Raw genomic sequence first — 57,671 nt, 5'->3', positions numbered from 1 at the left:
AGCGACTCCGCGTCGATGGTCGGCTGCTGTTCTGCGGTGATGAGGTCCGCGTATATCAGCAGATGCGCCACTGCTCCCACCACGAAGAAGAGCGGAGTGACGACAACATTAACGATGAGATCGCCGTACAAAGCAGGAAGCGGCAGCGCGCTCAGCGCCAACGAGACTGCGAATCCCACTCCGCAAGCGACGAGCGAGAGCAGGAACACCCGCCCCCAAATCGCTGCCTTGCGACCCCGCATCAAACTCCACCAACGGCGTGGCGAGGGAATGCGGGGTTCGACATACGCCATCACGAAATAAATTCCGATCAGCGGGAAGAACACCACAGCGGCAGCTACGAAAGCCAGCGCCCAGAGGATGGCGAGCGCAGGCGCGATGAAAGCGAGGAAGACGCATACACCGCACCCGGCCAAGCCCATGACGAATCCCAGCAAGAGTGAGATGGCAAAGATCTTCGGCATTCGACGGAATGACGCAGAGAGGGTCCTGGCGAAGTTGAGTTCTCGCCCATCGACATCGTCGAGTGCCATCCGGGTGATGGCGATGTCCTGCACCAAGAAACCGATCGAGCTCGCGAGGCCGAAGGCGATGAGCAAGACGATTGCCAACGCCGTGGGCGTGACGTCGAAGGACTCCAGCCACTCACCGAAGTCCACAGTCGTACCGCCCAAGGGATCGGTCAGTTCGTCGATCTTGGCGAAGAACTGCCCGCCGAAGAGCGCGTTCAGGCCCAAGAACAGCATCACGAACGCCACGATGTAGCCCGCTGCTCCTATCAGCACGTATTCCCCGAACGGTCGCCAGCGCCGTCCAATGAGCGCGAACGTGTCCCGAATCAGATCGGGAATCCGGCGAAGTTCACCGGGCGCGAGCGGTCGGCCATGCCACTCAGGCCGCACGTGTCCTGGCGGCATTGCCGGTCGAGGTCGCATCCTCTCGTCAGCCACGGTCAGATGTTACGTCGGCCGCATCCACCGAAAGTGAACGGCGGGCTGTTCTAGCGTCGGCGCATGGACAACACGGCATCTGGCCTGATCGCACCACTGCCCGGAAGCTTGCCTCCGCACCGGGTGAGGTACCTGCCGATCGTCGACCGGCCACGGATTCGCTGGCCGAACGATGCTCGGGTGGCGTTGTGGATCGCCCCGAACGTCGAACACTACGAGTACCTGCCGCCGCGAGACCCGCAACGCAACACGTGGACACGGTCACCGCACCCCGACGTGCAGGGGTACGGCTATCGCGACTACGGCAACCGGGTCGGCTTCTGGCGCATGCTTGAGGTGCTCGACCGCTACGGCGTTGTCGCTACCGCTTCGACGAATCTGGCTGTGTTCGACCACTACCCCGAAGTCGGCGCCGCCATGGTCGAGCGCGGGTGGGAAATCATGTCCCACGGCATCTACAACACCCGCTACATCTCCTCGACTAACGAGACCGCCGAGCGGACCTTCTACATCGAGTGCATCGAGGCGTTGCGCAGCCACGCCGGTCAACAGCTGCGGGGCATGCTCGGCCCGGCGGTGTCGAACACGGCCCTCACGCCGGACCTCATGGCCGAAGCGGGGTTGATCTACCACGCTGACTGGTTCCACGACGATCAGCCCGTGCCGCTGGCAACCCGCAGCGGTCAGCGGCTCGTGTCGGTGCCGTACTCGATGGAGCTGAACGACGTGCCGGTGTTCGCCCAGCACTACGACACCGACGACTTCGTGGCCATGGCGCGAGCCCAGCTCGACGTGCTGCGGCGTGAAGCCGACGACGATGCTGGCGGACGGGTGATGTGCGTGGCGCTGCATCCCTACCTGATGGGCATGCCGCACCGGATCGACGGGCTTGCGGCGATGCTCGAGTACCTGATGGGCCACGACGACGTGTGGCAGACCACTGCCAGCCAGATTGCGCAGCATTTCATCGACCATCACTACGACGACTTCGCCGCCCACGAGCCTGTCCCGCCTGAATCGCAGCCTTCGCGACCGCGCGTGGCGGCGGCTTCGGCCCCGAGCCCACGCCCCGTAACCGCGTTGCAAGCCCCCTTCGAGTTCGGCCCCGCCCATCGTCAGCACGGCATGGACCACCCCTACTACGACTGGTCGCCGCTGCCGAGCCGGGCCCCTTTCGAATGGCCGAACCAGAGCCCTCTTGCCGTTGGCGCGGTCATTGTTCTCGAACACGTCGAGTGGGAGCCGCCGCCGGACGCGTATTCGCTGCGCCGCCGCAGCGGTGGGCTGGCTCGCCTGCCGGCTCCGGACTACCCGCAGCTCACGATCCGCGAGTACGGCCACCGGGTCGGCATTTTCCGCTTGCTCGACGTGCTGGAACGCCATGGCATCGCCGCCACCGTCGCTGTCGACGCGTTGACCGCCGAGTACTACGGCTGGTTGGCGTCCTACCTGGTCGAACGGGGCTGCGAGATCGCTGGGCGGGGCATCGCAGCCACCCGACTCATCACCTCGAAGAACTCCGAGGCCGACGAGCGGGCCGCCATCGCGCAATGCCTCGACGCCATCGAGGGCGCGGCCGGGACTCGGCCCACTACCTGGTTCTCCGCCGAAGGCGTCGAGTCGTTCCGCACCCCGGCGCTGCTGGCCGAAGCCGGCATTGACACCGTGCTCGACTGGCCCAACGACGAGCAGCCGTATCTCATGTCCACCGACGGTGCCTTGGAGGGGGCTGACCGATCGCCTGCTACAGCGCCGATGGTGTCGCTGCCGCTGTTCCTCGAAGCCGATGACGAGTTTGCGCTGTGGCACCGCCGGGCATCGCTGGACAGCTGGCGCGGGATCATCTCCGGCGCTGCAGCCCGCATGCACCGTGACGGCGCCGAGCACCCTGCCGGCGGCCGGCTGCTAATGCTGACGCTGCGACCCTGGCTCGCTGGCCAACCGTTCCGGGCTCCGGTGCTCGACGATGCGCTCAACCAGGTGACCGCTCTCGGCAACATCCACACCGCAACTGCAACTGACCTGGCCGCACACGCCCGGACCTTCTTCGGCTGAGCAGACGCGCCGAGAGACGGCGTCTCGAAACGCCGCTGTCACGATTCTTTGCGCAAATTTGCCGTCTGTGGCGGCATTTCTGCGCAAAGTCCGAGCCGTCGGCGTTCTTTGCGCAAATTTGCCGTCTGTGGCGGCATTTCTGCGCAGAGTCGCGGCCGTCGGGGCGGCGCCTATGCCAAACGCCAGGCTCCCGGCGTGGGGACACTCAAGCGGAGGTGGTCCCGCAGCGTGGTGCCGTCGTACTCGGTGCGGAAGAGGCTGCGGCGCTGCAGTTCGGGCACGACCAGTTCGACGAAGTCCTCGAAGGCCCCCGGCATGTGTGTCCCGGCGATCACGAACCCGTCGACGGCACGCTCAGTGAACCATTCCTCGAAGTAGTCGGCCAGCTCAATGGGGCCTCCGACAGTGGGATGCGCCAACCGACCCCGCCCCGACACCTGCACGAAGTCTCGCACCGTGGGATTGGCTCGTCCGGTGATCTGCAACACCTGGTTGCGGATGCCCTGGATGCCGGTCATGGCATCGAGGTCGTCGTCGGACAGCGGCTCATCTAGGTCGCGGCTGGCGAAGTCGAAGTTCAGCCCCTCCGACAGCAGCGACAGGTCGTCCACCAGCGTCGGCAGCTCGTCGTAGGCGGCGCGGCGGTCTTCGGCCTCGGCCATCGTGTGGCCCACCACGGGGAACGTCAGGTTCGTGATCTTCACCTGGTCGGGATCTCTCCCCAAGGCCTCGATCTGCGACTTCACCGAGGCGTAGTGCGTGGTAGCTGCATCCAGCCGCACGTGAGTCACGAACAGCAGCTCGCCCCAGCGGGCGGCGAAGGTGGTGCCCCGACCGCTCTGGCCGGCCTGGATGACCACCGGATGGCCTTGCGGCGTGCGCGGCACGGTGAACGGCCCCCGCGACGAGAACCAGCGGCCCCGGTGGTCAAGCCGGTGCACTTGGTCGCCGTGCGCATACAGCCCTGCTGCACGGTCCGCTGCAATGGCATCGGCCTCCCAGGTGTCCCAGTGGCCGTGCACCACCTCCATGAACTCGTCGGCACGGTCGTAGCGCTCATCGTGCGCGGGCGCTTGGGCCAGGCCCATATTGCGCGCTTCGTTGTCGTTCACCGACGTGACGACGTTCCACGCTGCGCGCCCGCCGGTGAGATGGTCGAGCGTGGCGAATACCCGGGCCACGTGGAACGGTTCGTAGTAGGTCGTCGAGTATGTCGCTCCCAAGCCGAGCCGATCGGTGGCCATGCCCATTGCCGTCAGCACCGTGACCGGGTCGAGCTTGACGCAGCGGATGCCCGCCTCGACGGTGTGCCGATGGTCGCCGCCGAACATGTCGGGCATCGCGAGCCGGTCGTCGAAGAAACCGAGGTCGAAGCAGCCGGCTTCGAGCACTTCGCCGATGTGTCGGTAGTAATCGAAGCTGGTCACGTCATGGCGAGCCTGGGGATGCCGCCAAGCCGCAGGGATCGTCGTGCAGTTCTGCGCCTGCAGGAAGCCCACCAGCACGATCTGGCGTTGCGCATTCACGCCTAGCGATCGTAGAGAGTCCCGCCGACCGGCGGGCCGGGTCGGCGGGATGCCAGACTCTCCGGCTATGCCGACTGAGCCCGCGGCTGGCGAGATCGCGCACGATGACATGCTCCGGGATCGGCTGACGGCGAACCTGGCTCGTCACGACGTGCGCCAGCACCCCGGTGAGGGGCGCAAGCACGCAGCCGTGGCGGTGATCGTGCTCGACAGTGACGCCGAGCGGCACGGAGCTGATCCGGTCATGGGCGGCATCAGCGCCGAGCAGCGTCGTGAGATGCTCGCCGACATCCCCGGCGCGGAGAACGACCCCACGCTCACCGGCGATGTAGAGGGAACTGCGGGGGGCGCTGCAGTGCTGCTCACCCGGCGGGGCTCGCACCTGCGCGGCCATGGCGGCCAGTGGGCGCTGCCCGGTGGGCGAGTCGATGACGGCGAGACGGCACTCGAAGCTGCCATGCGGGAAGCCGCCGAGGAAGTCGGCTTGGAGCTCACAAGCGACGATCTGCTGGGCCGCCTCGATGACTACCCCACCCGCTCGGGCTACGTCATCAGCCCCTTCGTGTTCTGGCTGTCGGACGACCGTGATCCGGTAGCGAACCCCGCCGAGGTGGCGTCGTTACACCGAGTCTCGATGCGCGAGCTGACCCGCGATGACTCGCCGCGATTCGTGAGCATCCCCGAGAGCGATCGCCCCGTCGTCCAGATTCCCATCGGCGGCGACCTGATCCACGCACCCACCGGCGCCGTGCTCTACCAGTTCCGAGCAGTCGCCTACGACGGCCTCAACACCCGAGTCGACGAGCTCGAACAGCCAGTGTTCGCTTGGCGTTAGCCAAGCGAACCGTCAGACCCAGTGCTTGGCGTTAGCCAAGCGAACCGTCAGACCCAGTGCTTGGCGTTAGTCGGCCGTGGTCCTGTCCCGGATCGGCCGTTGACTTCAAATAACAGGAAATTTAGTGACATAAGCCATCAATTGGCCGATTTGTTACCGAAATTTCGCCAAATTCATAGTTCTCCTGAACATGTGGCGCCGAAAGTGCGTCGTACGTTTCATTACAGAACCATTACAGGAGGACTGCAAAATGAAGACAAGGAGGTCTTCAGCTAGCCGATTGCTCGTCGGTGCGAGCGCTCTGCTGCTGGTGCTCTTTCTACCCTCGGCCCCCGCAGAGGCAGCCGACAACGTAGCCCGGCAAGAGGTGTTCCCTACCGTCACGATCACCGCCGGGGCAACTACTCACAACGAACCCGACGGCCCCATGAGCTTCACGCTCCACGCCAGCCCGGTCCCGGCGACCAATCTCGAGGTGCAGCTCGACTCCCGGCAGACCGGGGTGGTCTTCACCGACGCGATCGAGCGGTCGTTCACCGAGACGATCCCCGCTGGCGAGGCGTCGTACAGCTTCGACTTCATCATCGTCAACGATCTGGTGGTCGAACCCGAGGGCGTCGTGACGATCACGATCGCTGACAGCGAGGCAACGTACGAGGTTGGCTCTGAATCAGAGGCACAGACGGCACTGATAGACGACGACGTGCCGATCACGGTCTCCTGGGATGCCTCGACCGTGCACGTCAGCGAGGCCGCGGGCAGTCTGACCGTCCCGTTCTTCATCCGGGTACACGATGGCAATACGCCCGGGACCTTCGAAGATGTCAATGGGCTCCATGAGGGTGTGGCGTTCCTTTATACGACAGCGCCGGTGACCGCGGACCCGACTGCGGATTTCGGATTCCAATCCCGGGTCTTCACGTTCGAGGTCGGTTCGTTCACGGTCGACTCCTCCGGCGACTACACGTTGACCGGCGAGATCGAGATTGAGATCACCGACGACACCGAGGACGAGCCGGGCGAGACGTTCGTCTTGTACTTCGAGTCCCCCCTGCCGCAGCCGCTCGACATCGGCGACACGGTGATCCCGACCGACCGAAAGACGATCGTGATCGCCGACAACGACGGCGTCAACAACCCGCCCCAGTTCGTCACTACGCCAGAGGAACTCAGCATTCCCGAGGATGCCGAGGTCGGGACGCTCATCGGCGCTCCGTTTGAAGCGACCGATTACGACGGGCACGAGGTGACGCTCCTCTTCACCGGCGTCGAATCGGAATTCGAGCTCGATGCCGCGACGAAACAGATCAGGATTGCAGAGGAACTCGACTTCGAGACCGTGCCCGACTACAACCTCGAATTCGCAGCCGTCGACACCGCCGGAGGCGTGACATTCCACACCGTCAGTCTCGAAGTAACCAACGTGGACGAGCCCGGCATGGTGGAGCTCGCACCGATGGCCCCCGAAGAGGGCGCGATGGTCGAGGCAACCCTGTCCGATGTTGACGGGCCCACCGATGACATGACATGGGAATGGTCTGAGAGCGCCGCCCTGGACGGCAGCTTCGATCCCATCGACGGCCAGACCGAAGATCACTACATGCCCACGGTCGACGACGTGGGCATGTACCTGCGGGCCACAGTGACCTACGCAGACGGCGAGGGTGCTGGCAAGAGCGCTGACGCGACAACGTCCGAGCCGGTGACGGCCCGCCAGGATGAAGACAACAACCCGCCGCAGCCGCCCTGGCCGCCTCCGGACTTCTGCGGAACGCATCCCGACACAGTTGCGGACGCCTCGACGCCGCTCAGCGTGGCGGTTGGCGGCAGCGCGAGCGACGACTTCTGCGGAAAGGACGACGCCGACTGGGTGGCCGTTGACCTGGTGGCCGGGCAGGCCTACCGCATCGAGGGCACGTTCAACTCGACGGACGGCGAGCGCCGGATCTTCATCGCAGGAATACACGACCCGGATGGGCAACTCATCACCGGATCACATTCCTTCGACGGCAACCCATACGGCACATCCAATACCAGCGGCTACATCAACTTCCGGCCGACGGAGATCGGCACCCACTACATCGAGGTGGGCGACATGGGCTGGTTCCACTTCCGGTATGCAACCGGTCCGCTTAGCTGGGAGGTCGAAGTCCACGAGATCGACTTGCCGCCCGACGACGTCCCCGGGGTTGAACCGCTGACTCTCGAGTTCAACAACTACGGCCAGTTCGTTGACGAGTTCTTGGGCACCGTCAACACCCACGGCGACCGCGACACGTTCGCCATCGATGCCGTGGCGGGTCACACCTACTACATCCAGATGTACGAGCGGAACCGTTCAGGCATCTTCAACTGCATCCACGGGATCGCTTCGGCGGAGACACCTGACGAGCGCAGACCAGGTTCGCGCGAGTGCTGGCACGAGCCGGGTTGGAGGGTCAGTCGCTGGTTCTCGCCTGGCACCGGCGGGCGCTACCTGGTCACGATCGGTTCCGACAATGGCACGGGCGACTACCGGCTGCGGGTGCACGACACCACGGCTCGGCCACCGACAGTGCGGGATACGACGTTGCCCCCCGGCGACCTGGCGCAGGACACCGGCACCGAGGGACTGATCTACATCAACGACTCGTGGGTCACCGGTACGGCGGTATCGGGCGTGATCGACCTTGCGGGCGACAAGGACTGGTTCCGGGTCGAGCTCGAAGGAGGTCGGCGCTATCAGATCGACGCGCAGGGCGAGGGCAGCGGCGTCGGCACGCTGGGCAACTCCAAACTCTGGCTCCACGACGCGAATGGTCAGCGCATCTCAGGTGCCTTCGACGGCGGCAGCGGTTCGCACCTCGAGGCCCATCTGGTGCTCGAAGTCCCGACGTCCGGCACCTATTTCATCGCCGTGTTCGGATCCACCTACCACAGGGGCACTCATGCCCTGTCAGTCATCGACTTGGAGGACCTCTACACAACCCATCGCCCTAGCTAGGCACATTCGGCGCCGGCCCTGCACAAGCAGTCCCCACTGGTTGCAGGGTCGGCGCCTCCCCCTGTACTAGCCGAGCACCGTCACATGCGTGCTCGGTACTAGCCGAGCACCGTCACATGCGTGCTCGGTACTAGCCGAGCACCGTCACATGCGTGCTCGGTACTAGCCGAGCACCGTCACATGCGTGCTCGGTACTAGCCGAGCACCGTCACATGCGTGCTCGGTACTAGCCGAGCACCGTCACATGCGTGCTCGGTACTAGCCGAGCACCGTCACATGCGTGCTCGGTACTAGCCGAGCACCGACATCGACGAGCCGTGGAGATCGCGTCTGCGGGAGAAGGTGCCCATGTCGATGTCGAAACCAGTGTGTCTTCCGGTCACGACGACAGGGTCGGTGTCGTGGTCATGGCCCGCTTCCACAGCTCCGATCAGCTCGGCCATGCAGTGACCGGCTACCGCCGCGTTCTTGAACTGGTTCCCGCTGGTTCCGATGGCCACATAGAAGCCATCAAGCGACGTGCGGTCATAGATGGGGATCCAGTCGTCGGTCACGTCGTACACCCCGACGATTCCCCGCGGCTGGCGGGGCAGGCCAAGGTCCGGCATGCGTCGGGCGAACCGCAGGACGTGGGTTTCCCACTGCTCCCGGCTGAGATCCTGCGAGCAGTCATCGATCTCGTCGGTGCCAAGCCACTCGAAGTCCGTCGCGTCCAGCTCGAGGGAGCCGATGAGCATGTTGTTGCCTACCTCGGGCCGCACGTAGCAGCCGCAGTCAACGTCGGCCATGACCACGCCGTCATGCTCGAAGTCCGCGCCCGGCGGCGGGGGCACGTGGTACACCTCCTTGCGCAGCGGGCGCGTGGTGATGGACATGTCTGCGACGACGCCAGCGAGCTCGTTGACAGCGCTGCTGTGCGGTCCTGCGACATTCACCACGACCGGCGCCGCCACCTCGGTGCCGTCGGCCAGCACGACGCCTTCGGCCCGGCCGGCGCCAGCGATCCCAGTCACGGTCACGCCGAAGAGGAACTCGGCGCCGGCCAACTCGGCCGCCAGCCGCAGGTTGTGGGCGGCGAGTTGCGGGTCGCCGATGTAGCCGCTTTCGGGCGACCAGAGCGCGCCCCGCAGCTGCGAGGTCGGCTCGGCCCAGAATTGAGGATCGCCGAGCTGGCGGGGCGGGCCGAAACGGGACAGGTCGAGCGGGCCGAGCCGGGCGACGGTCTCGCCGCAATCCCAGATCTCGTAGGGAACGCCGAGCGCATCGAAATGCGGGAGCGGCAGCAGGTGATCCTCAGCGTCGCTGAGCAGGGTCACCATGCCGCACTGGCTGAACCCTGCGTAGCCGGCCTCGTCGCACGTCCCGGCGTGCTGCGGCCAGCGCAGCCAGTACTGCAGGCCCTCGTAGGCCATGGCAACTCCGGCCCGAGTTGAATAGGTGAAACGCACGATGGCCGACGAAGCGCTGGTGGAGCCTTGGCCAGCACCGGGGTTGCGGTCAACGCCCAGCACACGCCAGCCGCGCCGAGCCAGCTCGCAGGTGATCGCGGTGCCGATGACGCCCGCTCCGATGACGATGGCGTCGTAGCTCTGCTCGCTCGGACTCATGCCGCTCTGCCTGCCGTCGCACGAGCCCGGCAGCACTGCGGGGGCACTCTCGATCGTCGCACACCCGCCCTCTCAACCGATGCGCATCGGCTTGGCGATCGCTGCGGTGAGCACCTCCGGTTCGCCATCGGTCACCAACACGTCATCCTCGATGCGGATGCCGCCGAATCCCCGCAATTCTTCCACTCGTTCCCACACCACGCTCTCGGCGAATTTCTCGCGCCGAGCTGGATCGCACAGCAGCGCGTCGATGAAGTAGATGCCCGGCTCGACGGTCGTGACCATGCCGGCTTCGAGACCCCGGTCCGTGCGCAAGTACCGCAATTGCGGGTCATCGCTGCGCTCGTGGCCGGGCGGAAATCCGCTGGCGTCGTGCACTGACAAGCCCAGCAGGTGGCCGAGCCCGTGGGGGAAGAACAGCGCTACAGCGCCCGCAGTCACCAGTTCGGCCGGATCTCCCCGCAGCACTCCCATCTCGACGAGTCCCGCCCCCAACGTGCGTGCAGCGGCCAAGTGCACCTCGCGCCACTGGATGCCGGGGCGGCACATATCAATCGTCTGCTGCTGGGCGCTGAGCACCAGCTTCCACAGGTACTCCTGCTCATCGGTGGGGTCGGCCCCGACCACCATCGTGCGGGTCACGTCGCTGGCGTAACCGCCGAATTGCGCGCCGGCGTCGATCAGCAGCAGGTCGCCTGCCTCCACGGCGCGGGTCGCGGGGCGAAGCGGGTCGTCGCCCGCATAGACATAGTGCAAGTAGGCGCCGTGGGCACCCGATGCCACGATGCTGTCGTAGGCCACACGAGGCGCTCCAGCAGCAAAAAACTGCGCCTCCATCCCGATCTGGATCCGTCGTTCGGTCATGCCCCCAACGGCGTTGCGGTACACCCACTCAAAGCCGGCAGCGCTGGCTGCGGCGGCTCGCCGGATGTCGTCGAGCTCGGCTTCGTCCTTGGTCATGCGTTCGAGCGCGACGGCGGCGCTCAGCCGCAACACCGTTGCGGGGGGCGACGGGTCGGACTGATCGTCCGCCGCTGCGTCTTCCTCGGCCGGGTCCGTTGACGTGGCCTCAGCCGTGGACGTGGCCTCATCCGTTGACGTGGTCTCATCCGTTGACGTGGCCTCAGCCGTGGACTCAGCCACGTCATTCGAGGCGGCAGGCACCACCTCGGGCATCGCAGCACCGGCGCCCAATTCGATGAGCGTGCGGTCGCTGCGCTGCGCCAGCCAGTCCTCTAGCTCTTCGAGCGGCCGGCCGACGGGCGTCGGCGGCTGCTCCCACACGAGCCGTTCGGGACTGAAGCGGGGGCCGAACAACTCCCACTCGCCCGCTGCGGCGTCGAAGGCCAGCGTCGTGCCGGGAGAACCCACCGCCGTCAGGTAGGCCACATCGGGATGCGGCAGGAATGCGAAGTGCTGATCGGTGCCCGACCAGCTCGCCGGCTCGCCCGCACGAAGGAGCACGACCTCGTCGGTCAGCTCCCAGCGCTTGGCCACTCGCGCCCGCCTGTGTGCCAGCGCTTCGTCAGAAGGCTTCACGCGGCGCACCCTAACGCCGCGAGTGCGCCCTCCCCGCGCGATCCCTAGGTTCTTGCCGTGTGACCGAAGACGCCTCACCGGAACCCGATATCTCGCCGCTGCTCGCCAAGACTCTCGCCGCCCGCGACGCCACGCTTGACGAGACTCGCCCCACCGCAGTGGCTCGCCAACACGCTCGTGGCCGCTGGACCGCCCGCGAACGGATTGCCGCTCTCTTCGACCCCGGCACGTTCGTCGAGTACGGGCAACTCGCACAACCTCAGCTGCGCTCGCTCGGCGACGCTCCCGCGGACGGCTTGGTAATGGGCGTCGGGCTCGTCGACGGCGTTTCCGTGTGTGCCTTCACCTACGACTACACGGTGATGGGCGGCAGCCAGAGTCCCCGCAACCACCGCAAGATGGACCGGATGATGGAAGTGGCCGAGCGGAACCGCTGGCCGATCATCTTCTGGTCTGAAGGCGGCGGGGCCCGTGCCAGCGAGTTGCACTATGACGGCGGCATGGTGACCACGTTCGTGCAGCTGGCGCGGCTGTCGGGGTTGGTGCCGATCGTCACCATCCTGTCGGGACCGAGTTTCGCCGGCCAGGCGAACATCGCCGGCACATCCGATGTCATCATCGCAACCGAGGACTCGACGCTGGGACTGTCGGGCCCCCCGCTCGTGATGTCGGCGACCGGCGAGATGCTCACGCCCGAAGAGCTCGGGCCGATGTCGATGCATGAGCGAATCGGCACCGTCGAATTCGTCGTCGGGGACGAAGCTGCCGCACTCGATGCTGCGCGGAAGTACTTGTCGTACTTCACCGGAATCGCTGCACCGTCGGCGATGACTGCACCTGACCAGACGCCGCTGCGCACGATGGTGCCCGAGAATCCACGGCGCGCATACGACGTGCGAAAGATCGTGGCCACGCTGGCCGACGAGGGCTCGGTCATGGAACTGCGGCCGAGATTCGGCCGTTGCCTTTCGACATCGCTGTGCCGCATCGAAGGGCACGTCGTGGGCGTGCTTGCGAACAACCCGATGTTCGGTGCAGGTGCCATCGACGCCGAGGGCTCGGCGAAGTTCGCCCGCCACGTCGAACTGTGCAATGCCTACGACATCCCGCTGTTGTTCGTGTGCGACACGCCCGGCTTCATGATCGGCACTGCAGCGGAGGCGACTGCTCTGGTGCGCCACAGCGCTCGGACGCTGATGGCGCTGAGCGCAGCCGACGTGCCAATCCTGACCGTGATCCTGCGAAAGGCGTACGGGCTGGGGTACTACGCCATGGGCTCAGATGCGCTGGCGCCCGACTTGATCGTCGGGTGGCCGACCGCCGAGTTCGGTGGCATGGGCCTCGAGGGAGCCGTGAACATCGTCTACCGAGACGAACTCTCCTCGGCACCCGACGACGCAGCGCGCCGGGAGCTCCGGGAGCGACGGGTCGCGGAGTGGAAGGAGCGCAATACCGGGCTGGAGTTCGCCAGGGCGTTCCTGCTTGACGACATCATCGACCCGGCCGACACGCGGGACCTGGTCGCCCGGCTGCTCGCAATCCTGCCTGCGCCACAGCCGCGCACCGGGCGCAAGCACCCGATCGATCCCTGGTGACAGATCGATCACGCATCGTGACGGCGGGCGCTATTGCTGTTGGTCGCCTTAATGGGCCGACGGCTGGGCCAGTTCTGCCGGGGAGCCCCCAGCGACGCGAGCCTGGCGCCGGATCGGCTCGGTGACCGTCGAAGGCGGCGCCGTGCTCGTAGGTCAGCACGGTGGGCACCGCCTGAACGATCCCGAGCACCTGTTCACGCACGTCATCGGCAGCCGAGCGGATGGTCCACGAGGCCACTTCGTTGATGAGATCTCCCCACTGCACGTGTTGCGAAGGCGCCAAGTACTCCACGTGTTCGTTGAGGAACTGCTGATCACCGAGTCGCTCGCAGCTCACCGGCTCAGGCGCGGCCTCGACCAGGCCCGAACCAGCGATCGTGCTGGCATGCACGTCAGTCGCAAGCGTGGCCAACGCCGTGCCCAACTCGGCGAGTGGCCGATCTCGCGGCGGGCCGCCTGCAGCGAATGAGTGAACGCCAGCAGCCGGTTGCCATCGACACCTCGCCGCCGGTCTGCTCCCGTGTTCCGGCGCTGACCGCTTTGGTGCACGGATAGCGCCGAGCAGTCCGGGCACGCCCAGCGTCGAATCGGGCCGGAACGACTTGGTCATCGCCGCACGGTTCTCGATGACGTAGCTGATCCCGCTGGGGTTGCGCAGGTTGTCCTCCAGCACCCGGTACTGGCCCTCGACGTCACGAACCAGGTCGATGCCGGCGATCACGCAGTGGGCATCGTGGGGCACGCTGATCCCGAACGCGTTGCGTTCGAACCCCGCCGACGACCGCACGAGCCAGGCAGGCACAATGCCGTCGGCTAAGAGGCCGCGCGGATAGATGGCTTTTCGCGGGTCGCCTGGTTCCCCGGTGTATTCGTGGGGTTGTTTGATTCCTGGCGAACGTGGAGGCCGGTTTCATCAAGCGCGCTCTATCCAAGAAGGTGGCGCATGCCGTGTGGCCGGCGGTGGAGCTGCTACTGCCGCGGGCGCCTGACGATTACCCGTTGGGCTGTCACCGGCCCCGGATCTGCGACCGACTGCGGCTGCGGGAGTTCATCATCCGGCTGGTTACGGGCTGTTCGCGGCAGTCAGTCGAATCCTTGCTGCACGACGCGGTGTCGATAGACGCGGCGGGCATACCGGTCGCGTGGGGATCCTGTCCCGCCGTCTTGACTGGACCAAGAGCGTCTGATTGTCACCGCGTGGAAACCAGCGCGAATCGAATTTCCACCCTCTACGGCGCTACAACTCGCACCCCAAACTCCCGCGCGCTGCAGCCAGTCGCAAGCCGTCGGCCGTCAAGCGCAAATCGACGGTGTCCATGTTCTCACCGTCAACGGTCGAATCTGCTTCGTCGGCTCCGAATTGCGCGAAGCGTTTGATAGCAGCCCGCTCACGCAGAAGTTGAGAGACAAAGCGTCCGGTCCTACTGGACTCCGCTTCAGCGTCTATGCGCTCAAGCTCAGAAACCCAGCGCTCATCGCGCTGGTCTCAAGAAGCCCTGCGCTCCACCTGCTCCCTCCATTGCACCTTTTCGTCGACCCAGTGCATGTATCTCGACCTCCAACGCTCGGTCTGGGCTGCCAAGCGATCAGCGTCATCAGCCATACCCCATGTGAAGCCCTGAGCGTTTGCGAACTCGGCGGCCAATGCCCCAGCCTGAAAGGCCAAGCGGTCGAGTCCGCTGTTGCGCCAGCTCAACTCAGCGTCCGCCAAACGTTCGGCCTCGTCGGCCAATTCAGTGCACGACATTACGGCGGCACGCGTTCGCAGCACCATTGCTGCGAACACTACGACAGCTAGCACACCGACCACCATCAGCCACGAAACCCTGGGGTGGTCGGCGCGCCGTAGAAATCTCACGGTCTCTCCGGTCGGCACGGTTTGGGCGAAGTGCCTTCAATTGCCTGGGAGGACGCCACGCCGGGCACCACGTCGATCCCGAAGCCGACTGCGGCTGCCGGCACCACGATGTCGGAGAACAGCACGGCCGCATCCACACCGCAGCGACGCACCGGCTGCAGGGTGATCTCGGCGGCGGTGGCCGGATCGGCGATGGCGTCGAGAATGCTGCCCTGCGCTCGCAGCGCCCGGTATTCCGGCAGCGAGCGCCCGGCCTGGCGCTGGAACCACACCGGCACCTGCTCGGTCCGCCAGCATCGGGCCGCCCGCAAGTACAGGCTGTCGCCCAACCGGTGGATCGGGTGATCCGCCGACAGCGCTGCGCCCGGCGCCGCGGCAGCCTCAGAAGTGTCAGCCATGCGCTGCGAACGGTACCGGCATGAGCCGAACTCACAGGTCCCGAAGGTCCACCAAATCAAAGACTCCGGCGGTTTCGTAACTCCGAATGACGACGAGAGTTGAACCGATGATCGTCCAGCGGTTCATCGGCGATCGAGCGGTCAGTCGGAATCCCGGCAGTTCGTCACGAGGCCGGTCGGCAAGATCTGCGAGTCCGACAAGCAGCCGCTCTCGGTCGTCGTCGCTCTTGCCATCGGCCCACTCATCGAAGCAGCGGTGCGGGTCAGCTAAGCGCCAAGTCACGCCACTGGGTCATGCAAGGCTGACAGGCTCACCACGACCCGCCTGTCGAGCCATCTCGCGAAGCTCTTCAGGAGAGAGAGCGCCCCGTCGCTCCACCTCATCGGGTGCCAGCGAGGACGAAGTGGACTCGATGGCCGCCAGCTTGTCCATGAGCTCCCCGAAACCGGCCTGACCGAGGAGTCCTTCGAGGAGCGCTGTCGACATTGCCGTCTCATTCCAGTCGATGCGGGAAACATCGAATCCGGCAAGGTCGACGAGCACCCGGAACGCGTCACGCTGGACGGCTTCAGACTGGAAATCGTTGACTGCCGCTGCGATTTCGGGCATGACCTCTAGCCAAGCGCTGAGCTGCGTGTCGCTCACCCTGTGGACTCCTCGAGGCGTGCGGACCGGACGCTCACGGTCAACCGTTCTTCGCAGGGTACCCGCGTGACCAACGGGTGCTGTTCGGCGCTCCGCGAACCGGCCGCCTCCGCAGCTGGCGCTGGGCAGACGCGGGAACAGCGAGATAGAGGCCGCGCCCCCCAGTGGCGTGCAGGTAGCGTCCGACGAAGTTATTGGCTCGGCCGAAGACGAATCCAGAACTGTCCTAAGAGGCCGCGCGGATTGATGGTGTGGCGGGGTGGGTGACCGTCCACGGGTCGTCGTGTTTCCCGGTGTATTGGTCGGGTTGTCCCAAACCCGACGACCGTGGAGGTCGGTGTCATCATGCGCGCTTTGGAGCCGGAGATAGTGGATGCTGTGTGGGTAGCGGTCGAGCCGAGGGTGCCGGTGCGCGTTGACCGGCATCCCAAGGGCGGGCATCGGCCTCGGATATCGGACCGGCTGTGCTTTGGGGGGATCTTGGTGCGGCTGGTGACGGGCTGTTCGTGGCAGACCGCGGAGGCGCTGCTGGGCCGGCAGGTGTCGGACACGACGCTGCGGTCCCGCCGAGACGAGTGGGAAGCAGCCGGGGTGTTCGACGGCATTGCCGCTGAGGCGATCGCCGCCTGGGACCGCATCGTGGGCCTCGATCTGGCCGAGGTGTGCATTGACGGCTCGGTCCACAAGGCGCCCTGCGGCGGCGAGGGAACCGGCAAGAGCCCTGTTGACAGGCGCAAGCTCGGATGGAAGTGGTCGATCGCGACCGACGGGGCGGGCATCCCGGTCGGGTGGGCCGCCGACGGCGCGAACCGCAACGACATCATGCTGTTCGACCCCACCGTCGAGGGGATCGCCCGCCGCGGGCTGCACCACGACGTGGAGACCTTGCACCTGGACCGCGGCTACTGGGGCGCACGCGTCGACGACTCCGCCGCGGCTGCGGGCATCGACGACATCTGCCGGCCGCCCAAACGGCCGCCCGGCGCCGCAAGCGAGCCCAACACGGCGCCACTGGGGCTGCGCTGGACCGTGGAGCGCACCAACTCGTGGCTGTCCAACTACGGCCAGCTCCGCCGAAACACCGACCGAAAACCCCGCCGACGACCGCACGAGCCAGGCAGGCACAATGCCGTCGGCCAGGTCCGCTCGGTGCCCGTTGAATCGCCGTAGACAGTGAACGTGATGCCTTGGCGGCGGAACTCCTCCTCGATGATGCGTTCCCGGCGCCGCAGCTCGGCCGCGTCCATGCCCGAGAAGCGCTGCACGATCGCCTGGTACAGCGGCCTGATCGTGCCATCGCGCTCGAACGCCTCGTCAAAGGCGAGCGCCTCGGCATCAGGCCTGTGCAGCTCCGCCATGGCCCATTTGATAGCGCGTCCAACTATGGACTTGTGTCAATTGAGGGCGCATCCGTCTTCTAGGCAGGGACGGCCAGCGTTTGCTCCAGCATGTCGATCGTTTGCATGGCCCCGAGGCACTGGCTGACCGAAGCGTTGGGCTCGCGGCCCTCGAGCACCGCCGAGATGAACTCGCGGTCCTGCAATTCGATGCCGTCATTCGAGACTGCCACCCCCGAGAGGTCCACCGGATTGTCGTAGCCGTCGACAAGGTCGTCGTAGCGAGCGATGTAGGTGCCGTTGTCGCAGATATATCGGAAGAACGTGCCGAGCGGACCGTCGTTGTTGAACGACAGCGACAGCGTGCACAGAGCGCCCGACGGGACGTTCATGCCGATCGTCATGTCCATTGCGATGCCCAACTCAGGGTGCACCGGGCCTTGCTGCGCCCATCCGGCAGTTATCGGCTCCCCCGTCTGGTAGCCGAATAAGTCGACGGTGTGGCACGAGTGGTGCCACAGCAGGTGATCGGTCCATGTGCGGGGCTTGCCCATCGCGTTTCGGTTCTCGCGCCTGAAGAAGAAGGTCTCGACAACGAGGTGCTGCAGCTTCAACTCACGTCTGGTGATGCGCTCGTGGATCCACTGGTGACTGGGATTGAAGCGGCGGGTATGACACACCATCGCAGTGAGGCCCGTCTCATGCTGAACTCGTGCCAACTGTTCGCTGTCGGCGAGATTGTCGGCCATCGGTATCTCGACCAGCACATGCTTGCCCGCTCGCATGGTCTCGATGGCCTGGGCAGCGTGCAGCGGCGTCGGCGTGGCCAGAATCACGGCATCGGCGTCGAGCGTGAGGGCCTGAGACAAGTCGGTGGCCCAGTGGTCAATCTCGAACTCGTCAGCAAACGCCTCGGTGTCTTCTGCTACGCCTCCCGACAGAGCCACTACCTCAACATCGTCGATGCGACGCAGCGCCGCAATGTGCCGGCGCCCGATCGCGCCCTCTCCAGCAAGGATGATCTTCACGGCAGTCCTCTTCTCGACTCTCAACTTCAGCCGAAGTCGTACAGCGTCTCGGGATTGGCGACCAGAATCTGGTGGCGAACGCCCTCGTCGGGGGCGAATGATGCGAGCACATCGACGAGGTCGCCGTCGTCGGGCATGTGCCGCACGTTGGGATGGGGCCAGTCGGTGCCCCACAGGATCCGGTCGGGCGCCACAGCGATGAGCGCCTGCGCGTAGGGCACGACATCGTCATAGGGCGGAGTCCCGCCGGCTGTGAGCCGTTCTGCACCGGACACCTTCACCCAGGCGCGCTCATCGCACATCAGCCCGAGCAGGGCTGCGAATGGCTCCTGCCCCGCCCCAGCCGCCGCGTCCACCCGAGCCATGTGGTCAATGACATAAGGGCACGGCATGCGGTCGAGCAGCCAAGCGTAGGTCGGCAGATCCTTCGCGTCGAAGTGCAGCACGATGTGCCAGCCGAAGGGCTGCACCCGGCCCACAAGCCGCCAGAACACGTCGAGGTCGGGCGCACCGCCGAGGTGGGCCACGAAGTTGAAGCGGGTTCCTCGCACGCCTGCGTCGTGCAACGCTGCGATGTCGGCCTCGCTGAACGACTCGTCGATCATCGCGACGCCCGCATAGCGGCCCTTGCCCCGCACGAGCGCATCCACCATGGCCGCGTTGTCGGTGCCGTGGCAGCTTGCCTGCACAAAGACCGCCCGCGACAACCCCAAGCGCTCCTGCAGCACCTCGAAGTCGTCGATGCCGGAGTCGGGCGGGGTGTAGGTGGCCTCGGGCGCGAAGGGGAACCGGTGCGCAGGCCCGAAGATGTGGCAATGCGCATCGGTCGCGCCGGGCGGTGGCGTGAACGCTGCCGGTGCGTGCGGCGAGGGATGCGGCGGCAGGATCGTGGGTTGCATCAGGAGCCCCGGGGAATCGCTGCGCTGCTCGGGAAGACAACACCGTCGAACAATTTTCGGGCTGTGCGGACGATGCCTGAGCGCCCCACGACCGGGCCGTCCGGACCGTCCGCGAGCTCCACCTGTGCGGCGAAAATGCCCGTCGGGTGCTCGATCTGGACGAGGTCCGGGTCAGTTCGGGGCCCCAGCAACTCCGAGCCGGTGCCGCCGGGCAGCCGCAGTGCCGTCGCCACGCTGACCGCGCCCAGCACACCGATGGCGTCATGGCAGCGGTGCGGGATGAATGTCCGCGTGCAGATGCTGCCGCCCGCTCGGGGTGCCGACACCAGCGTCATCTTCGGCACCGTCGTTCCGCTCACGTCGCCGAGGTTCATCAGCTTGCCTGCTTGACAACGGATGCTCTCGAGCCGCTCCCGGAACGGCTGATTGGCTTCCAGCACCGCCGGATCCTCGTCTCCTGCGATCTGGAGATCTGCCGCCCGCAGCACCACGGTCGGCATGCCGTTGTCCACACAGGTCATCTCGACGCCGTCGATCACGTCGGCCGCCGCGCCGGTCGGCAGCAGCGCGCCGCATGTCGAGCCGGCAGTGTCTGCGAAGTCCAGGCGAACCTCCGCTGCGGTGCCTGGCACTCCCGAGATCACCGTCTCGCCGTCATAGACCGGACGGCCTCTGTCCAGCGGAAACGTCGCCGTTGCCAGCGAGTCGCTGTTCACCATGCGGATGCGCACCTGCGCCTGCGTGCCCGAAGCGGCGATCAGGCCCCGCTCGATGGCGAAGTGCCCGACGCCGGCCAGCAGGTTGCCGCAGTTCTGCCGGTCGCTGACCGAGCCATCCTCGACGCCGACCTGCAGGAACAGGTAGTCCACATCAGCCTCGGAATCCTCGGACCGCGACACCACGGCCACCTTCGAGGTCAGCGGATGCGCCCCGCCGATGCCGTCGATCTGGCGCGGGTCGGGCGAGCCCATAATCCGCGCCAGCAGCACATCGCGCTCGTCGGGATCGTCAGGCAACTCGTCGGCCATGAAGTACGCACCCTTGGATGTGCCGCCCCGCATGACCATGCAGCGCACGCCTGCCGACATCGCTCCGATGCTATGACCCGTGACGCGTTGCTCCGCAAGGATTCCGGAAGGCCTGCTCACGCCTCGGAAACGTTAATGCAGGAACCACAATCGATCACTTCGATCAGCACCTGGCGAGGTACGCCTTGGGAGCGCTCGGCGCGCCCGCCTGGCCGAACTCGTCATGGAGGACCCGAAGACCTTATCAAGGTGTTGCGACGACCACTTGAATCCGCCGTGTGCTCACACAATCGAAATGGTGCATGTTAGGATGAGTTCTTAGCAGGATGCTGAAAAAGCCGGTTTCGGCCAATCGGCCACTCCTCTGACCAGCGGCTTTGCCTCCGCCAGTCCGCGATATTGGCACTTATTCAGCAGCCTGCTAGAGCAGTCACATTGGCACAGGAGGGCGGCGTGCTCACACGATCCCATCACCACAACTCGCAGGCGCACGACCGGCCGCCGGTCCCCCCCCCCCCCGGATTTCTCTTGCCTCGGCTTGCCGGAGGTAGGTCATGACCGCCTCCCGGCGCCTTGCGCCGCTCCCCCTGCCGCTCATCGGGCTGCTCGCCCTGCTGGCGCTGGTGCTGGGCGGCGTGCTCCTCTGGTCGACGCAGGCGGAGGCGCAAAGCCAGCGCGATCTCGTGGGAAACCTAAATCAAGCGAACAGTGACACCCTCAGCACCGGTGGCAACGACCATGCGCAGCTCTTCCGCACGGCCGGCGGCGACACCTACACGCTCACCCATGTGTTCATCGACTCCGGCGATGCAGAGGGCGACGACTTCGATGTCGAGATCTGCGAGGCGGACACCACCGACGACGAGTTTCCAACCGCCGACTGCACGGCCCTGACGGTGCCGGTCAGCTTCGCGGCCGAGTTGCTTCTCTTCTCGCACGACGGCCTCGCCCTCTCGGCGAACACCAACTACGTGGTGGTGATCAAGCAGCGCGGCACCGGCAGCGTCACGCTCAACACCACCACCTCCGCCGGAGAAGACGCGACCGGTCTCACGGGCTGGAACATCAAAAACAAGTTCGATTGGAACAACGGCGGCACATGGCAGCAAAAGAGCGGGGGCGACGAGGCGTTCTTCATGAACGTCCGTGGCTATAGAACGCCGAACCAGGACGCCACCGGCCTGCCGAGAGTCCTGGCTTCCGCGGAGGGCGCCCACTACCTGTTTGCCGACACTGTGGGCATTGCCGACGCTAACGGGCTCCCCTTTACAGGCGACATAGGCGATGTCATCGAGTTCACCTACTCCTACCAGTGGATCCGGGTCGACGGCGCGAACGAGACCGATATCGGCACCGACTCACCCAGGTACGAGCTCGTCGACGACGACATCGGCAAGCTGATCAAGGTGGAAGTCTCGTTCACGGACCGGCACAACTACTCGGAGTCTGTGACCAGCCTGCCGTTCGGCCCGGTCACCGAACCGGCCGGCCCGTCGCAGACCAGGACGCTGGTCAGCAACACCGGCCAGTCGACGTCGGCCACGGCGGCGATCGCCCAGCAGTACGCCATGGAGTTCATGTTGGGCAGTCACGGCCAGGGCTACGAGATCTCCAGCGTCTCGATCGAGTTGGCGGCGGTCCCGTCGTCTGGTCTGACCGTCTCGCTGTGGATCGGCGACCACTCCAGTCAGAGCGGGGAACCGGAAACCAAGCTGTTCGACTTCAAGAACCCGCCCTCGTTCGTCGTCGGCGCCAACAAGTTCACGGCTCCGGCGGGCGTGATCGCGTACCCGGGTGTCAAGTACAACATCGTGCTGTCGGGTTTCGGCGCCTCGCTGTCGATCAAGGAGACGACGTCGGACGCTGAGGACGCCGGCGGCGAGGCGGGAGCCGAACTCAGGGACACCGCGAGGGTCCGAGCGTTGAGTGAGACTGGACGCTGGGGTACTTCGGTCACCCCGCGCGACGACGTGCTGCGCCTGGCCGTCGAGGGCTCGAGGCGGGCCAGCGGCATCCTGGCCTCGACCTACGCCCAACCCTGGGAGGGTGACCAGGAAGTCATCTCGATTGGCGACATCTGCTGTTTGCGCATGGGTGCCGGAGAAGCGGACCGCTACCTCGTCCGCGGTTTCTCATGGCGCTCGGACGACACCACAGAATTGTCCGGCGGCATCACCAACCCGTGGCACCTGCTCGACGGCACGAGCGACACGAGCACCAAGCTGTTCAGGCTGATCAATACACGCCACCAAGCAGGCATAACTGAATGGACGGCTCCGCAAGGCGCGACCGTGGCAGGAGGAAGCAGCAACACATACACCTTCAGGCAGGATCTTGAAGACCCGTATGGTCTTGGTGTCGGCACGAGAACGGGCCAGGCCCTCATCCGCATATACGGCGTCTCCGAAGGGTATGACGCGCCGACGGCGCCCGGCGTGACCCTCTCAGACCATGGCGATGTTGCGACTCCCCATGCACCGATGTCGGCCGTCCTCGGCGTGCCGCTGTACGCGATGGCGCAGAACCTGGGCCAGACCGACAACAGCTACGTCTCCCTCGGCGGCACCAACAAGGTGCTGTCGCAGGGCTTCACGACCGGTCCCGACGCGGGCCGCTTCGAGCTGCGGGGCATCGGCATCAACATCGAAGGCTCCGGCAGTAATTTCCCTGACGGTCCGACGTCGGTGTCGGTGGCCGTGCACGCCTCTACGGGCGGGGAGCCGGGCGCGAAGCTGTTCGACCTCGTCAGTCCCACCGAATACGGGGCGGGCCACAGCTTCTTCGAGGCGCCGCCGAGAACGACGCTGGAGGCGAGCACCACCTACGTGATGGTGTGGAGCCACCTCGGCGGCACCGAGCACAGGTTGCAGAAAACCTCAACCGATAGCGAGGACTCGGGCGCGGCCTCAGGCTTCAGCATCGCGAACGTGTTCTATCAGGGTGCCGACCTTGCCAACCTGGTCGTGAACGGCGATGTGTTGGAGATCGCGGTGTACACCAATCGGGACTTCACCCCGCCCAAGCGGCGGGTGACCGGCTTTGACCTGCACAGCGACAACGCCGACCCTGAGGGGGTCTGGGGCAACGACGACACCATCTGGGTGGTCAACGACGGACTCGGCGCCGCGGGCAACAAGATTTTCGCCTACAAGCGCGTCGACGGCTCCCGCGACTCCGGCAAGGATTTCGAGACGCTGCACGCCGCCGGCAACCGGGATGCGCGCGGGATGTGTTCCGACGGGACCACCATGTTCGTCGCCGACAGCGACGACGACAAGGTTTACGCCTACAAGATGTCGGACGAGTCGCATGACTCGGCCAAGGACATCACCCTGGCAGCGGCCAACAGCGAGGCCACGGGTGTGTGGTGCAATGCCGGCACCATCTGGGTGGCCAACGACGCCACCGGCTCGGGCAACAAGGTCTTCGCCTACAAGCGCTCGGACAGAACCCACGATTCCGCCAAGGACATGGAGTCGCTGTTCGTGTCCAGCGCTGCTGCCGATGAGAACGCCCAGGAGCCGCGCGGGCTGTGGTCCAACGCCACGACGATGTTCGCGACCGACAGCGAGGACGACAAGGTCTACGCCTTCAAGCTGTCCGACGAGTCCCAGGACTCCTCCAAGAACATCGCGCTCGACTCTGGCAACGACGCCGCCCGCGGGCTCTGGTTCGACGGCCGGGTGCTGTGGGTGGTCGACGCCACCGACGACAAGCTCTACGCCTACGACCTGCCCGGCGCCCAGCCGGGCAACGACCCCGCGGACGGCGCGCCGGCGGTCACCGGCGCCCTTTTTCAGGGCGAAACGCTGACTGCCGACACATCCGGCATCACCGACGCCACCGACGGCCTCGCCTACGTCTACTACCACTACCAGTGGATACGGATCGACGGTGCCGACGTGACCGAGCTGGACGGCGAGACCGGCCCGACGTATACCACGACCGCTGACGACGTGGACAACAACATCCAGGTGCGGGTGGTCTTCGACGACGACCCCGGCTACCGGGAATACCCGCGCTACAGCCCCCAGGTCACGGTGGCGGAAGTACCCCCGGAGGTGACCTCAGTCGCTCTGACCTCGACCCCGGGCGGCGACAGCACCTACGCCATCGGCGACTCGGTGACCGCGACCGTGACTTTCGACAAGGCGGTGGACATCACCGGCTCGCCCCAACTGACGCTCCTGTTCGGCACGACCGACAAGACAGCGAGCTGCGCCGCCGCCACCAACACCACCACGATGGCGTGTTCATACACCGTCGTGGCGGGCGACACCGCGCCTTCCGGCGTGGGAATCAAAGCGAACTCCCTCGTTCTCAACAGCGGCACGATCTACGCGACCGGCAGCACGACGAACAGCGCGACCCGGACCCACTTGGTGCTTGCCCTCCAGTCCGGCCACAAGGTAGACGGCATACGCCCGACGCTGGTGATCACCGGCAGCGACGCTCCGAGGTCCTCAACTGACGGGACCAAGATCATCCTGACATTCAGCAAGGACCTCTCCAATGTCGACCGTACCAAGATCAAGGTGATGGAAGGAACCACGACACTGTCGACAACCGCAGCCTCATCAACGGACGAAGTCGTGACCGTAACCTTGGCCACCGCGCTCCTGAGCACCTCGGGAGCAATCACCGTAGAGCTCGACGCAGACGCCGTCACGGACGTTCCCGGCAACGGCAACCTGGCGCAGTCCAGCACCTCTGTCATGGTCAACCTGCAGGCCACTCCGCTGGCGCCGACCGACCTGGCGGCGACGGCGGCCCCCGACGAGACGCCTCAGCTTGCTGTCACGCTGACCTGGACCCCTCCGGCCTCCGACGGCGGCAGCGCCATCACCTCGCACCAGTACCGCTACTACAGGAACAGCGGCTCCTTCGGCAACTGGACCACCATCTTCAACAGCGCGGCCAACGGAGTGAATGCGACCTCTTTTACCGTCAAGGGACTCAGTGCCGTAAACAACGCTGGAACAACATTCACGTTCGAGGTCCGGGCCATCAACGCCAACGGCAGCGGCACCGAGTCCGACCAGGCCACGGCGACGATCGACGCGCCTAGCAAGCCCGGCAATTTGGAAGCCACTGCAGGGGACGGCCAGGTGGCACTCACCTGGACAACTCCTGACAACTTTGGCAGCCGGATCCTGAGGTATGAGTACTCAGTCCACGACAGTAACCTCGGAATATTCGTCGTCAACCTTTACACAACCATGCCGGGCAGCGACGCAGGCACGACGGATTTCGCTGTCACCAGTCTCACCAACGGACACCAACACACAATCGGAGTACGGGCCGTCAACACGGTCGGGCCAGGCTTCTCCCAACTACTCCATAACGTCGTCCCGGCGACTTTCCCGACGGCGCCCAGCAACCTCAGGGCAGAGCCCGGGGACCAGCAGGTGCGCCTGATCTGGGCCGCGCCGACGTTCAACGGCGGGGTCGCCATCGACGGCTACGAGTACCAGCAGAGGACAGGCAACGGCGCCTACGGCTCGTGGACCGACATCTCCGGCGCCGACGAGAACACCACCGAGCACACCGTGACCGGCCTCACCAACGGGACCAGCTACAGCTTCAAGGTGAGGGCCAAGAACCCTGTGGGCGGCGAGGGCCCGGCCTCCAACGAGGTCACCGAGGTCCCGGTGACGGTGCCCAGCGCCCCGCAGGGCTTCGACGCCACCGCGGGCAACGCCAAGGCGCGCCTGGACTGGTCGGCGCCAGCCTCTGACGGCGGCAACCCGATAGTGGGCTACGAATACCGCTACAGGGCCGGGAGCGGCTCGTTCACCGCCTGGGCCGACGTCCCGGGAAGCAACGTCAACACCACGTTCTACTTCGTGACCGGTCTGGTCAACGGCACGGTCCACACCTTCGAGGTCCGGGCCAGGACCGCGACCCTCAAGGGCGCAGCCGCATCGGACACCGCAACCCCGATGGCGGTGGCGCCGGACGCGCCCTCGGTGACGGTCGAGTCCCGGAACACAGCCCTCTACGTCACCTGGAGCGTCGCAGACGACGGCGGCAGCGACATCACCGAGTACCAGGTCCAGTGGAAGTCGGGCTCGCAGAGCTTCGACGCCACCCGCCAGCAGGCCGGGATAACCGGCCGCTCCACGACGATCACCGGGCTCACCAACGAGACGGAGTACCAGGTGCGGGTACGGGCCAGGAACACCAGCAGCTGGAGCGGCTGGTCCACGGTCAGGAACGGAACGCCGCGGCCGAAACCGGCGCCGAAGGTCACCATCACCGCCGACGTGACCGAGCCCGTGACCGGGCCGTTCCGGGTGACCTTCACGTTCACCGACACCAACCTCGCCGGCGACGAGAGCTACGACGTCGTGGGCTTCGAGGCGGCCGACATCGGAGCCTGGTACACCAGCGAAGGCACCGAGTCCTACGAGTTCCAGATCACGGACTTCCACACGGAGACCCCCGGGCAGGTGTACAGCGCCCTGGTGGACGACGTCATCGACGGCAAGCTGTGGATCGACGTCCCCGGCGGCGCCGTCCAGTCCTCCAATGACGGCCAGGACAACGTCTTCGCCTTCGAGACCTGGCAGGTAGACGCGCCCGATCCTGCGCCCGCTCCCGAAGGAGCCGCAATCTGGAGCGAAACCCTCACCGTCGGCGGCCAGTACCCCGACGGTTTAGACACCGGCCACATGGGCTATTTCGTCGGCTGGTCCAAGCAGACCGGCAGAGACGAACGATTCGGCGCCCTGACCGACAACAGCTTCAGCTTCGGCGGGGGATCCCGCGAGGTGCTGGAACTGAGCTACACGCCGGGCTGGCGTCTCGTGCGGCTGCGGCTGTGCCCAAGGCCGATATTCGCGCCCCGCACCTTCGAGCTGCGCCTGGGCGACGACGACAAGTGGCTGGAGTTCCACGGCGAGAATATGAGGCACTGGGACTTCGGCCGCACCATCGACGGAGTCCGCCAGCAGTGCCGGGGGTACGACTGGGGGCCGGTGATCCTGGACTGGGAGCACGGCGACTCCATCACCGTGCGCATCACCCGCTAGCCGAGTCTTCAGGTTCGCAAACCACATTCCGGGTTGTCGAACCGAGAGCAGCGGGCACGTCGATGTTCTGTCACCGATGCGGTGCGGGACTTCGCCGTCGAAAGAGGACCGGGCCGGAGGGAAACCAGCCCAACCGCACCAGCGGCTACCCAGATCCTCACAAACAAACGGCTAACACCCGATATAAGCCCCCAGGGATAGGGGAACCCGTCCCGGTGACGACGACCTCAGCCGTCATGACGTGATTCTGCTCTTCGTGATTAATCGACCCACTCCACACCGAGTTCGACGAGCTTCTGGCGCAGCCCGTACATGTCGAGCCCCAATTCCCCGGCTTGCAGGCGAGCCCGGCTGCCCTCTTCGTTGGCGAGCCGGGCGTTCGACTGGTCAAGTGCCCAGGCGGCCTCGCCCCGCGGCACGGCAACGACGCCGTCATCGTCGGCGCAGATGACGTCGCCCGGGTTGATGATGATGCCGTCAATGCTGATGGGGACATTGACCGAGCCCGGGGTGTTCTTCACGGTGCCCTCGCAGGACACGTGCCGGGTCCACACGGCGAAGCCCATTGCCCGCAGATCCATCGTGTCGCGGACCCCGGCATCCATCACGAGCCCCACCACGCCTCGAGCCATGAGCGACGACGCCAGCAGGTCGCCGAACATGCCATGTGTCGACGGCGCCGTGTTGGTGACGACCAGGATGTCGCCCGGCTCGCACACCTCGACCGCCGCGTGAATCATGATGTTGTCGCCTGGGTGGGACATCACCGTCACGGCTGAACCTGCCACCTTGATGCCCTGCTGGATGGGCTGCAATTCAGGACCGAGGTAGCCGCGGCGGCCGATGGCTTCGTGCACGGTGGCCGTGCCGGCCTCGCCCAAGCCCGCGATGTTCGCTGAATCCGTCCGTTCGATCGTGCGGATGACAACGTGTCGAGCAGCCATCAGTCCTCCTGGCCTGCTGTCTGAGCGATTTGCTCTTGGGCTTCCAGCGCGCCGGCCAGGCGTGGGTACACCCGCAAGGCATTCTCGCTGAAGATCATGCGGCGGGCCTCATCGGTGAGATCGGCCGCGTCGATGTAGCGCTTGGTGTCGTCGAAGTTGAATCCGGTGGTCGGGTCGACGCCCCGGACGGCTCCCACCATCTCGGACGCGAACAGGATGTTCTGTGGGGGAATCACTTCGACAAGCACGTCGATGCCGGCCTGGTGGTACACGCAGGTGTCAAAGAACACATTGCCCAGCAGCAACTCATCGAGCGGCTGAAGGCCCCTGTCCTGCGCCATGCCACGGAACCGACCCCAGTGGTACGGCACTGCTCCCCCGCCGTGAGGGATCACGAACTTCACGTCGGGATGGTCGATGAACAGATCGGACATCATCATCTGGACGAACGCCGTCGTGTCGGCTCCGAGATAGTGCGAACTGGTGGCGTGGAAGTTCGGATTGCAGGTATCGCTGACGTGGATCATCGCCGGCACATCGAGCTCTGTCATCGCCTCCCACAGGGGCCACCAGTAAGGGTCGCCCAGCGGCGGGCCGGTCCAGAAACCACCGGAGGGATCGGGATTGACGTTGCAGCCGATGAAGCCCATCTCTTCGACACAGCGCCGCAGCTCGCGCACCGAGCTGTCGATCGGAACACCGGGTGACTGAGGCAGCTGGCAGACCGGTACGAAGTTTTCAGGAAATAGATCGCAGACCCGGCGGATGATTTCGTTGCAGTGCTCGGACCAGAAGCGCGAGGTGTGCTCGTTGCCTTCGTGGTGGCCCATCGCTGAGGCCCGTGGCGAGAAGATGGTGAGGTCCGAGCCGCGCTCGCGTTGCAGGCGCAGCTGGTTCTGCTCGATGCTCTCGCGAATCTCGTCGTCGCTGATGTCGAGCACACCCTTAGTGCCGACGTGGGCCGCGTCAGCTTCGAGTGCGGTGCGCTGGGTGGCGCGGTAGCCGCCAAGTTGTGGAGGGGCTGTGGTGTAGTGGCCGTGGCAGTCGATGATCACCCTGGCCTCCCCGTCCAAGTTCTGGCGGCACTCCGGTTGCGCACTCTGCTGCGCGCTTCGGGGAGCGACTTCAGTCGCTGAATAGATCGTAGGCGAGCGGTCAGGTTGGCCCCCCGGAATGCCGCTGCTGTTCGCCTCGGGCCGGACACCGATTACCGAGCAGGGGCGACTCGGCAGCCGCAACGCCCCGATCCATTGGGGTCAAGAAATGTTCGACCAGGGGGGCATCGTCCGCGAGTTCGTCAAATGGGACAACGAGCTGGACGCCCGACGGCTCGTACGTGTTCTCGAACCCGATGGCAGTCCACCACGCCGCGGCCTCACAGGGTCTCGGACTGCTCACGTTGATCGCCGATAACCGGGTCTGGAACGAGCCATCGAGATCTGCAGCACCGGCCGTCAAGCCCTCATATCAGTCCACGTGTCCTACCCCGACGCAGCCATCCACTAAACCGGCGGCACTACGAGGTTGCCCGCGTTGAGGGACGATGCCTAGGTGACGGCGAGGTAGTGCCGCAGCGCCTTCCGGATGATGTCGCTCGTCGTCGTTCCCGCCGATTGGGCCGCCCGCGTGACGCGGTCCCGAAGTTCGGGGTCGATGCGCACCGGAACGACATCAGCTGGCGCTGAGCCCAGAGGTGGTCGACCACGCCGACGGATCTTCAGCGCTTCGACGTCATAGTTCGTCGCCTCGACCTCATCGGCGAGCGCGTCGAGTTCGCCGTCTTCGAGGTCAATGACGGTGAGTGCATTGCGTATTGCATGGAAAATCGCCTGCTCGTCGAGTCCGCGCCTATGCGCCGAGCTGTGGAATTGCACAGCAGCTCAACGTATTACGAAATACTCGCGAGTCTGCTGACAATTTCTCGACCCCAGCGTTGCGGCATGCTGTGCGCCCATCTAGCGGCGGAAGAGCCAAGGACCATGGCAGATCCCACAGCAGTCCGCAACACAGTTATCGAGGCGAACGGGCTTCGATTCACCGCGGATGTGGCGGGCCCGGATGAGGGCCCGGCAGTCCTGCTGTTGCATGGCTTTCCTCAGACTCGCCACACCTGGCGTGCCGAATTGACCGCACTTGCGGCGGCGGGGCACCGGGCATGCGCGCCCGATCAGCGTGGCTACTCCGCAGGTGCCCGCCCCGACGGCATCGACAACTACCGCGTCGAACTGCTGGTCGCCGATGCGCTGGGGATCGCCGACAGCCTGGGCGCTGATCGATTTCACATCGTCGGACACGACTGGGGTGGAGCGCTGGCGTGGTTCATAGCAGCACATCTTCCCGAGCGAATCATCTCGCTGACCGTCATCTCGCGGCCCCATCCCGCGGCATTCATGGCAGCCATGCGTGACGACCCCGATCAGCCCCATCGCTCCCGCCATCACCCGGCATTCCAGCGCCCCGAGGCAACCGATGCGCTGTTGGTCGACAACGCCGGAGCACTTCGGCGTGCAATGGCTCGCAACGCCGTTCCCGAGGCCGACATCGATGCCTATCTGGACACGCTCTCCGACCGGGAGGCTCTCGAGGCGGCGGTCAACTGGTATCGGGCAATGGGTCAGTCGAGTATCCAGTCCAGCGATACGCCAGCAATCACCGTGCCCACGATGTTTGTGTGGAGGAACGAGGACGTCACGGTCGGTCGCATGGCCGCAGAGAACACGGCGGATTATGTGACCGGCCCGTACCGCTTCGCTGAAATTCCGGGCGTCAACCACTTCGTCACCGACGAAGCGCCCGGCGCTTTCACCGAGCTGTTGCTCGATCACCTCGCCGAGCATGGGTGAACTCCCACGCCTAGACCGGCACCGATTGTGTGGGCGATACTGGACTCGAACCAGTGACCTCTGCCGTGTGAAGGCAGCGCTCTAACCATCTGAGCCAATCGCCCGTGGGCCGACGATGATAGGCGTTGCCGGAACCGGCGAGCGCACGACGGTCCACAGGAAGGCAGCTCGGTGAGCACAGACTCGTACCACACCGCACCAGATCGGTTGGCGCCCCCACCGCCGGGCTGCCCGGTGCACGAGAGCTGGTCGCCTCTCAGCGATGAGTACCTGGCCGATCCGTACCCCATCGCCAACCAGTTGCGTGAGGATCACCCGGTCTTCTACGCCGCCGAGATGGGTCACGTGGTGGTGACACGCATGGCCGACATCGAGGCCGTGTTCATGGACCCCGACACCTATGCCTCATCCAATGTGCAAGACCCCATCTTCCCGCTGGCTTCGGAGGCGGCCGAAGTGCTGTCCGCCCCGGACTACAACCCCCAGGCGGTCATGTCGAACCGGGCCGAGCCCGACCACGGGCGAATCCGCGTCCACACCCGCGGCGGGTTCTCGGTACGTCGGCTGCGCACGCTCGAGGACTACATGCGCTCCCGGGCCGCCGAGTTGATCGACGAGATGGTGGCTGGCGAACGGCCGGCTGACTACGTCAAGGCCGTGGCATTCCCGCTGCCAGCCGAGATCGTGTTCCGCTTCATCGGTTTCCCGCCCCAAGACGACCTGATGCTCAAGTCGTGGTGCGTCAACCGCAAGGCTTTCGCCTGGGGCAAACCCACGGCCGCCGAGCAGGCCCACATGGCCGAAGGAATGCTGGCGTACTGGCGCTACTGCCGTGAATTCGTGGCCGAGCGCCATCGCAACCGCACCGACGACTTCTGCTCGGAACTGCTCGACGCCCACGACGCCGATCCGGATCCCGAAGGCGGCACCGGCCTCACCTACCGAGAAGTCGAGTCGATCATCTACGGGATCTCATTCGCCGGCCACGACCCGGTCACCAACTTGCTGTGCAACACGCTGCGCTGCCTGCTGCCTCGGCGCGACCAATGGGACGCCCTGTGCGCCGACCCATCGCTCATTCCCACGGCAGTCGAGGAAACCCTGCGATTCGACTCCAGCCAGGTGGCCTGGCGCCGGGTGACCACACGTGACACCGAGCTTGGCGGGGTGCAGTTGCCGAAGGGCACGCGGGTTTTCCTGAACTTCGCAGCGGCGAACCGCGAGCCGTCTGCGTTCGCCGACACCGACAGCTTCGATGTCAACGGCTACGACTTCAACCGACCCGACCCGCACCGCCACATCAGCTTCGGCAAGGGCATCCACTTCTGCCTGGGAGCGAACCTGGCCCGGATGGAGGCTCGGATCGCACTCGAGATCCTGACCCAGCAGGTGTCCTCGCTGCGGCTGCCGCCCCAGGACTACTGGTCGTTCCCGAACATCACCTTCCGGGGTCCCGAGGAACTCTGGCTCGACTGGGACTGAAATCGGCCAGCATCGACGACCTACCCGTCGGGGGCGTCGACTTCGCTGGGAGCCAGGGAAGATCCGTATACGCCGGAGAAGGTGCCGACGATGGCTGCGCCGGGTGTCGTCCCCGCCGTCGACAGTTCAAGCACACCCTCGGTGAAGGGCGAGAACCAGTCCGGCGTCGACGCTCCGGGCGGGATGGACCATATTCCTCCCGCGATGGCGTCTGCGCCGATGACCAGCGTGGCTCCCGCCGCCAACAGGTCCAGTTCCACGGCCAGCGTCATCCCGGAGACGGAGCCGTCGTCGTTGAGTCCCGCAACGACGATCGACGCGGGCTTGTCAACCTCCGGAAGCAGGACACTCTCCTGCGGGCTGGAGTGACCGGCTGAAACTCCCACGCGCTCGGTCGATTCCTCGAACCCGTTCAGCATCAGGTTGTCGATCGTCCCGTTCTCCAGGGGGTTGGGACTCAGGTTGCTTCCCCAGGTCGTCTGGAAGGTGACGTCCAGGGTTCCCGACTGGGCAACAGGCGGGATGTACGCCGGCTCGGGCCAGTCGGGCGGCGTGGGCGTCAGGTCTGCGAGGATTTCGCCTCTGCGCTTCAGGATGAACTTGCGCACCCGCTCGGTGTCGGCGGCGGCGGTCGCTTTGTCCTCTGGGAGGGCGTGCTGTTGCACGATGGCGGCCATGTTGTCCACTGCAGCCAGCAGCTCGTCCTCGGCCCAGACGGTGTCCAGGATCTCGGTCAGTCGGGCGGCGTATTCGACCCGCCAGTCGGGGTTGTTGTACAGGCGGTTCGGGATGGCCGTGAGGGCCAGCACCGACGGGGGCGGGTTGGAGATGTTGTCGAAGGGATTGGGGTCGTCCTTCAAGTGGAAGGTGTCGTCGGTGCCCCACGGTATGAACACGAAGGGGCCGTTGGGCTCCCGGTAGAAGTGATAGTTGTTGCGGTCGCCGGCGTACCCGTCCCAGTGCCCCACCAGCACCTCCGTCGCCCAGAACGAGAGGAACCGGTCCAGGTCCACGATCTCGCCCAGCGCCTCCAGGCCGGCGTCTGAGGGGTCCCCCAGGGCCGCCACCATGGCGTCGATGTCGGACCAGTCGGCGGCGTCTTCGTTGGTCTTCTTCTCTATCGTGCCGCGGTATTCCGGTGTGAAGTCGCTGACCGTACCCTCGTACAGGTTGCCCGCCGCGCTCTCGAAGTGGCGTGACAGGAACGGGGCCTTGATTTCCTCGACGTGGACGTAGAGCCCCAGGTTCTTTCCGTTGACCGACACGGTGGCGAAGTTGCAGCGCGGCGCGGGACTGCCGGCGGCGGCGAAGACCCGGTACGACAGGCAGGTATTGATCATCGAGGGGTCCTGGACGCTGTTGTTCAGGGTCATCCGCTCCATGACCCCGCCGAGCGACTGGTCGTCCACGTACTTGTCGAAGCGGAGCTTGAGGGCCGGCTTCGTGTCGCTCCGGGAGCCGAGGAACCCCTTCTTGCGCACGCCGACGTCGGCGTGGGTCTCGCCGTCCACCGTCACCGTGGCCCCGAACCAGTCATAGATGTCGGCAAAGGGCCGGGACAGGCCGTACTTGTTGATTTCTGCGATCACGTCCTCGAACGTCCGGGTCTGGTGGCGCAGCGTGTCCCAATCCTCCTCAGCGATCTCGATGGTGATGTCCAGCACGCGCTCGAGGGCGAAGTAGGCATCGCTGGGGTGGGCTTCGGCGACGTCTTGTCGTGTCGGGGCGGGAGTGGCTGTCGGAGCAGGCGCCGGTTCGGTGCCGCTGGTCTCTACGCCCGACGGGTCGCTTGTGGCGTCTGTCGCCGGGTCGCCTGTGGCGGTCGTGGTGGGGGCGGACGTCTGTGCTGCGGGAGTCGCGGGAAGGGACCCTTCAGCGTCGTCGGTCTCGCTCCCACATCCGGCCGCGAAGATCGCTAACGCTGCCACCACAGCGGCAAGGCGCCTACGCATCGCCACAGGCTAAGAGGCCGGGTGGATGGGTGACATCTGTAAAAGCTGCCGTCGAGCGTTCTCTGTGCAAATTTGCCGCCTGTAGCGGCATTTCTGCGCAAAGTCGAGAACAGCGGGGCTGCCGGGCATCGCCGCCTATCCGCTCAGACTTGAACGGAGCCGCCCGGACGGGCGCAGTCGGTGCCGGTGGCCCTGCCTTTGTGGCAGCGCGAATAGCCCTCCGCCAGCAAGCCACAACGAACCAGCCACGACAAGCCTGCCGCTACGAGGCCGCCACGGCTGTCCCGAGCTACGGGGGTTGCTCAGCTTCGAGGCGGGCGGGTTCGAGGGGCGGCTTGGTTTCAGGCTGGCCAGATGTCGATGGGCACGTAGGCCATCCCAGCCATGATCTTGCGGGCCGTGCGGGTGACACCGCCTGCGTGAATGCGGACGCCATCGGCGAGTCGCCCCGCCAGCAGCGAGACATCAAACGTGCCGCTCGGGTGCTCGATTGCGATGTCGACGGGCACGCCACCGACAGCGGCTCCAGTGCCGTCGGGTTGACCCGCCGCCAGAGCTGCCAGCGACGCAGCCACCGTGCCGACCATCACCGAGGCCGCTGCCACGCAGATCGCACCGGAGACCGCATGGGTCGGATGGCACTGCGTCGGCGTGAAGTAGCGAGAAGCAATGGTGCCGCCGTGCAGTGGCTCCGACAGCATTCCGAACTTCGGGACGACGCTCTGCGACACGTCGCCGAGACCCATCCGGGCACCGGCCTCACGGCGAATGGTCTCCATCAGGGCCATGAATGCACTGTCGGACTCCAGTTCGTCCGGCGTCTCCCGACCGGTGCAGCCAAGATCCAAAGCCCGCGCCAGCACCATCGGCATCGCTACGTCAATCAGTGTGACCTCGACCTCCGTCGGGCCGTCGGTGCGCCGACCAGCGACCGTGACCACCTCGCTCGTGCGTCCTGTCGGCAGCATCGAGCCGGTAACCGAGCCTTCGATGCCGCGGAATCGCACTTCGATCGGCGCGGCCGTGCCGTCGACTCCGTCGATGGCGCAGTCGCCGTCATAGCTCACCTCGCCGCCCGGCGTCTGGCAGACAACGTCGATGAAGGTGTCGGTGTTCACGTTGCGGACGATCAACGACGTGCTCGGATCTCCCGCTGGCACGAGCCCGTACTCGATGGCGAACGGGCCCACGCCAGCCAGCATGTTCCCGCAGGTCGGCTTGGTGTCCACCGTGCCCCAGACGGGATCTATCTGAGCGAAGAGGTAGTCGACGTCCGCATCGGGATGGCTCGAGGGGCCCACCACGGCCACCTTGCTGGTCACGGTCGTGCCGCCGCCTAGCCCGTCGATCTGCCGTCCCTGGGGCGAGCCCATCACCATGAGCAACACCGCATCACGCACGTCGAGATCGGTCGGCAGATCGTCAGCCAAGAAATAGGGGCCGCGCGACGTGCCGCCGCGCATCAGCACGCACGGGATCGACCGTTGCTGCGTCGGCAAGCCCAATGACCCCAATGACATCGCGGCAGCCTGCCATGCTCAGCGCTGTGAATTCAGGAGCGTGCACACGCTCAGGCGCATCAGCAGTTTCGTGTCGGGCATGTTCGCCTTCACGCGACGGTCAGCAATTCTGCCGCGTCGGCCGGGATACCTCCGAATGTCAGTCGGTGCCTGCGGACACCTCTACTTGGGCCGCGGACGAGATCGGTTCGGGGATCTCGTCGCCGTCCTCGCGCATCCATTCAAGGTGGTACGTGAGCGCCTCCTGCATCTGCTGCACGGTCTCCTCGTAGGTTTCTCCGACAGCGATGCAGCCGGGGATATCCGGTACATACGCTGAGTAGCCCGTGCCCGTCGTCTCGACGATCGCGGTGTAGGTCATAGTGCTCATCGGGACCGTCCCTTCGCTACTCCGGCCTGCCGCACGATGTTCTTCCACGTACCCGGAGCAACCTCGCCTCCTAGCTTGCCCGGAATCGTGACCTTACCCGGCTTGTACGGGTGTACGTAGTGACGATGGCTGCCACGAGTGTTCTTGAGGTGCCTGCCATCGGCGGTGACCATCCGTATCGCCTCTCGCACCGTCGGCACCCAGGCGACTCTAGAATCTCAGTATTTTTCAGTCTATTTGATTTTCGAGAACTCGCGCCTGGAGACGTCCGCCCGCCGGGGCCTGCAATCCAGCGACTCGCGAGGTGTCCTGTGCCGCCTCGAGGACAGCGCCAATCGCCTCTCGAGAGCTATTGGCGCGGTGATGGTCGGATTCAGTCATTTGTTCACTCGCGTCGCTCCGAGGCTACGCGGCCCTCCATGTCTCAGCGGTTGTACCACCGGGTCCCATCAGGCAAGTCACGCTGGGGTTGCAACCTTCAACGCATCCCGGTGCTCGCTGTAGGCCGGCGATGCTGTGCCTCCGGTCCGAGGTTCAGCCCACCGCTGGTATGCCGGTCATCGCCTCGGCAATGGCTTCGTCGCTGAGGTCCACGTCGACAAGTGCGCCCGAGAGGTAGGCCTCGTACGCCGGGAGGTCGAGGTGACCGTGCCCGCACATGGCAGTCAGGATCGTGCGTTCCTGCCCGGCCTGCTTCGCCGCTTCGGCCTCGCGCAGCGCCGCAGCGATGGCGTGCGTGGGTTCGGGTGCGGGAACGATGCCCTCGCTGCGGGCGAACTGCACTGCCGCCGCAAAGCACTCCTCTTGTGGCAGCGCCAGCGCTTCCACCAGACCGAGGTCGTAGATGTGCGACAGCAGCGGCGACATCCCGTGGTAGCGCAGACCGCCGGCATGGATCGGCTGGGGAATGAACCCGTGGCCGAGGGTGTGCATCTTGAGCAGCGGGGTCATCATTCCGGTGTCGCCGAAGTCGTAGCGGTACTCGCCCCGGGTGAGCGTCGGACAGGCAGCAGGCTCGACGCAGCGGATGGTCGGGTCCATCCGTCCGGCCAGCTTCTCCCGCAGGAACGGGAAGGCCAGCCCGGCGAAGTTCGAGCCTCCGCCCGTGCAGCCCACGATCACGTCGGGCGTCTCGCCGATCTTCGCCAACTGCAGCAGCGTCTCTTCCCCGATGATCGTCTGGTGCATGAGCACATGGTTCAGCACGCTGCCGAGCGCGTAACGGGCGCTGGGGTCCGCAGCCGCGGTAGCCACTGCCTCGGAGATTGCGACACCCAGCGAGCCCGGGTGGTCGGGATCGGCTGCCAGCAGCGACTGGCCGTACTCGGTCGCGTCAGATGGGCTCGAGTGCACGCGGGCACCCCAGATCTCCATCATCGTCTTGCGATACGGCTTCTGGCGATACGAAGCAGCCACCTGCCACACCTCGCACTCGATGCCGTATTGGGCGGTTGCGAACGCCAACGCTGAGCCCCACTGTCCGGCCCCCGTCTCGGTGGTGAGCTTCGTGACGCCCTCGGCGTGGTTGTAGAAGGCCTGCGGCACGGCGGTGTTCGGCTTGTGCGAACCGGCCGGACTGACCCCTTCGTACTTGAAGAAGATCCTTGCGGGTGTGTCCAGCGCAGCTTCAAGCCTGCGAGCGCGGTAGAGCGGGCTCGGCCGCCACAGGCGATACACGTCAAGCACGTCGCCGGGGATGTCGACGTAGGACTCGCCGGTGACCTCCTGCATGATCAGACCCATCGGGAACAGCGGAGCCAGGTCATCAGGACCGATCGGCTCGCGTGTGCCCGGGTGCAACGGCGGCGGAGGCGGTGCCGGAAGATCGGGAATGACGTTGTACCACTGGGTCGGCATTTCGGTTTCGTCGAGTACGACCTTGGTCAGGCCGTCACTGCGTTCATCGCTCATCGCGTGCTCCTTCCCTCGTGCATGACGCAACTGTGACTGGACAGGCTGCGTGCGCGCGGACTGTACCCGCCGTCGGCGGTGAGCCTCGCCGCCAGCGCATCGAGACCATCCCGGCGATCCTCGAGAGCGACAAGTCCGTCAACTGCAGCGCCCGCGCGCAAGAGCGCAGAACCAACTCAGGTGTATCAGCTGATGCTCGCTGGAACCTCAACCTCGATCGCAGACGAGATCGACTCAGGGATATCGTCACCGTCCTCGCGCATCCATTCGAGGTGGTACGTGAGTGCCTCCTGCATCATCTTCGTGGTTTCCTCGAAGGTCTCTCCCGCTGCGATGCAGCCGGGGACATCTGGCACATACGCCGCATAGCCAGTGGTGCTCCGCTCCACGATCGCGGTGTACGTCAAGGTGCTCATGGGAACCGCCCCCCTTCCAGTCCGGCCTGCTTCAGGATGTTCTTCTACGTCCCCGGCGGGAGTTCACGGCTGGGCTTCCCGGCGATGGTCACCTTACCGGGCTTGTCGGAATGCACGTAGTGACGATGGCTGCCGCGAGTGTTCTTAAGACGCCAACCATCAGCCGTGACGATCCGTACCGCTGCTCGCACCGTAGGCACTCACAGGAATCCAATATTTCATTAATTTTCAATCTATTTCATTTCCACGCACGGGCACCGGGAGGCGTCAGGCGTCGAGGCCTGCCAAGCTGGGCGGCGTGAAACTTGCAACTGGAGTCGGATACTGGTCGGCAGGGCCGCCACCGGACGCGCTGGAGACGCTGCAGCTTGCCGAGCGCCTGGGCTTCCATTCGTTCTGGACCGCTGAGGCCTACGGTTCGGACGCCCTCACGCCGCTCGCGTGGTGGGGCAGCCACACCGAGCGCATCGGCCTGGGCACGGGCATCGTGCAGATCTCGGCCCGCACGCCGGCCGCAGTAGCCATGGCGGCCATCACGATGGACCACCTCAGCGAGGGTCGGTTCATCCTGGGCCTCGGCGTGAGCGGCCCACAGGTGGTTGAGGGCTGGTACGGCCGGCCCTACCCCCGCCCGCTCGCACGCACCCGGGAGTACATCGAGATCATCCGGGCAATCCTTGAGCGCGACAAGCCGGTCAGCTTCAGCGGCGACCACTACCAGATGCCCTACCCGGGCGGCATGGGCTTGGGCAAGGCGCTGAAGTCGACCGTGCACCCGATTCGGCCCGACGTGCCGATCTACCTCGGCGCCGAGGGGCCGCGCAACGTGGCGCTGGCGGCAGAACTCTGCGAGGGCTGGCTGCCGCTGTTCTTCGCCCCCAAGGACAACCAGTTCTACGTGGATGCGCTGAACGCAGGCTTCGCCGCTGCGGGCAAGCCGCAGATCGGCGCCGACGGGCGCATTCCGGCCGACGTGGACTTCGAAGTCGTCTGCCCGCTGACCATCGTGCCCGACGACGACATCGAACGGGCAGCCAACCGTGTGCGCCCGATGTTGGCGCTGTATATGGGCGGCATGGGTGCTCGCGACGCCAACTTCCACTACGACGTGTTCTGCCGGATGGGCTACCAGCACGTCGCCGACGAGGTCCAGGACCTGTACCTCGACGGGCGCAAGCAGGAAGCCGCAGCAACGATCCCCGTCGAGCTGGTGGAAGAGGTGGCGCTCGTCGGGCCGATGGACAAGATCGCCCGTGACCTGCGCCGCTGGGACGACACGGTGGTGACCACCCTGCAGATTGCCGGCCCGCCACAGCTCCTCGAAACGATGGCGGAGCTGGTCGCCGACTGAGAGGAATCGACTCATGGACTTGACCGGGAAACTGGCAGTAGTCACAGGCGGCTCGGGCGACATCGGACGAGCTATTTGCGAAGCGCTGGCCGCGGCGGGTTCCGACGTCATCGTGACCTACGTGGGCGATCAGGAGCGCGCCGAGGCCAGCGCTGAGCTCGTGCGTGCAGCCGGCCGCACCGCCAGCGTGCTGCAGCTCGACCAGCGAGACGAAGCCTCGATCAATGCAGCAGCGGCAGCGGTGGCCGAGCACGGCCGCTGTGACGTGCTGATCAACAACGCTGCGTGGAACATCGGCATTCCGTTCAGGAATCTCGAGATGCTCGACTCCGCAACCTGGGATCGTGTGCAGGAGACCAACCTGCGCGGGCCGTTCCTGCTGACCCGGGCTCTGGCAGAGCTGCTGCAGGACGGCGACGGCGGGCGGGTCGTGAACATCGCCTCAATCGGCGGGCTGTTGCCTGGCTCCAGCAGCATCGCTTACAGCTGCTCGAAAGCGGCGCTCATCCACCTCACTCACTGCATGGCCGTCGCCCTCGCTCCGGCGGTCACCGTCAACTGCGTGGCGCCCGGCCTGGTGGAAGGAACACGCATGGCCGCCCGCCTGCCCGACGAGATCTCCGAAGGTGCTCGGCAGGCAGCGCTGCTGGGACAGGTGGGCAGCCCGATCGACATCGCCAACGCCACCGTGATGCTGTGCGAGGCAGAGTCCATCACCGGACAGACCGTGGTGGTGGACGGCGGCAACCCGGCCGCGATGAACTTCGGCTGAGCAGCCGAGCTCGTCGAGAGGAGCCCCCGTTGACCTCCGCAGGAAACGGTGCGCGATCGCAGCCCAACGTTCTGTTCATCATCACCGACCAGCAGCGAGCAGATCACACCGGCTTCGGCGGCAACGAAGTGGTGCGCACCCCCCATCTCGATGCGCTGGCCGCACGGGGCATGGTGTTCGACAACGCCTGGGTGGCGAACCCGGTGTGCATGCCGAACCGCTCCACAATCATGACCGGCCGGATGCCCAGCGCCCACGGCGTGGTCTTCAACGACCGATCGCTCGAACCGGGCGCCAACACTCATGTGCGGCAGTTCCGCGCAGCGGGCTACCGCACGGCGCTCATCGGCAAGTCACACCTGCAACACGGCATGTCTCGCAACGCCGTGTTCCCGTCGAATCAAGCATCCGGAGCGGTTGACGAGTGCTGGCCGGCGGGCTGGGACACGCTCGAAGACGCTGAGCGCTACCTGGAAGGCGCACCCGAATTCCCCGACAGCTTCTACGGATTCGAACACGTCGAGCTCGCCATAGACCACGGCGCACGGGTCAGCGGGCATCATCTGTTGTGGGCGCTCGATCGCGGCGGCCGGCTCGAAGACCTGATGGTGTCGATGACCGCCGAGTCACCCGCACGGCGCCGCTCCGAGCGCTGGTGGCAGGTGTACGAGCCGCCGTACAGCGCTGAGTTCCACTCCAGCACGTTCGTGACCGAGCGCACTATCGCCTTCATCGAAGATGCCGCCAGGCGGGGCGGGCCTTGGCTGGCGTGGGCCTCGTTCCCCGACCCGCACCACCCGATGTCACCCCCCGGCGAGTGGTTCGACCGGCACAGCCCCGACGACATGGAGCTTCCGGCAACCGTTGACGATCCGCTGGTAGGAGCGCCCCACTATGTGCAGCTCGTCAGCCAGCTTCATCCGAGCAGTCAGCGCAACTGGGTCACGCCGTGCGGTGTGGCCGGCGACCACGAGCTCGTGCGAGAGGCCATGGCCGCCACCTACGGGATGATCGAGATGATCGACGACGGCATCGGCCAGATCCTGGCCGCGCTCGACCGTCTCGGTCAGGCCGACAACACGATCATTGTGTTCACCAGCGACCACGGCGACATGATGGGCGACCACAGCCTCATGCTGAAGGGCTTCCTGCACTACCGCGGCACGCTGGCGGTTCCGATGGTGATCGTCGACCCGCGGCGCCCCTCGGGTCGCACCGATTCACTGGCCGGAAGCATCGATCTGGGTCCGACGTTGCTCGAACTCGCCGACGTGCCTGGCTACGACGGCATCGGCGGCCGCAGCCTGGTGCCGGTGCTCGATGATGCTGGCGCCAGCGTGCGTGACGAGGTGCTCATCGAAGACGACTTCCCCGGGGCGCTCGTCATGAACCTTCCGATCCCGTCCAAGACCCGGACGCTCGTCACTGCTGACCTGCGGCTGACACGCCACAGCGACGGCTCCGAGCAGCTGTTCGACATGGCGGCCGATCCCGACGAGGTGGCACCGCTCGGCCGCACCGACCCGTCCCGGCGCGCCGAGATGTACGAGCGGCTGGCAGCAGCACTGATGGAAGCCGACGATCTCGCGCGCGGCATGCCGCTGAGTGCCGCCTGACCCTGCACGCTGACCGTTCAAGTTGCAGCGTCACCCCATGGGTAGCGAGCCGGCGTCAGCAGGGTCTGAGTGTTCACCAAGACGCAGTCGGCAGTGGGGCTGACCGCTAGGAACCGCGTTCGCCGAGTTCCCATTCTTCGTGGACTACGCATGCCGAGAGCTTGATTTGTTTGACGGTCACCTTTGCGTCAGACCTGTCCAGCGAAACACGGGCTGCCGCAGCGTCCCCTTGGAACGAGCAGTCGAGCGTTGGACCGTCGGCCTCGAACGCTGGCTGACCCAGAGACTGCAACGACGCGAAGATCGCGCTCGGTATCTCGACGAGCTGATACCGATAGGGAATCGACTGGGGATCGTCGCGAAAGGCCCGGAGCATCACAATTGCGTCGACTGCATCGCAGTATTGCTCAAACAGGGTGAGCGTCTCCGCCCGGCGACTCTTCGCCGATCGGACATCTTGAATCCACGCAGCCTCGGTGAGTTTCGAAATGTGGATGGTCGACTGCGACAGCCTCTGGGCGGCCGTCGACTTCAACGAGAGCCGTCGCGATCGTCCTTCAGGCGTTTCCACCGTCAGATCGACAAAGCGCTGTGTCGCCGAGGCCGGCGGATCGACGCTCCAACCAACGGCTTCGCATGCGTCCCGAAACGCGTTCTCAAAGCCAGTTTCCTTGAGCGCATCTACAGCCAACCCATGATGCGCAGAAATCAGGAGGCCGAAGTACTCAATCCAGTCTGGCTCGGCGGTGATCCAGGTTTGCCCCACCGCCGAACGCTGAGCCTGGGGTGGCTCCGAGAGCGATTCGACCATGCGGGCAACGAAGCGCACCCCCATTGGCGACAAACTCTCGATCTTGCGCCTCAGGGCGTCGCGGTCGCTCATTGAGCCAAGCGTCGCTCGATGAGATCCACGAATGCCGGGTTGAGCTCGATGCCGGCCCATCTGCGTTCGAGAGCTCGTGCGACGAGCAGGGTTGTGCCGGAACCTGCATAGGGGTCCAAAACGATGTCACCGGGCCTGCTGGTGATGGTGACACACTGAGCTGCGAGCGTCAGGGGCATGACTGCCGGGTGATCCTCGACCCCACAATCGTCGCGCCGTCGTGGCGCGGTGTTGATCTCCCAAACGGTCCTCAGCCGGCGGTCGTTCGGTCCACGGACGGCATCGACGTCGTAGAAGTAGTCCTTGTTCTTCGACAGCAAGAACAAGGTCTCATGAGCCTTGGTCGGACGGTCCCGGACCGATTCTGGGTGGGCATTGGGCTTGTGCCAGATCACTTCCGAGCGCAGCCACCAACCGGCATCTTGAAGCGCGAATGCCAAACGCCACGGCACCCCAATGAGATCCTTCGGCTTGAGACCCTCCGGCGTCGCTGGCCGCACCCGCATCGCACGCGCCCGGTTCTTCCGATCAGGGGCTCGGTAGCGTCGGTTGCCCGAGGTGTAGCTGTCACCGACGTTGAGCCAAACGGTGCCGTCGTCGGTAAGCACCCGCCGGGTCTTGTCGAACGTCACGACGATGCTCTTGACGTAGTCAGCAAGAGCGTCATCCCGGCCGATCTGATCGTCGACGTCGTAGTCCCGCAGCGACCAGTACGGCGGCGATGTCACGACTGTCTGGACGCTTCGATCAGGCAGCAGGTCCAAGCCTTCTTCGGCCCGCCCGCAAATGAGCACCGGCTTGCCGGATTTGTTGAGCGGGTCGGCGCGTGGAAGATCGACCCGTAGGTGTTCATGCTGTGGCCCGGTGGCTCGTCCGCCCATCACCACCGACCGTAACCGTTTGACGCGGCCCTGAGGCGAATCCTTGGGAAAGTCTTGAAACAATCGTTCAGCCATGTTCGGCACGCTAAGCGGACGGTGTGACAAACATACGTACCGCGAGAAAATTGCGGGTTCCAACGGTCTTGCGCAGCTCTGTGGCAGCTGACCCGGGCAGGAGCTACGGAAGCCCGCCGAGCCGATTCAGTTTCTGGACGAGCTTCGAGGCATTCTTCCGTTGTTCTAGAAGAAGCAGACCGGTCCCCTTGATGTCCCGGGCGAAGGAGTCCATCACGCCGTCGCAATACATATCAACGCTGTGCTGCGACCACTCCGACCCGCAAATCATGCAGTAGTAGGACAGCGTGCCAACAAAGGTCTCGAATGCCCACCGGGCTGCGAGCGCCGATTCGCCGTTCTCATCGGCAGTCGGCCTCAGATCGTGAATGTGAGGACAGACATTGCGCAGCTCTCCCGCGAGCCGCATGCGCTTCCGCCTAGATCGCTCGCTCGCTGTGTCCTCAAGTTGGTACGTGACGCCGAGGCCCATGCGTGGACGGTATCAAGGGGTCGCCTGCCGGGCGGTGATATGTAGTTCCGTCCGGTGCCTTACGAGACGCATGTGCAGCGACTCGACCGGGAGTATCACGCGGCAGAACCGCGCCTCCAGGGCGCCGCTGGGTCTTCGAACGTGTCGAGCATCAACCTTGCAACAAGGATCGCCGCTCCAGCAGCCAACCTCGCATGGCGGTCACGCAGCGTGATGGGTTCCTGCGCCTGACCGTGACCCGTGCCGCGGTCATTACGAAGTTCATTGATTTCGATCGCGATCTGAAGAACTCCGCCGAGAATCTTGCGGACCGGCCCCACTAGATCTTCTCGTTGGGTCGGTTCGCTTCTCGGGTGCAGCATCAGCACCTCGAGGGCTCTGTTGACGAGCCCTGGGAACTTGGGCGGAAACTCCTCGCCAACCCGAACGAGAATGATCTTGGCAGTCGACTCAAGCAACTCCTTGCTTGAGCCCAGCACCAGCGCCGAATCGCCGTCTTCAAGCGCGCGCTGAATCCGCCGAATATGGATACGTACGGCGGGAACGTCAGTGAGAGCCGAAGCCTCGAAATGGAAACCGCTCCCGTCCTCCAGCTGACCATTGTCGTGCAATGTGATCTCGTAGGTTCTCAACGCCTCAGCCAAACGCTGAACCACGGCTTCACCTGCGCGCCACTCGTTGGCAGGATCAAAAGCACCGTTCTCGCGGAGCAAATCGACGAGGTCGGTGACGAGTGGCACCAGATCCTCATCCCCAACCGACTTCACTACCTCGCTGACTCGATCTCGCTTGCTTCCGGATTCGGTCCGAATTCCGTACGTATCGAAGAAATCGTTGAGTTCGCCGTGCGTCGGACCGCCTCCACCTGCCCAGAATTCCCCGAGAGCGCGTGCGAGCTTGGCACGTTCACGTTCCTCGCTGGTTGGGGGCATGAAATCAGCGTATGGGGAGCAAGATTAAGCAGCCATGGTGGCGAGCAAGCGAGTCGGGAGTTCGTTTGTGATGATCGCAGCCCTCAACATCGAAACTCCAACACGTGGCATGAATTGAGCCAGCTGCGTAGCCTCACCCGCCATGCCGACCGACAAACTCGTGATGGACCATGTCGCGGTCGTCAGCGACCGCGCCTGGGACAACGTGATCCGCTACAGCCGCGACCTCGGCGGTCGTTGGATCGGCGGCCCCGACAACGACCCTGCGGCCCAAGCCGGCGACGACTTCTACTTCTGCCAGATCTCGTTCAACGGCGGCACGAGGATCGAGATCCTCGAGCCGATCGAGCACGAAGGCAGCGACTTCCTCCATCGCTTCCTGGCCCGCAACGGCCCCGGCCCGCACCATTTCACTTTCAAGACGCCCGACTTCGCCGACACCGTCGGCGCCTTGTCCGACGCCGGATACAACGTGATCGGCATCAACGACGAAAACCCGATGTGGAAGGAAGCCTTCCTGCATCCCAAGGACAGCTGGGGCATTGTCATCCAGATCGCCTGGGATGACGGCGGCAGCTGGGATGACGCCCCGCCCCTTCCGCCCACCCACCACGAACAGCCGACGGCGCTCGCTTCGGTCATTCACCTAGCGGCCGATGTGCAGGCCGCTGCAGCGATGTTCGAAGGGCCGCTCGGCATGGAGCGGGTGGACGAATGGAAGAACCCCAACATCGGAGTTGGGGTCGAGTTGCGCTCAGGGCCATGGAACCTACAACTCATCCAGCCGGCCGAGCCGAACATGGCACATTGGATGGGCAACCGATCAGGCCGGTTTCAGCTGCTGCACTTTCAGCTCGACGACCCCGGACTGGTACCCGGCGCACGCCGCGTCAAGCTGCGGGGAGGCGGCGAGCCACAGGACGCGATGTTCAAAGTGCCTCCCGAGCACAACCTCGGCGTCCGCCTCCTGCTCACCGAACCAGCCTGATCACGGGCTCGTCGTAGGCGGCTGCCAGCGGTCGACCGGCACGAGGCAGAGACGCCGGCCGGCGATCGGGGCCTCGTGCATCACGGCATGGGGATGGCGACAGCGGTCACCGGGGGACATCGTGACGATCTGATCCAGGACGCCATCGTTCTGGGGCCAATCGCACGCGACCGCTCGCAGCGTTCCATTGGGAGCCGTCCAGAAGCACTCTCCGACCTCGAGGACTGCGGCCGTAGTTTGCGCTCTGTCGCTGCCGGCGGACATGTAGGCACTCGCCACGAAGATCACGATGCCGAGGGTGGCCGCCACAGCCCACGGCAGCACGCGCACCACGATGGCGGCACGGCGATGGCTGACGACAAAGCCGCCGGGGCCGCCGGGTTCGGTCGTGCTGCCCGTGCGTTCGTGCGCCCAAGGATCTTCGAACTCAGCATCAGACGCCGCTGTACTGCCGGGTTGCGGGGCACTATTGGCACCGTGGGCCGCAGCGGCAGCTTCAGCCGCGGGCTTGGCGAGTTCAGCGCGCTCGGAGTCGTAGGTGCGTCGCGACTCATCGGTGCCGAGCACTCGCCAGGCTTCGTTCACTGCGCGCATTCGACGGTCTGAACGCTCGCCCTGCGCTTGGGGAACGTCGCCACGTTGATCGGGATGGTTGGCCCGAGCAGCCCTGATCCATGCGCGCCGGATCTCTGCTGTATCGGCGTCCGGACGCACACCCAGCGTCGCGTAGTGATCGGGCAACTGGGCCACCGTCGGCCTCCCAACTGCGACGCTACATCCGCGCACGAACGGCCATGCCGCTGCAACTGTGATTGCGCAGCGCGCCGCCGGGAACCTTCACCGGAATTGGCAGGGCGCGGCTCGCTACTGTGCGATGCCACGAAAACGCAAGGCGGTACGAAATGTCGGACATCGGATCACGCACCCCCGTCCTGGTCGGTGCCGGGCAGTTCATCCAGCGTCCGGAGAACCCCGTCGAGGCGCTTGAGCCCGTGGCGATGATGGGCGAAGCGCTCGCCAACGCGGCCCAGGACGCCGGCGCGCCGGGATTGCCTGCGCGCGCTTCGCACACTTGGGTCATCAAGGGCGCCTGGCCCTACCCGGATCCCGCGGCTCTGCTCAACCAACGATTCGGCGCGACAAGCAAGACCGGGCTGTCGACTGACGGCGGCAACACGCCGCAATCGCTGGTGAACCTGGCCTGCAGTCGCATTGCGGCGGGCGAAGCCGACGTCGTGCTGATCGCTGGCGCGGAGGGCATCTGGAGTCGTCGCCGGGCACGCCGTGCGTCCCAGCGCATTCCCTACACCGACCAGACCGGCGCCGTGCCCGACGAAGTGCTGGGCCGCGACGTCATCATGAACAACAAGATCGAGGTCGAACGGGGCTTCAGGGATCCCATCAACCTCTACCCCGTCTTCGAATCTGCGTTCCGAGCCTCACGCGGCGAGACCATGGAAGGGCATCGGGACCGGCTTGCGGCGATGTGGGAGAAGTTCAACCAGGCGGCGGTGGCCAACCCGTACTCGTGGATCCGCACTCCGATGACCGCTGAGGAGATCCGCAATCCGAGCCCCACCAACCGGTTCGTGGGCTTCCCCTACACCAAGTCCATGAATTCCAACTGGGACCTGGACCTCGCCGCTGCGCTCATCGTGTGCTCTGCTGAGGCCGCGTCGGCAGCCGGTGTGCCGACCGACCGCTGGCTGTTCCCCCTCGCAGGAACCGATGCCCGCGACACCGATTACGTGTCGAATCGCGGCGACCTGCACAGCTCCCCTGCCATCCGCGTCGCCGGACGCCGAGTCATGGAGCTGGCCGGCGTCGGCGTCGACGACATCGACCACGTCGACCTGTACTCGTGCTTCCCCTCCGCTGTGCAGATCTCTGCCATCGAGCTCGGTCTCGGTCTCGACCGAGACCTCACACTCACCGGCGGGCTGACCTTCGCCGGCGGTCCGCTCAACAACTACGTCACCCACTCCATCGCCACGATGGCCGGCGTACTGCGGGACAACCCCGGAACCGTCGGGCTGTGCTCGGCGAACGGCGGCTACCTCACCAAGCACGCATTCGGCATCTACTCGACGGAGCCGCCCGCGGACGGATTCCGCCATCAGAACTGCCAAGACGAGATCGACCGGTTCCCGTCTGTCGAGCTCGACGCCAACTACACCGGCAGCGCAACCGTGGAGGCCTACACGGTGATGCACGGCCGGACTGGACCTGAGGTGGCATTGGTCGCAGTGCGGACGCCGAACGGCCGGCAGTGGGCCCGCAGCACCGACCCGGCGCTCATGGCCGAGATGACCAAGACCGAGCACATCGGAACCGACGTCGTGGTCAACGAGGACTTCGAGTTCGCACCGGCCTGATCAGCAACCGAACCAGCCGTTGTCCACAGGGCCGCTCCACTCACTGCCCACACGTTTTCCACAACCGAAGAACCCACTGGCGCAAGCGCCGATGCTTGCGTACTCTCACGGACGCAGGGCGTACCGCCCCCGCCGCGCCCTGCTCCGGACACACTGGGGGCGTGAGTTGTCATGTCCGCCGCCAACGGGACCCGATCCTGCAAGCGCTACCTCAACCGAGAGCTCTCCTGGCTGGACTTCAACTACCGCGTCTTGGCACTTGCTTGCGACAGCGATCTGCCGCTGCTCGAGCGCATCAAGTTCGCGGCTATCCATGCGTCAAACCTCGATGAGTTCTTTCAGGTGCGGGTTCCGACGGTGCTCGACTCGATCGACGCCGGAGTGCGGCGGGCAGGCCCGGACGGGCTGACTCCACGAGCCCAGATCAAGGGCATTCGCGCCGCTGCCGCCGAGCAACTCCGTGATGCCTCGGCCCTCTTCGAGGACGAGCTGCGGCCGGCGCTCGCAGCCGAAGGGATCGAGTTTGTCGAGCCGGACGACCTCGACGACACCAACCGCGCATGGGTCGCGCAGCTCTTCGGCGAGCAGGTCTTTCCGGTCCTGACGCCTCTCGCCGTCGACCCTGCGCATCCATTTCCTTACATCTCAGACCTGTCGTTGAACCTCGCCGTGTTCGTGGAGCACTCCCGCAGCAGCCCGTCGTTCGCCCGGGTGAAGGTGCCGCCGATCCTGCCGCGCTTTCTGGCCCTGCCAGACGGGCACCGCTTCATCACGCTGGAGTCAGTCATCGCCGGGCATCTGGGCGACTTGTTCCCCGGTGTGAAGGTGATCAGCCACAGCACGTTCCGGGTCACCCGCGACGCCGATCTCGACATCGACGACACCGAAACCGATGATCTGCTCAAGCACATGGAACTCGAGCTGCGCCAGCGGCGTTTCGGCGGAGCGGTGCGGCTTGAAGCTGCGCCTGACCTGAGCGGGGCTGCACTGGACATGCTGACCCGCGAGCTCAAGCTGACCTACGACGACGTCTACACCTCGAAGGGGCTGCTCGGCCTGTCGGACCTGTTCGAGTTGTACGGGATCGAGCGCGACGATCTGAAGACGCCCTCGCACAGCCCGCGCACCCCGCTGCCGCTGCGCGCACCGAGCGAGGCACCGCCACTGCTGAGAGCGGGCACTGGGGGCCGGCGTGGGGCGGCGCCCGAACCGGAGGTCGGAGTCGACTTCTTCGACGTCCTCAAGCGCCAGGACGTCCTGGTGCATCTGCCGTACGAGTCGTTCAACTCCAGCCTCGACGCCTTCATCCGCCAGGCGGCCGTCGATCCCGATGTGCTCGCCATGAAGATGACCATGTACCGGACCTCGGAGCGGACCCGGCTGGTCGACTCGCTCATCCGGGCTGCAGAACGCGGCAAGCAGGTCGTGGTCGTCGTCGAGCTCAAAGCACGCTTCGACGAGCACGCGAACATCGAGTGGGCACGGATTCTGGAACGCGCGGGCGTCCATGTCGCCTACGGGGTCGTCGGACTGAAGACCCACTGCAAGCTGGCGATGGTGGTGCGGCGCGAGCCCCGAGGCATCGCTCACTACTGCTTCATCGGCACCGGCAACTTCAACGCCGACACAGCCCTCATCTACGAGGACCTCGGGCTGCTGACCTCCGATGCCGACTTTGCCGCCGATGTCGCAGGACTGTTCAACTCGCTCACCGGCTACAGCCGCAAGACCGACTACCACAAGCTTGCCGTGGCGCCGCACAGCCTCGGCCAGTCGCTCGTGAAGCACATTGCGGCCGAGGCCGCGGAGCCCGATGGCCACATCGTCATGAAGATGAACGCCATCGTGGACAACGAGGTGATCGACGCGCTCTACGGAGCGTCACAGCAGGGCTGTCGCATCGACCTCGTCGTGCGAGGCATCTGCTGCCTGGTTCCCGGCGTGGCCGGCATGAGCGAGAACATTTCCGTGCGCAGCATCGTCGGCCGCTTCCTGGAGCACAGCCGCGTGTATCGGTTCGGCAATTCCGCCCGCGGTCACACGATCCTGCTGGGATCAGCCGACGCCATGCCTCGGAACTTGCGCTACCGCGTGGAAGCGCTGGCGCCGGTGGATTCCCCCGCGCTGGCCGCTGAGCTTACCGAGCTCACCGACATGTACCTCGACGACGGCATCGCTCACTGGGAGCTCGGCAGTGACGGCGAGTGGACCCAGTACTCGGGCACCGACTTGCACGAATTGATGCTGGCGCGCCATGCCGATCGTCGCAGCTAGCGCGTCAGGTGCAGGGCGACCGCAGTTGCAGGCGCATCTATCTAGTGCAGGTTGGTAGAATGCTTTCCGTGATTCGCGTTTCGACTCACACAACGCTGCATTCCGCAACCGGGCTGCTCCTTCTTACCTAGGCGGGGACCGCACAGGTCCTCGCCCAACCTCCTGTGCCTCCGGGCCAGGGGGTTTTTTCGTGGCCCAAACCCGATCCGCACCAACTTCCACTGACCCGCTTCCACCCACCCCCCGCCGACTCAGGAGATTCCGATGGCAGACGTCAAGCGCATCAGCGCCCAGCAGCCGAGCCCGATGCCGTACCAGAAGTACGGCACCTACGCCTACGCCGCGCACGTCCCGGGTCGCACGTGGCCGGACAAGCTCATCGCCGAGGCGCCGCTGTGGTGCTCGGTGGACCTGCGCGACGGCAACCAGGCCCTCATCGACCCGATGGACGTCCCACGCAAGCGCCAAATGTTCGAGGTACTGGTCGAGATGGGGTTCAAGGAAATCGAAGTTGGTTTCCCCTCGGCCTCGGGGCCGGACTTCGAATTCTGCCGCATGCTGGTCGAAGAGGACCTGGTGCCCGACGACGTCTGGATCCAGGTGCTCACCCAGAGCCGACCCGAGCTGATCGAGCGGACCTATGAGGCGATCGCGGGGGCGAACAAGGCCATCGTCCACCTGTACAACCCGACATCGGAGCTGCAGCGCCGGGTTGTCTACCGGCTGGACACCGACGGCATCCGCGACATCGCTGTCACCGGCACACGATTGTGCAAGGAACTGGCGCAGCAACACGAAGGCGGGGCGATCCGCTTCGAGTACTCACCAGAGTCATTCACCGGCACCGAGATCGACTACGCGCTCGAGGTGTGCAATGCGGTGAGCGCCGAATGGGGCGCCACCGTCGATGACCCGATCATCCTGAATCTGCCTGCGACCGTCGAGATGGCGACGCCGAACACCTACGGCGACCTCATCGAGTACTTCCATCGCAATGTGGACAGTCGCGAGGCCGTCGTTCTGTCGCTGCATCCTCACAACGACCGAGGCTGCGGTGTGGCGGCAGCGGAGTTCGGCGTCATGGCGGGTGCCGACCGGATCGAGGGCACGCTGTTCGGCAACGGCGAGCGCACCGGTAACGTCGACATCATCACGCTCGCGATGAACCTGTTCAGCCAGGGCGTCGATCCCGAGTTGGACATCAGCCACATCGACCACCTGCGCCGGATAGCGGAGTACTGCAACCAGCTGCCGGTGCATCCTCGCCATCCCTACGGCGGCGATCTCGTCTACACCGCATTCAGCGGCAGCCACCAGGACGCCATCAAGAAGGGCTTCGAAGCGCTCCCCGACGACTACGACTACTGGGAAGTGCCGTACCTGCCCATCGACCCAGCGCATGTCGGACGCACCTACCAGGACGTCATCCGCGTGAACAGCCAGTCGGGCAAGGGCGGCGTGGCCTACGTGATGAAGAACAGCTTCGGACTGGACTTGCCGCGCCGACTCCAGATCGAGTTCAGCGGCGTGATCCAGGCGATCACCGATGAGGGCGGCGAGATCCGGCCGGAGGCCATCAAGAAGACCTTCGACGAGGCCTACCTGCACGCCGAGTCGCCGTACACCTACGTCGGCCACCGCAGCTACTTCGACTCGGAATCCTCGGACGAATCCGAGGTAGAGGCCACCATCAAGGGACCTGACGGAGAAGTACGCGCGAAGGGGCGCGGCAACGGCCCCCTGTCAGCGTTCAAGAGCGCCCTGACAGATGCACTGGGTGTCGACGTCAGCCTCGTCGACTACCACGAGCACGCTGTCGGGGCCGGTGCTGACGCCACGGCTGCGGCCTACGTCGAGATCGAGACCTCGTCGCGTGCTGTGTACTGGGGTGTCGGGCTGCATCCGAACATCGTGACGGCCAGCTTCCGCGCCCTGCTGTCGGCGATCAACCGGTCGCACGCTGGGCCCGATTCTGGGGTTCTCGCCCGCTGAGCCCGCTGGTCAGCTTCGGCGGCGGCGCCCTCTTCGGCAGTCGCGTCGGTGACCGGCCTTCTGCCGTGCTCGCGCTGCACGGCTGGGGCCGCACCCATCGAGATCTGCTCGAATGCCTCACCGGCAGCGATGCAATCGCGCTCGACCTGCCCGGCTTCGGGGCCAGCCCCGTACCATCGGCAGCCGGAGGCGCAGCTGCCTATGCCGACGCCGTCGAGCCTGTGCTCGACGAATGCGCATCGAAGGTGGTCGTGCTTGGGCACAGTTTCGGCGGCCGGGTGGCGTTGGAGCTGGCTGCACGCCGGCCCGATGCCGTCGCCTCGTTGGTGCTGTGCGGGGTACCGCTGCTGCGACGTACCGATCACCCCGCACCACGACCTGCACTGCGATTCCGCCTCGCTCGCAGATTGCATCGCCGCGGGCTGCTCGCCGACGGCACGATGGAGCGCATGCGCCAGCGATACGGCAGCGCCGACTACCGGGCCGCGAGCGGCATCATGCGTGATGTGCTCGTCACCGTCGTCAACGAGACATACGAAAGCCGGCTCAGCCGCATCGCACAGTCCGTCGAGCTCGTATGGGGTCGCCAAGACGAACCCGTCCCAGTCGAGATCGCGCAGCGGGCCGCCGGAATGCTCGCCGACGCCCGCCTGACCGTCCTGGACGGCGTAGGTCACCTTGTGCCCACCGAGGCGCCAGCTGCGCTGGCAGCGGCCGTGCGCCGGCAACTCGGGCACCTCCCGTGAACCAGGTCGTGCTGTGGACCTCGGTGATGGCCGGTGTGATTGCGGCTTCCCGCTGGCTGCGTGTCGCCCAGCGTGAGCACTACGGCGTAGGGCGAACATCGCGCTTTGCCCGGCGCTGGTGGCTGCTCGACCGGAACAACCGTGTGCTGGCGCTTGCTGCGGCCGTCGGAGTAGTGCTGAGCGGTGCCTTCTGGTGGGCGCCGGCGATCACCGCGGTCGCCGTGGCCGTCGGACCCCAGGGTCTCGAGATCCGCGGGCGCTCCAGCCCACTGGCGTGGACCCGGCGGTTGGCCACCGTGGCGACGACGCTGGCGCTGCTGTGGCTCGTGCTGGTCGGCGTGGGCCTGCTGGTGGGTCTGGCGGCGCCGGTCGTGGCGGTGCTGCTGTTCGGCATGCCGCTGTGGGTGGACATCTCGCTTGCGGTCCTGGCGCCGCTCGAGGCCCTCCTGTCCCGTCGCTGGGTGCACCGCGCCCAGCAGCGGCTGGACCACATCGACCCGGTGCGGGTGGCGGTGACCGGTTCGTACGGCAAGACCACCATCAAGGGCTACCTGCGCCAACTGGTCGAAGGAACCCGGTCGGTGGTGGCGACGCCGGCCAGCTTCAACAACACGGCGGGTGTGTGTCGCAGCGTCAACGAGCACCTGACGCCGGGCTCCGAGGTATTCGTCGCCGAGATGGGCACGTTCGGGCCCGGCGAGATTGCCGCCATGACCCGCTGGGTACGGCCCTCGGTGTCGCTATTGGCCTCGATCGGTCCTGTGCACCTCGAGCGCTTCGGCAGTCTCGATCGCATCGTGGCGGCCAAAGCGGAGATCTTCGCTACGAGCCGCACAGCGATTCTCAACATCGACGCGTACGGCCTGCGAACAGAGGCCGACCGGCTGGCCGCCTCAGGCCTGCGGGTCATTCGCTGCTCGACGCAGGACCCCAGCGCGGACGTGACGGTTCTGCCAGTCGACGCCCCGCCTGATGGGCCTTCAGCGGCAACCGATCCAGCCCAGACGGCCCCCGACGATGCCGCCGGCGTTGGGTTCGACGTGACCTTCAATGAGGCAGTTGTGGCGCGCCGCATCACGGTGTTCGGACGCGAGATCGCCGTCGGACCGCTCGGCGACTCGGCGCCGGCGAACGTGGCGTGCGCTGTGGCTGCGGCGTCGGTGCTGGGCGTTTCGGACGCCGACATCGCCAGCCGCCTTTGCGACCTGCCGATTCCGGAGCACCGTCGCACCAGCGGACGCAGTCCCGGAGGCGTCATCGTCATCGACGACACCTACAACTCCAATCCCGCCGGTGCGCGGGCCGCGCTGGGAATGCTGGCAAACACCGAAGCCGGCCGGCGTGTGATGGTCACCCCCGGCATGGTCGAACTCGGCCGCAGCCAAGCACACGAGAATCGCCTGCTCGGCGAGCACGCCGCCCAGGTTGCCGACGACGTTCTCATCGTGGGCCGCACCAACCGGACTGCGTTGCTGGGCGGCGCAGCCGGCTGGGACAACGCCACAGCACGGCGAGCGACCCGGGGTCGGAATCCGCGCAGCCTGGTTCACGACCGCACCGCGGACCGCGCCACGGTCCGTTGCATGGCCGACCGCGACGAAGCGGTCCGCTGGGTGCGCGCACACCTGCGCGCCGGAGACGCCGTCCTCTACGAGAACGACCTCCCCGACCACTACCCCTGATCGGTTCGCTCCCATGAGAACATGGCCCACATGGCCGAGCGGTTGAGAACTTGGCGGACGCGCCCATGACCCGTCCAGGCGTCTGCTTCGGCGGCCCGTCGCCCGAACACGACATCTCCATCCTCACCGGACTCCAGGCCGTGCACGCGCTCGCCGAAGCGGGACGCGATCCGGTGGCGCTGTACTGGTCGCCGATCGGCACGTGGCACGAAGTCCCGCCCGATCTCGAGGCCTCAGCCTTCGCTGACGGGCTGCCGCGTTCGGCAACCGAGGTTGAGCTGGCAGGCCGCCCCGGGGGCGGTTTCGTACGAGCCGACCGGCGGCGCCGGCCGGTGCCGGTCGATGTGGTGATCAACTGCTGCCACGGAGGCCCCGGCGAGGACGGCGGCTTGCCGGCCCTGTTCGACCTGGCGGGATTGGCGTACACCGGCCCGGGGCAGCGCAGCGCAGCCATCTGCATGGACAAGCTGGCGTTCAGCGGCGCCACAGAAGCTGCGGGGCTGCGGACGCTGCCGCTGTGGCTGCTCACATCGGAGCAGCCCGACACCGCCGCGCCCGCAGAGCTGGCGGACGGCCCGCTCATTGTCAAACCCCGCTTCGGCGGATCCTCAATCGGGATCGAGATCGTCGCCGACCTCGCTACGGCGCGAGCGCTCGCGCAGTCGTCCCCGCTGCTACGCGACGGCGCTGTTGTGCAGCGCTACCTCACCGACATCATCGATCTCAACATCTCGGTCCGAACCTGGCCAAAGCTGCGGCTGAGCGCCGTGGAGCGGCCGCTGCGCTCAGACACCACGATCTACACCTACGCCGAGAAGTACCTGACCGGTGGCGGCGGGATGGCGACAGCGCCACGAGAGCTGCCCGCCACGCTGCCGGCGACCATCGAGTCGACGCTGCGTGCGGCGGCAGTCGAAGTGAGCCGCCTCGTCATGGCCCGATCGGTGATGCGCATCGATTTCCTGTGGGATGGCGGCGACGATCCCGACGGGCTGTGGGTGAATGAGATCAACCCGATCCCCGGCTCGCTGAGCTGGTACTTCTGGTCCGGTGAGGGCGACAGCCTCATCGAGTTGCTCGACGATCTGATCGCCGAGGCGCTCGACGGGCCTACCCGTCACTTCCTAACGCAAGGGGCCGACGGCACGGCCCTCCGCTCCGTGGGGACCATCGCCGCAAAGCTGGCGTAGCGATGCTTGGACGGGTGCTGGCGGCTTGCGCTGCAGCGACGCTGCTGGTGCTGGGTTGCAGTACCTCGGACGCATCGGATCCCGCCGGCGATGCTGGCGACGGGACCGACCTCAATGCGTGCGAACGCGCCCGCCTGGCTGCGGCCCTCGGCGTGACTGAGCTGTCTCTGCCGCTCGATCCCATCGACGAGCCGCTTACAGACATCGCCAGAGACATCTGCGCACTGGACAGCAGCGATCCGGGATCGACCGCGCCGGAAGACACACGGGTGCTCTCTCCCAGCGAACAGCGCGACGCAGCACTGCCCGCTGCTCTCGTGCGTGCCCCCGCGCTGTTCGACCCCGACGACACACCGCCCGGCGACGATACGTCGCTCGACGAATTGTGGATTGCGTGCGGGGAGGGCGCCGCCAGCGCTTGCAACGCACTGTTGTTCGAATCACCTGCCGGCAGCGACTACGAGGCGTTCGCGTTCAGTTGCGGCGGGCGCGAGAACCTGCACTGCAGCGTGCTGCTCGGCGAGACGGGCGCTGACGCTGGCCTGTTGGGCATCGAATTCGGACCCGAGTCTCCGGCGCCAGGCAACATTTCCGAACTGGACGGCTGGTGGGAGGCGTGCGGCGACGCAAGCAGCCGCGCCTGCGCGCAGCTGGTGCTCTCGGCGCCGGGCGGATCGGCCTACGCC

The 57,671-nt window shown here is 65.7% G+C and carries 46 protein-coding genes, 1 tRNA gene and 1 pseudogene (2 of these 48 cut by a window edge); 20 read left to right on the top strand and 28 right to left on the bottom strand.

The window, feature by feature from the left end:
* Positions 1 to 950, bottom strand: the 5' portion of a protein-coding gene (locus tag ACOQPH_RS02910; RefSeq protein WP_420623249.1) for a hypothetical protein. It extends 7 nt beyond the left edge of the window; only the first 950 of its 957 coding nucleotides appear in the window; it begins with the start codon at positions 948 to 950; its stop codon lies beyond the left edge, outside the window.
* 63 nt (positions 951 to 1,013) lie between these two features.
* On the opposite strand from ACOQPH_RS02910, the gene ACOQPH_RS02905 reads away from it, so the two are divergent.
* A complete protein-coding gene (locus tag ACOQPH_RS02905; RefSeq protein WP_420623248.1) occupies positions 1,014 to 3,005 on the top strand; it encodes a polysaccharide deacetylase family protein in 1,992 nt (663 codons plus the stop codon).
* Positions 3,006 to 3,175: 170 nt separating this feature from the next.
* Here ACOQPH_RS02905 and ACOQPH_RS02900 read toward each other — a convergent pair whose 3' ends face one another.
* Positions 3,176 to 4,531: an LLM class flavin-dependent oxidoreductase gene (locus ACOQPH_RS02900; RefSeq protein ID WP_420623247.1), complete on the bottom strand. Its 1,356-nt coding sequence runs from the start codon at positions 4,529 to 4,531 to the stop codon at positions 3,176 to 3,178.
* Positions 4,532 to 4,598: 67 nt separating this feature from the next.
* On the opposite strand from ACOQPH_RS02900, the gene ACOQPH_RS02895 reads away from it, so the two are divergent.
* The gene (locus ACOQPH_RS02895; RefSeq protein WP_420623246.1) at positions 4,599 to 5,366 is read left to right on the top strand and encodes an NUDIX hydrolase; all 768 of its coding nucleotides are present in this window, start codon (positions 4,599 to 4,601) and stop codon (positions 5,364 to 5,366) included.
* A gap of 367 nt (positions 5,367 to 5,733) precedes the next feature.
* Complete coding sequence (locus ACOQPH_RS02890; protein WP_420623245.1) at positions 5,734 to 8,349, top strand: cadherin domain-containing protein; 2,616 nt, start codon at positions 5,734 to 5,736, stop codon at positions 8,347 to 8,349.
* Between the two features lie 290 nt (positions 8,350 to 8,639).
* On the opposite strand, the gene ACOQPH_RS02885 is transcribed toward ACOQPH_RS02890, so the two are convergent.
* Both ACOQPH_RS02885 and ACOQPH_RS02880 read right to left on the bottom strand, forming a co-directional pair.
* On the bottom strand, positions 8,640 to 9,956 hold the full coding sequence (locus ACOQPH_RS02885) for an NAD(P)/FAD-dependent oxidoreductase (protein WP_420623244.1): 1,317 nt from the start codon (positions 9,954 to 9,956) through the stop codon (positions 8,640 to 8,642).
* A gap of 72 nt (positions 9,957 to 10,028) precedes the next feature.
* The gene (locus ACOQPH_RS02880) at positions 10,029 to 11,495 is read right to left on the bottom strand and encodes an aminopeptidase P N-terminal domain-containing protein (RefSeq protein WP_420623243.1); all 1,467 of its coding nucleotides are present in this window, start codon (positions 11,493 to 11,495) and stop codon (positions 10,029 to 10,031) included.
* Positions 11,496 to 11,554: 59 nt separating this feature from the next.
* Here ACOQPH_RS02880 and ACOQPH_RS02875 point away from each other — a divergent pair, with 59 nt between their 5' ends.
* Together ACOQPH_RS02875 and ACOQPH_RS02870 are read left to right on the top strand one after the other, a co-directional pair.
* Positions 11,555 to 13,090, top strand: coding sequence for an acyl-CoA carboxylase subunit beta (locus ACOQPH_RS02875; RefSeq protein WP_420623242.1), 1,536 nt, complete (start codon positions 11,555 to 11,557; stop codon positions 13,088 to 13,090).
* A gap of 121 nt (positions 13,091 to 13,211) precedes the next feature.
* Positions 13,212 to 13,559 carry a hypothetical protein gene (locus tag ACOQPH_RS02870; RefSeq protein WP_420624396.1) on the top strand — a complete coding sequence of 116 codons (348 nt, stop codon included), beginning with the start codon at positions 13,212 to 13,214 and terminating at the stop codon, positions 13,557 to 13,559.
* A gap of 186 nt (positions 13,560 to 13,745) precedes the next feature.
* Here ACOQPH_RS02870 and ACOQPH_RS02865 read toward each other — a convergent pair.
* The 5 genes and pseudogenes from ACOQPH_RS02865 to ACOQPH_RS02845 all read right to left on the bottom strand — a co-directional run.
* A pseudogene (locus tag ACOQPH_RS02865) lies at positions 13,746 to 13,877 on the bottom strand (circularly permuted type 2 ATP-grasp protein); the annotation flags it as partial.
* Positions 13,878 to 14,576: 699 nt separating this feature from the next.
* Positions 14,577 to 14,864: a hypothetical protein gene (locus ACOQPH_RS02860; RefSeq protein ID WP_420623241.1), complete on the bottom strand. Its 288-nt coding sequence runs from the start codon at positions 14,862 to 14,864 to the stop codon at positions 14,577 to 14,579.
* A gap of 80 nt (positions 14,865 to 14,944) precedes the next feature.
* Positions 14,945 to 15,346 (bottom strand): uroporphyrinogen decarboxylase family protein, encoded by a 402-nt coding sequence (locus ACOQPH_RS02855; protein ID WP_420623240.1) that lies wholly within the window; start codon positions 15,344 to 15,346, stop codon positions 14,945 to 14,947.
* Between the two features lie 31 nt (positions 15,347 to 15,377).
* Positions 15,378 to 15,629 (bottom strand): hypothetical protein, encoded by a 252-nt coding sequence (locus tag ACOQPH_RS02850; protein WP_420623239.1) that lies wholly within the window; start codon positions 15,627 to 15,629, stop codon positions 15,378 to 15,380.
* Between the two features lie 9 nt (positions 15,630 to 15,638).
* Positions 15,639 to 15,992: a hypothetical protein gene (locus tag ACOQPH_RS02845; RefSeq protein ID WP_420623238.1), complete on the bottom strand. Its 354-nt coding sequence runs from the start codon at positions 15,990 to 15,992 to the stop codon at positions 15,639 to 15,641.
* Between the two features lie 327 nt (positions 15,993 to 16,319).
* On the opposite strand from ACOQPH_RS02845, the gene ACOQPH_RS02840 reads away from it, so the two are divergent.
* Positions 16,320 to 17,162: an IS5 family transposase gene (locus tag ACOQPH_RS02840; protein ID WP_420623237.1), complete on the top strand. Its 843-nt coding sequence runs from the start codon at positions 16,320 to 16,322 to the stop codon at positions 17,160 to 17,162.
* Positions 17,163 to 17,409: 247 nt separating this feature from the next.
* On the opposite strand, the gene ACOQPH_RS02835 is transcribed toward ACOQPH_RS02840, so the two are convergent.
* The 3 genes from ACOQPH_RS02835 to ACOQPH_RS02825 are packed head-to-tail and all read right to left on the bottom strand — an operon-like array spanning position 17,410 to position 20,344.
* Complete coding sequence (locus ACOQPH_RS02835) at positions 17,410 to 18,357, bottom strand: Gfo/Idh/MocA family oxidoreductase (protein WP_420623236.1); 948 nt, start codon at positions 18,355 to 18,357, stop codon at positions 17,410 to 17,412.
* A 26-nt stretch (positions 18,358 to 18,383) separates the two neighbouring features.
* Complete coding sequence (locus ACOQPH_RS02830) at positions 18,384 to 19,256, bottom strand: amidohydrolase family protein (protein WP_420623235.1); 873 nt, start codon at positions 19,254 to 19,256, stop codon at positions 18,384 to 18,386.
* Positions 19,256 to 20,344 (bottom strand): 4-oxalomesaconate tautomerase, encoded by a 1,089-nt coding sequence (locus ACOQPH_RS02825; RefSeq protein ID WP_420623234.1) that lies wholly within the window; start codon positions 20,342 to 20,344, stop codon positions 19,256 to 19,258. Before ACOQPH_RS02825 ends, ACOQPH_RS02830 begins: the two co-directional genes overlap by 1 nt.
* Before the next feature lie 494 nt (positions 20,345 to 20,838).
* On the opposite strand from ACOQPH_RS02825, the gene ACOQPH_RS02820 reads away from it, so the two are divergent.
* Positions 20,839 to 27,318 (top strand): fibronectin type III domain-containing protein, encoded by a 6,480-nt coding sequence (locus ACOQPH_RS02820; RefSeq protein ID WP_420623233.1) that lies wholly within the window; start codon positions 20,839 to 20,841, stop codon positions 27,316 to 27,318.
* 260 nt (positions 27,319 to 27,578) lie between these two features.
* Here the strand turns inward: ACOQPH_RS02820 and ACOQPH_RS02815 are convergent, their stop codons facing one another.
* The 3 genes from ACOQPH_RS02815 to ACOQPH_RS02805 form a co-directional block, all read right to left on the bottom strand.
* The gene (locus ACOQPH_RS02815) at positions 27,579 to 28,262 is read right to left on the bottom strand and encodes a 4-carboxy-4-hydroxy-2-oxoadipate aldolase/oxaloacetate decarboxylase (RefSeq protein WP_420623232.1); all 684 of its coding nucleotides are present in this window, start codon (positions 28,260 to 28,262) and stop codon (positions 27,579 to 27,581) included.
* Complete coding sequence (locus ACOQPH_RS02810; RefSeq protein WP_420623231.1) at positions 28,262 to 29,317, bottom strand: amidohydrolase family protein; 1,056 nt, start codon at positions 29,315 to 29,317, stop codon at positions 28,262 to 28,264. The genes ACOQPH_RS02815 and ACOQPH_RS02810 overlap by 1 nt, the downstream gene beginning before the upstream one ends.
* A 492-nt stretch (positions 29,318 to 29,809) precedes the next feature.
* Positions 29,810 to 30,136 carry a ribbon-helix-helix protein, CopG family gene (locus ACOQPH_RS02805; RefSeq protein ID WP_420623230.1) on the bottom strand — a complete coding sequence of 109 codons (327 nt, stop codon included), beginning with the start codon at positions 30,134 to 30,136 and terminating at the stop codon, positions 29,810 to 29,812.
* Positions 30,137 to 30,241: 105 nt separating this feature from the next.
* On the opposite strand from ACOQPH_RS02805, the gene ACOQPH_RS02800 reads away from it, so the two are divergent.
* On the top strand, positions 30,242 to 31,105 hold the full coding sequence (locus tag ACOQPH_RS02800; protein WP_420623229.1) for an alpha/beta fold hydrolase: 864 nt from the start codon (positions 30,242 to 30,244) through the stop codon (positions 31,103 to 31,105).
* A 30-nt stretch (positions 31,106 to 31,135) separates the two neighbouring features.
* Here the strand turns inward: ACOQPH_RS02800 and ACOQPH_RS02795 are convergent.
* Positions 31,136 to 31,209, bottom strand: a tRNA-Val gene (locus ACOQPH_RS02795).
* 67 nt (positions 31,210 to 31,276) lie between these two features.
* Between ACOQPH_RS02795 and ACOQPH_RS02790 the strand changes: the two genes are divergently transcribed.
* A complete protein-coding gene (locus ACOQPH_RS02790; protein ID WP_419552566.1) occupies positions 31,277 to 32,587 on the top strand; it encodes a cytochrome P450 in 1,311 nt (436 codons plus the stop codon).
* A gap of 20 nt (positions 32,588 to 32,607) precedes the next feature.
* On the opposite strand, the gene ACOQPH_RS02785 is transcribed toward ACOQPH_RS02790, so the two are convergent.
* From ACOQPH_RS02785 to ACOQPH_RS02755, 7 genes are all read right to left on the bottom strand, one after another.
* A complete protein-coding gene (locus ACOQPH_RS02785) occupies positions 32,608 to 34,539 on the bottom strand; it encodes a CotH kinase family protein (RefSeq protein WP_420623228.1) in 1,932 nt (643 codons plus the stop codon).
* Between the two features lie 341 nt (positions 34,540 to 34,880).
* The gene (locus ACOQPH_RS02780; RefSeq protein ID WP_420623227.1) at positions 34,881 to 36,059 is read right to left on the bottom strand and encodes a 4-oxalomesaconate tautomerase; all 1,179 of its coding nucleotides are present in this window, start codon (positions 36,057 to 36,059) and stop codon (positions 34,881 to 34,883) included.
* 139 nt (positions 36,060 to 36,198) lie between these two features.
* On the bottom strand, positions 36,199 to 36,429 hold the full coding sequence (locus ACOQPH_RS02775; protein WP_420623226.1) for a type II toxin-antitoxin system HicB family antitoxin: 231 nt from the start codon (positions 36,427 to 36,429) through the stop codon (positions 36,199 to 36,201).
* Positions 36,426 to 36,602, bottom strand: coding sequence for a type II toxin-antitoxin system HicA family toxin (locus tag ACOQPH_RS02770; RefSeq protein ID WP_420624294.1), 177 nt, complete (start codon positions 36,600 to 36,602; stop codon positions 36,426 to 36,428). Before ACOQPH_RS02770 ends, ACOQPH_RS02775 begins: the two co-directional genes overlap by 4 nt.
* Positions 36,603 to 36,963: 361 nt before the next feature.
* Positions 36,964 to 38,340, bottom strand: a complete 1,377-nt coding sequence (locus ACOQPH_RS02765) for a TrpB-like pyridoxal phosphate-dependent enzyme (protein ID WP_420623225.1) — start codon at positions 38,338 to 38,340, stop codon at positions 36,964 to 36,966.
* Positions 38,341 to 38,525: 185 nt separating this feature from the next.
* Positions 38,526 to 38,756, bottom strand: a complete 231-nt coding sequence (locus tag ACOQPH_RS02760) for a type II toxin-antitoxin system HicB family antitoxin (RefSeq protein WP_419552561.1) — start codon at positions 38,754 to 38,756, stop codon at positions 38,526 to 38,528.
* Positions 38,757 to 38,800: 44 nt separating this feature from the next.
* Positions 38,801 to 38,947, bottom strand: coding sequence for a type II toxin-antitoxin system HicA family toxin (locus ACOQPH_RS02755; RefSeq protein WP_419554837.1), 147 nt, complete (start codon positions 38,945 to 38,947; stop codon positions 38,801 to 38,803).
* A gap of 107 nt (positions 38,948 to 39,054) precedes the next feature.
* Here ACOQPH_RS02755 and ACOQPH_RS02750 point away from each other — a divergent pair, with 107 nt between their 5' ends.
* The 3 genes from ACOQPH_RS02750 to ACOQPH_RS02740 are packed head-to-tail and all read left to right on the top strand — an operon-like array spanning position 39,055 to position 42,495.
* Positions 39,055 to 40,107 (top strand): LLM class F420-dependent oxidoreductase, encoded by a 1,053-nt coding sequence (locus tag ACOQPH_RS02750; RefSeq protein ID WP_420623224.1) that lies wholly within the window; start codon positions 39,055 to 39,057, stop codon positions 40,105 to 40,107.
* Between the two features lie 13 nt (positions 40,108 to 40,120).
* Complete coding sequence (locus ACOQPH_RS02745; protein ID WP_420623223.1) at positions 40,121 to 40,879, top strand: SDR family NAD(P)-dependent oxidoreductase; 759 nt, start codon at positions 40,121 to 40,123, stop codon at positions 40,877 to 40,879.
* A gap of 29 nt (positions 40,880 to 40,908) precedes the next feature.
* Complete coding sequence (locus ACOQPH_RS02740; RefSeq protein ID WP_420623222.1) at positions 40,909 to 42,495, top strand: sulfatase; 1,587 nt, start codon at positions 40,909 to 40,911, stop codon at positions 42,493 to 42,495.
* A 106-nt stretch (positions 42,496 to 42,601) separates the two neighbouring features.
* Here the strand turns inward: ACOQPH_RS02740 and ACOQPH_RS02735 are convergent, their stop codons facing one another.
* The 4 genes from ACOQPH_RS02735 to ACOQPH_RS02720 form a co-directional block, all read right to left on the bottom strand.
* Positions 42,602 to 43,378, bottom strand: coding sequence for a hypothetical protein (locus ACOQPH_RS02735; RefSeq protein ID WP_419552556.1), 777 nt, complete (start codon positions 43,376 to 43,378; stop codon positions 42,602 to 42,604).
* Positions 43,375 to 44,259 (bottom strand): DNA-methyltransferase, encoded by an 885-nt coding sequence (locus ACOQPH_RS02730; protein WP_420624293.1) that lies wholly within the window; start codon positions 44,257 to 44,259, stop codon positions 43,375 to 43,377. The genes ACOQPH_RS02735 and ACOQPH_RS02730 overlap by 4 nt, the downstream gene beginning before the upstream one ends.
* A 178-nt stretch (positions 44,260 to 44,437) precedes the next feature.
* Positions 44,438 to 44,806 (bottom strand): hypothetical protein, encoded by a 369-nt coding sequence (locus ACOQPH_RS02725; RefSeq protein WP_420623221.1) that lies wholly within the window; start codon positions 44,804 to 44,806, stop codon positions 44,438 to 44,440.
* A gap of 95 nt (positions 44,807 to 44,901) precedes the next feature.
* Positions 44,902 to 45,546, bottom strand: a complete 645-nt coding sequence (locus ACOQPH_RS02720) for an abortive infection family protein (RefSeq protein WP_420623220.1) — start codon at positions 45,544 to 45,546, stop codon at positions 44,902 to 44,904.
* A gap of 334 nt (positions 45,547 to 45,880) precedes the next feature.
* Between ACOQPH_RS02720 and ACOQPH_RS02715 the strand changes: the two genes are divergently transcribed.
* Positions 45,881 to 46,726 (top strand): VOC family protein, encoded by an 846-nt coding sequence (locus ACOQPH_RS02715; protein WP_420623219.1) that lies wholly within the window; start codon positions 45,881 to 45,883, stop codon positions 46,724 to 46,726.
* On the opposite strand, the gene ACOQPH_RS02710 is transcribed toward ACOQPH_RS02715, so the two are convergent.
* On the bottom strand, positions 46,727 to 47,476 hold the full coding sequence (locus ACOQPH_RS02710; RefSeq protein WP_420623218.1) for a J domain-containing protein: 750 nt from the start codon (positions 47,474 to 47,476) through the stop codon (positions 46,727 to 46,729).
* Between the two features lie 152 nt (positions 47,477 to 47,628).
* Here ACOQPH_RS02710 and ACOQPH_RS02705 point away from each other — a divergent pair, with 152 nt between their 5' ends.
* The 7 genes from ACOQPH_RS02705 to ACOQPH_RS02675 form a co-directional block, all read left to right on the top strand.
* Positions 47,629 to 49,101, top strand: a complete 1,473-nt coding sequence (locus ACOQPH_RS02705) for an acetyl-CoA acetyltransferase (protein WP_420623217.1) — start codon at positions 47,629 to 47,631, stop codon at positions 49,099 to 49,101.
* Between the two features lie 171 nt (positions 49,102 to 49,272).
* Positions 49,273 to 51,375, top strand: a complete 2,103-nt coding sequence (gene ppk1, locus ACOQPH_RS02700) for a polyphosphate kinase 1 (RefSeq protein ID WP_420623216.1) — start codon at positions 49,273 to 49,275, stop codon at positions 51,373 to 51,375.
* Positions 51,376 to 51,639: 264 nt separating this feature from the next.
* On the top strand, positions 51,640 to 53,367 hold the full coding sequence (gene leuA / locus ACOQPH_RS02695; protein WP_420623215.1) for a 2-isopropylmalate synthase: 1,728 nt from the start codon (positions 51,640 to 51,642) through the stop codon (positions 53,365 to 53,367).
* Between the two features lie 65 nt (positions 53,368 to 53,432).
* Complete coding sequence (locus tag ACOQPH_RS02690) at positions 53,433 to 54,113, top strand: alpha/beta fold hydrolase (protein WP_420623214.1); 681 nt, start codon at positions 53,433 to 53,435, stop codon at positions 54,111 to 54,113.
* A complete protein-coding gene (locus ACOQPH_RS02685; protein ID WP_420623213.1) occupies positions 54,110 to 55,795 on the top strand; it encodes a Mur ligase family protein in 1,686 nt (561 codons plus the stop codon). Before ACOQPH_RS02690 ends, ACOQPH_RS02685 begins: the two co-directional genes overlap by 4 nt.
* A 65-nt stretch (positions 55,796 to 55,860) precedes the next feature.
* Positions 55,861 to 56,985, top strand: a complete 1,125-nt coding sequence (locus ACOQPH_RS02680; protein ID WP_420623212.1) for a D-alanine--D-alanine ligase family protein — start codon at positions 55,861 to 55,863, stop codon at positions 56,983 to 56,985.
* A gap of 2 nt (positions 56,986 to 56,987) precedes the next feature.
* Positions 56,988 to 57,671, top strand: the 5' portion of a protein-coding gene (locus tag ACOQPH_RS02675) for a hypothetical protein (protein ID WP_420623211.1). It continues 312 nt past the right edge of the window; the window shows 684 of its 996 coding nt (coding positions 1-684); its start codon is at positions 56,988 to 56,990; the stop codon falls past the right edge of the window.

This window comes from Candidatus Poriferisodalis sp. (genome assembly GCF_965221945.1).
Taxonomy (GTDB): Bacteria; Actinomycetota; Acidimicrobiia; order Acidimicrobiales; family Poriferisodalaceae; genus Poriferisodalis.
This window is presented reverse-complemented; position numbering and strand designations above follow the sequence as displayed.

Excerpts from the sequence above, each read along its gene's own strand:
- ACOQPH_RS02905 (WP_420623248.1), top strand. The coding sequence starts at position 1,014 with ATGGACAACACGGCATCTGGCCTGATCGCACCACTGCCCGGAAGCTTG.
- ACOQPH_RS02895 (WP_420623246.1), top strand. The coding sequence starts at position 4,599 with ATGCCGACTGAGCCCGCGGCTGGCGAGATCGCGCACGATGACATGCTC.
- ACOQPH_RS02885 (WP_420623244.1), bottom strand. The coding sequence starts at position 9,956 with ATGAGTCCGAGCGAGCAGAGCTACGACGCCATCGTCATCGGAGCGGGC.
- ACOQPH_RS02860 (WP_420623241.1), bottom strand. The coding sequence starts at position 14,864 with ATGGTGCTGCGAACGCGTGCCGCCGTAATGTCGTGCACTGAATTGGCC.
- ACOQPH_RS02855 (WP_420623240.1), bottom strand. The coding sequence starts at position 15,346 with ATGGCTGACACTTCTGAGGCTGCCGCGGCGCCGGGCGCAGCGCTGTCG.
- ACOQPH_RS02830 (WP_420623235.1), bottom strand. The coding sequence starts at position 19,256 with ATGCAACCCACGATCCTGCCGCCGCATCCCTCGCCGCACGCACCGGCA.
- ACOQPH_RS02825 (WP_420623234.1), bottom strand. The coding sequence starts at position 20,344 with ATGTCGGCAGGCGTGCGCTGCATGGTCATGCGGGGCGGCACATCCAAG.
- ACOQPH_RS02820 (WP_420623233.1), top strand. The coding sequence starts at position 20,839 with ATGACCGCCTCCCGGCGCCTTGCGCCGCTCCCCCTGCCGCTCATCGGG.
- ACOQPH_RS02815 (WP_420623232.1), bottom strand. The coding sequence starts at position 28,262 with ATGGCTGCTCGACACGTTGTCATCCGCACGATCGAACGGACGGATTCA.
- ACOQPH_RS02800 (WP_420623229.1), top strand. The coding sequence starts at position 30,242 with ATGGCAGATCCCACAGCAGTCCGCAACACAGTTATCGAGGCGAACGGG.
- ACOQPH_RS02785 (WP_420623228.1), bottom strand. The coding sequence starts at position 34,539 with ATGCGTAGGCGCCTTGCCGCTGTGGTGGCAGCGTTAGCGATCTTCGCG.
- ACOQPH_RS02780 (WP_420623227.1), bottom strand. The coding sequence starts at position 36,059 with ATGTCATTGGGGTCATTGGGCTTGCCGACGCAGCAACGGTCGATCCCG.
- ACOQPH_RS02775 (WP_420623226.1), bottom strand. The coding sequence starts at position 36,429 with ATGAGCACTATGACCTACACCGCGATCGTCGAGACGACGGGCACGGGC.
- ACOQPH_RS02770 (WP_420624294.1), bottom strand. The coding sequence starts at position 36,602 with ATGGTCACCGCCGATGGCAGGCACCTCAAGAACACTCGTGGCAGCCAT.
- ACOQPH_RS02765 (WP_420623225.1), bottom strand. The coding sequence starts at position 38,340 with ATGAGCGATGAACGCAGTGACGGCCTGACCAAGGTCGTACTCGACGAA.
- ACOQPH_RS02760 (WP_419552561.1), bottom strand. The coding sequence starts at position 38,756 with ATGAGCACCTTGACGTACACCGCGATCGTGGAGCGGAGCACCACTGGC.
- ACOQPH_RS02745 (WP_420623223.1), top strand. The coding sequence starts at position 40,121 with ATGGACTTGACCGGGAAACTGGCAGTAGTCACAGGCGGCTCGGGCGAC.
- ACOQPH_RS02735 (WP_419552556.1), bottom strand. The coding sequence starts at position 43,378 with ATGAGCGACCGCGACGCCCTGAGGCGCAAGATCGAGAGTTTGTCGCCA.
- ACOQPH_RS02730 (WP_420624293.1), bottom strand. The coding sequence starts at position 44,259 with ATGGGCGGACGAGCCACCGGGCCACAGCATGAACACCTACGGGTCGAT.
- ACOQPH_RS02725 (WP_420623221.1), bottom strand. The coding sequence starts at position 44,806 with ATGGGCCTCGGCGTCACGTACCAACTTGAGGACACAGCGAGCGAGCGA.
- ACOQPH_RS02715 (WP_420623219.1), top strand. The coding sequence starts at position 45,881 with ATGCCGACCGACAAACTCGTGATGGACCATGTCGCGGTCGTCAGCGAC.
- ACOQPH_RS02705 (WP_420623217.1), top strand. The coding sequence starts at position 47,629 with ATGTCGGACATCGGATCACGCACCCCCGTCCTGGTCGGTGCCGGGCAG.
- ppk1 (WP_420623216.1), top strand. The coding sequence starts at position 49,273 with ATGTCCGCCGCCAACGGGACCCGATCCTGCAAGCGCTACCTCAACCGA.
- leuA (WP_420623215.1), top strand. The coding sequence starts at position 51,640 with ATGGCAGACGTCAAGCGCATCAGCGCCCAGCAGCCGAGCCCGATGCCG.
- ACOQPH_RS02680 (WP_420623212.1), top strand. The coding sequence starts at position 55,861 with ATGACCCGTCCAGGCGTCTGCTTCGGCGGCCCGTCGCCCGAACACGAC.